We start from the raw sequence: 54,467 nt of genomic DNA on the forward strand, positions 1-54,467 counted from the left end.
CTGGCGCTGGTTGGTTGGCGAGAATGGCTCCGCACGACAGATTCTGCACCACGGGTTTCTGGTATCCGCCGTTTTGATCGGCCTGTTTTCCGCTGTCTTCAACTATCTGATGGAGCTGACGGTCCCCGCGTACAGCGTGGCGCTTGCCGTCATCAGTCTGATGGTCATGGTGATGTGGTATCGCTCACGTTTCCACGGGGAGTTCAGCCGCATGTCCTGGCTGTTCTGCACGCTGGTGACCTTCGTGATGCTGCCGGGCAACTGGGTCTTCAATCACGGCGCCTCGGGCCCGACGCTGCTGTTCTATCTCATGGCCGCCGCTTACGTGCTGGGGGTTCTCCCGCCGGACCGTCTGCGTCGTGGCGTCATCATCAGCGGCCTGATGCTGATGCCCTGGATTCTGCTGTGGGGGGAGATGGCCAACCCGCAACTGGTCTCCTCCTACGCGAGTACCGCGATGCGCAGCCTGGACATGGGGGTCAGCTATACCCTGGCGTTCGGACTGCTGAGCCTCGTGATCGCCGGTTATGCCAAGCGCATTCGAGAGGAGCGTGATCTGGCTCGCGCCTATGCAAAGAAGCTTGAACGCCTGAGCCGACTGGACAGTCTGACCGGACTCTACAATCACCGCACCATCCATGAACACGCCGAACACCACCTCAGCGGACGCGACATCAGCTGTCTGCTGATCTGTGATCTGGACCACTTCAAGCAGATCAATGATGCCCACGGCCACCCCTACGGCGACCAGGTCCTGGCGCACTTCTCGATGCACATCCAGACGTTGAGCCGAGAATACTCAGGCAAGGCCGGGCGTTATGGGGGAGAGGAATTCATGATCCTGCTGCCGGGCAATCTTGCCGTGGCCCGAGAATTCGATCGCCAGTTGCGTGAAAGCTGTGAGGCGTCTCCCCTGGCCCACGGCGTGATCCGCTTCAGTACCGGGGTCAGTGAACGGCGCCATCCGGATACCCTCAGCAGCTGGGTGCAACGCAGCGACGAGGCGCTCTACCACGCCAAGGCCAGCGGCCGTGATCAACTCATCGTCGATCACGACATCAGCATGGTGTGAGGCCAGGCCTCTCCGGCAATCAGACTTGCCTGCGTTGCGAGCCGTCCGCCACGATTCACCCCCTACGATCCGCCCTCTACGAGACGGCCCCCGCAAATCAAGATTTGCGGGGGCCGTCTCGTGGTATCTGACCTGAATGTTCAGGGGCAGTCAGCCAGTGCCGCGAACGGCATGTCGCTCAGCGCTCCCCTTTCAGCCACTCCAGATTGATCTCGTGCTGACCATTGTCATCGGTGATGAAGATGGTGCCCTCGGAGATCATCATGGTCCACTTGATGTTGCGTGGCAGGGATTCGGTGATGGCGTCCAGTGCGCCCTCAGGAACCGCGGCAATGCTCAGATTGGACAGTCCAGCCACTGCCGGCACCACCTTGGTTTCCCAGACGCGCAGGCTACCGTAGGCGAGCAGCGAGGTGCGCTCGGTGCGCCGCGAACACCAGGTCAGGCGCTCGGCATCCGGCTGGCCCACCTCGATCCAGTGCAGCACGCGGCCATCCAGACTCTTCTCCCACAGCGCCGGCTCATCGACGTCCGACAGACCACGCCCGAATGCGATGTTCTCGCTGTACCACAGCGCATGGCCCAACAGGCGAACACACAGACGCAGCTCGGTTTCAGAGGGGTGACGGGCAACGGTAAAACGCAGGGTCTCGTAGACACCACGATCAAGGTCGGTCAGCGAGAGATCAACCTTGTAAGGCGTGGAAGACAGGGCCATGAAAGTCTCTTATTGAAAAGCGGATGCTCGGCAGGACATCTCCCGCCAGCGACCCACGCAGCCAGGACAAGCCTGTCTGCGTGGCGATGAAAGCGCAGAGTCTACCCTAGCCGGCGCCGCAACGCTTGCGACGAGCGTCAAAGCCCTGACGCCGCATGCCTCACCCCAGCAGACGCGCGACCACGCCATCCGCCGCCGCGAGGTCTTCCAGCGACTCACGCGCGAGGATGAGCTCGCGCCCGAGTGCCAGGGCACGGCGCTCGGCACGCGCCCGCACGGCATCATCGTTGATCGACTCAAGCTCCAGCACGTGCGCAAGCCCGATGGTGCGACGAATCAACTCACAGCCCGCATAACCCAACGCATCACGCAGGATACGGCTCAGCAATCGTTCCGCCACCCCGGGTGCCGCGAAGCTGGCATCCGACGTGTGGGCGGCCTGCTCACGATACTCGCGGGCAAAGCTTTCCCAACTGGCGACCGCCTGGGCACGCAGCTGCGCCACGTAGTCACGCCTGTCGCCCTCATCACCCTCGAGTTCGGTATGCGCGCAGGCTGCCAGCCACAGCGCCGCCAGCCAGCTGCCGATATCGAAGCCCGCCGGACCGAAGAAGCCGAATTCCGGATCAATGACCTTGGTGCTGTCTTCACGCACGAAGATCGAGCCCGCATGCAGGTCGCCATGCAGCAGCGCCTCGGGCGTGGACAGGAAGCGCTGCTTGAGCTCCGCCACTTCCACTTTGAGTGCCGCGTCCTGCCACAGGGCTTCGGCATCGCTGCGCAGCGCCGGATTGATGCTGTTGCGCTCGTGATCGCAGAACGGGTCCACGAAGAACAGGTCTTCGGTGATCTTGCATTGATCGGGATTGGTGAAGCGTGCGACGCGCGCCTTCTTGTCGTGGGCATCGAGTGCCAGATCACTGCTGCGATAGAGCGTCGTGGCCAGAAAATGCCCCATCTGCGCGCCCAGCTCAGGTAACACTGTACGCTCAAGGAAGGCGTGTCGCAGATTGCGGTGATCGCCGATATCTTCCATCACGATCGCCGAGCGGGCTTCCTCGAAGTGATAGAGCGCCGGCACCAGTTCAGGCGCGCACTCGGCCTCGAACTGCAGCGTCTCGGCCTCGATGCGCACCCTCACCAGCGACAGCGGCCAGCTTTCGCCGATGATGCGCACCCAGGGCAGTCCCTGCTTGACGATCACCGAGGTTGAGCGGTCCGACGTGCAGACGCGATAGACATAGTTGATGTTGCCATCGCCGATCTCCTCGACCAGCAGGTCACTGGCCGTCGCAAAGCCCGGCAACTGATCATTGACATGCTGGCGTGCGAAGGCAATGACATCGGCGTCATCCCGGAATTGATACTCGATGGAAGGTGCCTGGCTGGCGTGAGGGTCTTGAACGGTCATGGCAGGTCTCAGCGCGGAATCATGAAGCCGCCGTCCTGGATGCCCTCTCCAATGCATGGCGAGAGAAGCATCCAGGCTCTCAGTTTATTCCAAAAAGAAATAAACAGGCGATCAGTTATAGCGAGAAGATGCCTGCAATGGCCACGAATGACAAGACCTGCCGAGTGAGTTTCGTTCAACTCGGCAGGCGGCAGGTTCATGCAGTGCGCGGGGTCACTGGATCGGGGCCAGCAGATAGGCCGCCCGCGACACCAGCTTGCGCCACATGGGCCGCGCCTCCAGCTCCTCGCAGCTGATCTCGCGACAATGACGGAAGTCCTCTTCGAGCATGGCCTCCACCTCTGCCGCGAACTGGTGATCCGGCACGAAGGCCGTGACCTCGAAGTTCAGACGGAAGGAGCGATTGTCGAGGTTGACCGTCCCGATGGTCGCCGTGTGACTGTCCATCAACATCACCTTCTGATGCAGAAAGCCCGGCTGATAGCGGAAGACGCGCACGCCCGAGCGAATCATGTCGGAGAGGAACGAGAAGGCCGACAGGAACACCAGCAGATGATCGGGACGTTCGGGGATCATCACCCGCACATCCACGCCTCTCAGCGCTGCCAGCTTCAAGGCATCCTGCACGCCCTGGTCCGGCACGAAATAGGGGCTGGTGATCCAGATGCGGCTGACCGAGGAATGGATGGCCTGCTGAACCAGCAGACTGGCTGTCTCGCGACGGTCCGCCGGGCCAGAAGGCACGATCACCACGTGCTGACATTCTTCACAGCTGATGCGCGGCTCCCACTCCAGCGACAGCACCTCGCCAGTCGCCCAGTGCCAGTCCTCCCAGAAGGCCTCCTGCAGCCCCATCACGCTGGGTCCTTCCAGCTTGAGGTGAGTATCGCGCCAGGCGCCGTAGCGCTCGGAATGGCCCAGATACTCATTGCCCACATTCAGTCCGCCGACAAAGCCCACTCGGCCGTCGATGACGGTGATCTTGCGGTGATTGCGGAAGTTGATCTGGAAGCGGTGCCGCCAGCCCCGCGAAGAGTTGAAGGCACTCACCTCACAGCCGGATTCCAGCAGGTCATTGAGGTACCCATCCGGCAGCTTGCGCGAGCCGATCTCGTCATACAGGAAACAGACCCGCACGCCACGTTCGGCACGCTTCATCAGAGCCTGCTTGAGCCGTACACCGAGCTCGTCATTCCGCACGATGAAGAACTGGATGAGGATGTAATCCTCGGCCGCCTTGATGGCCGCGAACAGGGCATCGAACGTCTCCTCGCCATTGATCAACAGCTTGGCGCGATTGCCGGTGGTCACCGGCATCATCGCCAGACGTTCGATGGCATCCAGGTGCGTGGGGTTGCCGCCCAGCGGACGCGAGAGCCAGGGGGAGAGCTTGGGACGAAAACGCATCAAGACGCGTCGCATCGTCGAGTCACGCTCCTCGCGGGCACTGACATAGCCATAGAAACGGGGACGCCCGAATACCCAGTAAAGCGGCAGGGCGACGTAGGGGAAGGTCAGCAGACACAGAATCCAGGCAATCGCACCCTGTGAGGTACGACTGGACATCAGGGCCATGACGGCGGTCATCGCACCCAGAATGTGACTGCTCAACAGCAGAAAGCCAAGTAACCAGGCGGTCATTGCAGCTCCATTGCAGGCGTCAGGGTCGCCAGATTATGCCACAGCTGCGCTGGCAACGATGCCTCCGCGTGGCAGAGTCCAGATGCGCAGAACCCCGCCGATGTCATGACACGGGCGGGGTTCCTGGCTCATGTCCTCACGGACATGACGTGCACATCACGCAGACGGCCTTCAGGCGCGGCTGGCGATGATTTCCTTCCACTTGGCCGGGCCGGTCTGGTGCACGGAGACACCTGCACTATCGACCGCCACGGTGACCGGCATGTCCTCGACCTCGAATTCGTAGATCGCTTCCATCCCCAGGTCTTCAAACGCCAGCACGCGGGACTTCTTGATCGCCTGGGCGACCAGATAGGCGGCGCCGCCGACCGCCATCAGGTAGCTGGACTTGTTGTCACGGATGGCGTCGATCGCGGTCGGGCCACGCTCGGCCTTGCCGACCATGCCCAACAGGCCGGTCTCTTCCAGCAGCGTACGCGTGAACTTGTCCATGCGGGTCGCGGTGGTCGGGCCAGCCGGACCGACGACTTCGTCACGGATCGGATCGACCGGGCCGACGTAGTAGATGAAGCGACCTTTCAGGTCCACCGGCAGCTGCTCACCACGTGCCAGCATCTCAGTCATGCGCTTGTGGGCCGCATCACGGCCGGTCAGCAGCTTGCCGTTGAGCAGCAGGGTGTCGCCCGGCTGCCAGCTCTGCACTTCCTCGGGCGTCACGGTGTCGAGGTTGACGCGTTTGACGCTGTCGCCCGCTTCACGGGTGATTTCCGGCCAGTCCTCGAGCTTGGGTGCCGGCAGCTCTGCCGCGCCGCTGCCATCCAGAGTGAAGTGCACGTGACGGGTCGCCGCGCAGTTCGGGATGATCGCCACCGGCTTGTTGGCCGCGTGGGTCGGGTAATCCATGACCTTGATGTCGAGCACGGTGGTCAGACCACCGAGGCCCTGTGCGCCGACACCCGTCGCGTTGACCTTCTCGAACAGCTCGAGACGGATCTCTTCGGCGCGGTTGGAGGCACCACGCTTCTGCAGTTCCTGGATATCGATCGGCTCGAGCAGGGATTCCTTGGCCAGCTGCATCGCCTTCTCGGCGGTACCGCCGATGCCGATGCCCAGCATGCCGGGCGGACACCAGCCAGCGCCCATCTTCGGAATCTGTTCCAGCACCCAGTCGACCACGGAGTCGGACGGGTTGAGCATCGCGAACTTGGACTTGGCTTCGCTACCGCCGCCCTTGGCCGCGACGTGGATCTCGACGGTATCCCCCGGCACCAGCTTGTGGTGGATGATGGCCGGCGTGTTGTCCTTGGTGTTGGCACGCTTGCCGTCCGGGTCTGCCAGCACGGAGGCGCGCAGCACGTTGTCCGGCAGCAGATAGGCGCGGCGGACGCCTTCGTTGACCATGTCATCCAGGCTCATCTCGGCCTCGAAGCGCACGTTCATGCCGACATGAACGAAGACGGTGACGATACCGGTGTCCTGACAGATGGGACGATGACCCAGGGCACACATCCGGGAGTTGATCAGAATCTGCGCGATGGCATCCTTGGCGGCAGGATTCTCTTCACGCTCGTACGCCGCGTTCATGGCGTCGATGAAGTCCTTCGGATGGTAGTAGGAGATGTACTGCAGCGCGTCGGCGACGCTCTGGATCAGGTCATCCTGGCGGATCACGGTCATCAGGATCGGCTCCTCAAGGGCAAGCGATGGAAAAGACAGGCACACTGGCGCCCAGGGCGTCAGGCCGATTACTGTTGTCAGGGACAGAAATCGCGCCACCATGGGGCGGGCGCCGGGTCAGGTGGCCGGGATTATACCTCAAGCGAGCACGCGGCGGCAGAGCGAATCCTGCAACCCGCATGTCAGGACATCCCAGCTCATCCAGCGCAAATGACGGGTGTGGAGACTGCCATCATGCCCCGCGCGATGACCCCCGATTCACTGCCACCTCTTCACTGCCACTTCCCCTCGCGAGCGACTCATGACATCAGGCTTCAACGCGTTTCGCCCTCTCACCTGCTTGACGATAGCCTCGCTGGCGCTGCTGTCGGGCTGCATGCAGCATTCCCGGTCGGACACTGACGAGGCCTCGGGGAGCTATCAGCGGATGGAGGCCAGCACCGAGAGTCAAAGCAATTCTCGCGTGCGCCATCTGGTTCTGCATTACACCGATGATGATCTCACAGGCTCTCTGATCAGCCTTACCGGCGCTGACGTCAGCGCGCATTACCTGCTCTCGGCACCTGCAGATGGCGAAGCGCTTCCCCGTGTCTACCCGCTGGTGTCAGAGAACCGCCGCGCCTGGCACGCCGGCATCAGCCAGTGGGGTGAACGCGGCCACCTCAACGACACCTCCATCGGCATCGAGATGGTCAATGCCGGGCCCGAGGCGCTCACGCCCCTGGCACCCGGGCAGACGGAGACCCGAGCTTCCGGCGTGGCAAGGCGCTGGTCCCCTGATCGGCACTTCGCGGCCTGGAACGAACAGCAGATCGCGGCCTTGATCGCGCTGGCCTCCCCCATTGTGCGCCGCCATGATATCAAGGCAGTGGATGTCGTCGGACACTCCGACATCGCCCCGGACCGCAAGACCGACCCGGGCCCGCGCTTCCCCTGGCGCCGTCTGCATGAAGCCGGCATCGGGGCCTGGCCACGGGATGCCGACGTCAGCTGCTTTCGACGACAGATGGCCAGCGATGGACTGCCCGCGCAGAAGACCTTGATCGCGGCGCTCGCCCACTATGGTTATCCAGTGGAGGCCGAGCGGCCCTGGATGGCGATCGCCGCGTTCCAGGCGCACTTTCGCCCCGGGGCCATCAGTGGCCAGTTTGATGCGGAAAGCGCCGCGATCCTGCTGGCCCTCAACATGCGCTATCGCCAATCGACGCCCTGTCAGGCCCGGTGAACTGGGGAATTTCCGTCATCCAATCGTCATTCATCTGTCACATTGCTGCCGCAGCATCGACACTTCCCTGACACCTGGAGCGGTGTTGCATGGCACTTTGCCAACGGCCGTCTACTCTGGGTACAGACATGACCAGAGAGGGTCATGGATCCACACGCTTGCGACTGGCGAGGAGACGCCGGAACCCCCATCACGATGAGGTTCATCATGGCCGATAACATTCTCAGTGCAGTACCCGATACGGCAGACGACATGCCAACCACCCCTCTCCCCGGAGCGCTCGGGTTCGTCGTCTGTGATGACAAGCGCATCTATGGGGCAGGCATGAGCGAGGAAGACTGTCTCGACAATGCCCTTGAATGCCTGTGCGGCTTCTGTGAGCGCAGCGCGCTCAAGAAGATGCTGGAACTGTGTCAATCCGGTGTGCGCTATCCGCTGCGCCAGCTTCCCGCCAGCCAGGCCTGCGTCAGCAATTGCCAGGTCTCCGGCCCTACCGATCATTATCGTATCCATGACGGCGTCGCCTATGCTCCGGAAGAATTCGTGACACCTCTCTCGGCGTAAGCCTCTCGCACCCTGCATCGCGTCCTCAAGAAAGCGCCCCTGCCACCGAGGGTTCAGTGACAGGGGCGCGTTCTGTTGCATTGCCTTACTACGGTGAGACGCGACAGCGAATCACGTGCCAGACCTCTCAGCCGCCAAGATAGGCGCGACGGACCTCGTCATTGGCCAGCAGCGCCTTGCCACTGTCCGCCAGCACGACACGTCCGTGTTCCAGCACATAACCGCGATCGGCGATCGACAGGGCGCGATGCGCATTCTGCTCCACCAGGAAGATGGTGGTGCCCTGCTCGCGCAGCTGCTCGACGATCTCGAAGATCTGCCCGATCACGATGGGCGCCAGTCCCAGCGAAGGCTCATCGAGCAACAACAGTCGCGGCCGACTCATCAAGGCACGCCCGATGGCCAACATCTGCTGCTCGCCACCGGACATGGTGCCGCCGCGCTGATGGAAGCGCTCCTTGAGGCGCGGGAAGAGCCCCAGCACATGCTCGATGCTGCGTTCGTTCTCCTCCTTGCTCTGGTAATAGCCGCCCATGGCAAGATTCTCCTCCACCGTCATGCCGGTGAAGATGCGGCGACCTTCGGGCACCACCGACAGCCCGCCACGCATCACGCGCGCCGTGGGTGTGCCGGTGATCTCCTCGCCCTCGAACCACACCCGCCCGCTGGTCGGGCGCGGATCGCCACAGATCGACATCAAAAGCGTCGTCTTGCCGGCGCCGTTGGCACCGATCAGCGTCACGATCTCGCCCTGCCCCACGGCCAGCGAGACATCATTGAGCGCCTGCACCGGCCCGTAATGTGTCGTCAGGTGCTCGAGCGCCAGCATGGCATCCCGCGGCGCGAGTGCCTCGCTGGCAGACACGGTCTCTGGCATGACTGCATCAACATGCTCACTCATGCTCATTCCTCCCCCAGATAGGCCTTGATCACGGCATCGTTGCGTCGAATGTCATCCGGGCAGCCATCCGCCAGCGGCTGACCCTGATTGACCACGTAGATGTGATCCGAGATTCCCATCACCAGACTCATGTCGTGCTCGATCAACAGCACCGAGATGCCCTCATCGCGGGTCAGGCTGACGATCAGGTCATCGAGATCCCGGGTCTCGTTGGGGTTGAGGCCGGCCGCCGGCTCATCCAGCATCAGCAGCCGTGGCCTGGCCACCATGCATCGCGCGATCTCGAGTCGCCGCTGCTGCCCATAGGCCAGATTGCCGGCCTCGCGATTGGCGAATTCGAGCAGACCGACACGCTCCAACCAGTCACCGGCATGCTGCATCAGCGCCTTTTCACTGCGGCGATAGCCCGGCGTCTTGAACAGGCCCTTGAGAAGATTGCGCTCGGCGTGCATGTGCTGCGCCACCAGCAGGTTCTCGATGACCGTCATCTCCTTGAACAGCCGCACGTTCTGGAAGGTGCGTACCATGCCAGCCTGGGCGATCCGGTACCCCGGCAGGCGATGCATGGCGCGATTCTGGAAATACACCTCGCCGCCGGTGGGCTGATAGAAGCCGGAGATACAGTTGAAGACGGTGGTCTTGCCCGCACCATTCGGCCCGATGACTGACACCACCTCGCCCGGATGTACCTCAAGCGTCACGCCGTCCACGGCCTTGAGGCCACCGAACTGCATGGTGAGATCACGTACGTCCAGCAGCGGTGCCCCGCCCTCGGCGCGCGCCTGGCGGTGTGAGGAAGCGGCTGGCGCCTCATTGTCGAATGCTTGCTTGTCATGTGCGTCAGCCACGGTCGAGCTCCATCTGCGGTCGTTTGAGCGGCACCAGGCCTTGAGGACGCCACACCATCATCAGCACCATCATCAGCCCGAACAGCAACATGCGATATTCATTGAACTCACGGGCCAGCTCCGGCAACAGCGTCATGGCGATCGCGGCCAGGATGACGCCTAGCTGCGAGCCCATTCCACCCAGCACCACGATGGCGAGAATGATCGCCGACTCGATGAAGGTGAAGGACTCGGGACTGATGAAGCCCTGACGCGCGGCGAAGAAGGCACCGGCGAAGCCCGCGAAACTCGCCCCGATCGTGAAGGCCGAGAGCTTGATGCCGGTGGGATTCATGCCCAGTGAACGGCAGGCGATGTCATCCTCGCGCAGCGCCTCCCACGCCCGCCCGATGGGCATGCGCAGCAGCCGATAGATCACGAACAGCGTGATCAGCACCAGGATCAAGGCCAGCAGGTACAGATAGATGACCTTGAAGGCCGGGTCGTAGTCGATGCCGAAGAACTCATGGAAGGCGATGTTGCCCTCATCGGCTCGCCGCGAGAACTCGAGATTGAACAAGGTCGGCTTGGGTATGCGCGCGATGCCATTCGGGCCGCCGGTCAGCTCCGTCCAGTTGTTGAGCAGGATACGGATGATCTCGCCGAAGCCCAGCGTCACGATGGCCAGGTAGTCACCCCGCAGCCGCAGCACGGGGAAGCCGAGCAGATAGCCGAACAGCGCCGTCATCAACCCCGCGATGGGCAGCGCTTCCCAGAAGCTGAAGCCCAGATAGCTGTTGAGCAGTGCGAAGGTATAGGCGCCGACCGCATAGAAGCCCACGTAACCGAGATCCAGCAGTCCGGCGAGACCCACCACCACGTTGAGCCCCAGGCCCAGCATGATGTAGATCAGCGTCAGGGTCGCGAGATCCACCGCCGAGCGGTTGGACAGAAACGGGAAGATCAGCAGCGCACCGATGGCCAGCATGATCCACAGCTGACGCTTCTGACCGCTCATCACGTCGGGGACGCGGAAACGTGATGGCTTGCGGGTACGCGCACGCCATTCCTCGATCTGTGGCCGCACCAGCTGGTGCAGGAAGACGGCCAGTGACGCGGCCAGCAACCAGCCCCAGGTGTCCATGCCCATCAAGCGTACCGTGGTGGTGATACCGGTGGACTCGAGCTGCACCCCCAGTACCGAGCCACCCAGCACGAGAGTCAACACGGCGGCCGCAAGTGCCGACCACCAGGGACGACGATAGGAAGGCTGTGGCGGAATCGTCTCGGCGGGCGAGGTGCCCGCTGTCTTCAGAGTCTGTTTCGCAAGCTTGGGCATCAGATCTTCTCCACTTCGGGCTTGCCGAGAATCCCGGAGGGACGGAACAGCAGAATCAGGATCAGCAGTCCGAAGGCCACCACGTCCTTGTATTCCGTGGACAGATAGCCGCCGGTCAGCGCCTCCGCGACGCCCAGCAGCAGGCCACCCAGCATCGCGCCCGGGATACTGCCGATACCGCCCAGCACCGCCGCCGTGAACGCCTTGAGCCCGGCCAGGAAGCCGATGTAGGGATTGACCACGCCGTAGTACATGCCGAGCAGCAGTCCCGCCACGGCGGCAAGCGCCGCCCCGATCACGAAGGTCATCGAGATGATCATGTCGGTATTGATGCCCAGCAGACGCGCCATGCCGGCATCCTGGGAGCAGGCACGACAGGCACGCCCCAGGCGCGAGCGCGAGATGAAGGACGACAGCAGCAGCATGCACACCAGCGTGACGCTGAAGATGATCACCTGCATGTAGGACAGATTGACCGCGAAGCTTTCCAGCCCGAACTCCCAGCCGCCCGGAATCAGGCTGGAGATCGCCATGTCCCGCGAGCCCTGGGCCAGACGCATGTAGTTCTGCAGGAAGATCGACATGCCGATCGCCGAGATCAGCGCGATCAGACGCTTGGAGCCTCGCACCGGGCGATAGGCCACCCGCTCCACGGCGAAACCGTAGGCACAGGACACCAGCACCGCCACCAGCAAGGCGGCCGCCATCAGAAAGAAGGGGTTGGCGATGCCCAGCATGCCCAGCGCCGCGATGACGATGAAGGTCACGTAGGTGCCGATCATGTAGATCTCGCCGTGGGCGAAATTGATCATGCCGATGATGCCGTAGACCATCGTGTAGCCGATGGCGATCAAGGCATAGGTACTGCCGATGGTCAGGCCATTGATGACCTGCTGCAGGAAGTAGAGGATGTCTTCCATTGAAACGACCCTTGGCCGCGACAGTGTTCGGCTTGTGGCCGGAGACTGTCAGGGAAATGCCGCATGCGCGACGACGACGGGAAGGCACGGCGATGTTGCATCGCCATGAACTCGACCGAACGGAGAGGCCCGCCATGCCACGCGGCATGACGGGACAGCGTGTCGGCATTGATCCGCCGAGCCTCATGACTGGTCACGAGACCGCAGCGAGTGCTGATATCAGCCGCTGATCAATGTACCGCTGATCAACGTGCTGCTGATCAATGTGCCGCTTCGCTCTTGGTACCGTCGGCGTGCCAGTTGTAGACGACGAAGTTGAAGTCCTTCAGATCGCCCTTCTCATCGTATTCGACCTTGCCGATGGGCGTGTCGAAGCTGTTGGCCTTGAGGTATTCGGCGACATCATAGGGGTCGGTGGAATCGGCGCCCTTGATGCCATCGGCGATCAGCTCCACTGCGGTGTAGGCCGGCATGACGAACGGACCGGAAGGGTCCTGCTCCTTGTCCTTGAAGGCCGCGACCAGATCCGCGTTCTTCGGGTCATTCTCGAAGGCCGGCGGCAGTGTCACGTACAGACCTTCCGAGGCCTGGCCGGCAATCTTGGAAATGTCCGGATTCCCGACCCCTTCCGGCCCCATGAAGGGCGCGTCGAAGCCCAGTTCACGCGACTGACGCAGCAAGAGGCCCAGTTCCGGGTGATAGCCGCCGTAGTAGACGAAGTCGACGTTCTCCTTCTTGAGCTTGGAGATCAGCGCCGAGAAATCCTTGTCACCCGCCGTGATGCCCTCGAACAGCACCACATCGATACCCGCTTCCTCGACGGTATCGCGCACGCCGGTGGCGATACCCTCCCCGTACTGCTGCTTGTCGTGGATCACGGCCATGTGCTTGGGCTTGATCGTCTCGGCGATATAGCGCCCCGCAACCGGCCCCTGCAGCGAGTCCAGACCGATGGTGCGGAAGACCAGCTCATAGCCCTGCTCGGTGATGGTCGGACTGGTGGACGCCGCCGTGATCATCATCACCCCTTCCTCGGCGTAGATGTCCGAGGCCGGTTGCGTCGCGCTGGAGCACAGGTGGCCGATCACGTACTGGACGCCGTCATTGACGATCTGGTTGGCGACCGCCACCGCCTGCTTGGGATCACAGGCGTCGTCGTATTTGACGCCCTTGAGCATCTCGCCGTCGACGCCGCCGGCGGCATTGATCTGCTCGATGGCCATCTCGGCACCGATGAACTGCATGTCACCGTACTGGGCGACCGGCCCCGTGACCGGGCCTGCCATGGCGATGGTGATATCTGCCTGAGCCTGGGTGGACATCGCCGCGGCGACCCCGAGAGCGAGAATAGACCTGCGCATCATGATGAGAATTCCTGTTCCCGATTATTGTTGTACTACGGCCGGGCAGACCTGACGGGTGCCTTGCGGCAGCATTGCGCTGCCCGAAAAGGACTGGCGACAATCGCTGTCATTCGCTGACCTTGTCCGCCGCCGCCAGCCATCAGGCAGGCGGCTCGCGACGCCAGGAATGCCTTAAAAGCATTATTGGCAGCAGCGAATACGCATGTAAAGCGACCGTTTGAGCGCTCATGAATGCAGGCCAAGGCCCTACCAATAGCGAAAAAGACTGTGCTTTCCATTCTGGCCAGACAATCGTTGGCATTGACGATGAAAGCCAGTCATTGGCGTATGTGAAGACGCAGTTGACAGGAATTCCCTCTTCACTTGCACCATCAGGTCGCATTGCTGCACCCACCTCGGCTACGCCCAAGGTTGTAGGAAAAGCAATCCTGCCGCCCTCCCGAGGCAACCGGTTGCCCCTAAGCCATGCACTGAGCTGCAATATGATGATCTACGACGCAATAGACAAGATAACGGGATAACCTGCTGATGGCACCTCCCCGTCAGATACCCGCCAGCCCTGAACGCCACGCGCCCGACGATGGGTGACATCGTCGGGCGCGCAGGGTCATGCCTTTAGCAACGCGAATGCTGGGGGATGGAGAGTAGCGTCAGCCCAGCGCGAGCAGGCGGTTGCGCACGTCATTGATCTGATCGCGCAGTCGACCGGCTTCCTCGAATTCGAGATTCTTGGCCGCCGCGAACATGGCATCTTCCAGCCGGCTGATTTCCTTCTCGAGTGCCTGAGGGCCTTGAGCCGCCAGAGCCGCATAGTCCGGCGTCTCTTCCGCCACCTGTCGCTCGTTGCCCTTGCGACGACTGCTCTTGCGTCCCGGTGCCTGGGCACCTTCCATGATATCCGCCACCGATTTGGTGATGGTACGCGGCGTGATGCCGTGCTCTTCATTGAAGGCCATCTGCTTCTCACGGCGGCGCTCCGTCTCGGCTATCGCACGCTGCATGGAATCGGTGATGCGATCGCCATACAGAATCGCCTTGCCGTTGGCGTTGCGCGCCGCACGGCCGATGGTCTGGATCAGGGAGCGCTCGGAGCGCAAAAAGCCTTCCTTGTCGGAATCCAGAATCGCCACCAGCGAGACTTCCGGGATATCAAGGCCCTCACGCAGCAGGTTGATGCCGACCAGCACATCAAACTTGCCAAGACGCAGATCCCGGATGATCTCGACGCGCTCGACGGTGTCGATATCCGAGTGCAGATAGCGCACCCGAACATCGTGCTCTCCCAGGTACTCGGTCAGGTCTTCCGCCATGCGCTTGGTCAGCGTGGTGATCAGAACGCGCTCACCGACCTCGGTGCGCGCCTTGATCTCGGAGAGCACGTCATCGACCTGGGTCGAGGCAGAGCGCACCTCGATGACCGGATCAAGCAGCCCCGTGGGACGGACGACCTGCTCCACCACCTGCCCGGCATGCTCTTCTTCATAGGTACCGGGCGTCGCCGAGACGAAGACGGTCTGCGGCAGGATGCTTTCCCACTCCTCGAATTTCATCGGGCGATTGTCCAGCGCCGATGGCAGACGGAAGCCGTATTCGACCAGCGTCTCCTTGCGTGAACGGTCTCCGCGATACATCCCGCCGACCTGAGGCACGCTGACGTGGGACTCGTCGATGAAGACCAGCGCGTCCTTGGGCAGGTAATCGAAGAAGGTCGGCGGCGCATTGCCGGGGTCACGCCCGGACAGATAGCGCGAGTAGTTCTCGATACCGTTGCAGTAGCCCAGCTCCATCATCATCTCGATGTCGTAGAGGGTACGCTGCTCCAGACGCTGCGCCTCGACCAGCTTGTCGTGCTTGCGCAGGTAATCGAGGCGCTCGACCAGCTCTTCCTTGATGTGATCGACCGCGGCGACGATGGTCTCGCGCGGCGTCACGTAGTGGCTCTTGGGGTAGATGGTCATGCGCGGCACCGACTCGGCCACTTCGCCAGTCAGCGGATCGAACAGCCGGATGGAGTCGATCTCGTCATCGAACAGCTCGACACGCACGGCCTGCTCCTCGGAGTCCGCCGGGAAGATGTCGATCACGTCGCCGCGCACGCGATAGGTACCGCGCCGGAAATCCATGTCGTTGCGGGTGTACTGCAGCTCCGCCAGGCGCCTGAGGAAACCGCGTTGGTCGATCTGCTCACCACGATTGAAGTGCAGACGCATCTTCAGGTACTGATCCGGGTCACCCAGGCCGTAGATCGCCGAGACGGAGACCACGATGATCGCATCGCGCCGCTCCAGCAGCGCCTTGGTCGCTGACAGGCGCATCTGCTCGATGTGGTCGTTGATCGAGGCGTCCTTCTCGATGAAAGTATCCGAGGACGCGACATAGGCTTCGGGCTGGTAATAATCGTAATAGGAGACGAAGTACTCGACGGCGTTGTCAGGGAAGAACGACTTGAACTCGCCATAGAGCTGGGCTGCCAACGTCTTGTTGGGCGCCATCACGATCGCGGGGCGCTGCAGACGCTCCACGATGTTGGCGACAGTGAACGTCTTGCCCGAGCCGGTCACACCCAGAAGCGTCTGATGCGCAAGACCCGCTTCCAGGCCAGTGATCAGCTTCTCGATGGCAGCCGGTTGATCACCGGCTGGCTTGAACTTGGAATTGATGCGAAATGGTTTGCTCATGCGCTCTCAATGGTGGCGGTCATGCCGCTCTTCAACTGACGGTGGCGGCCAGACTTGCGAAAGGACACCGCGCCCTACTCGGGTGATATCTCGCGACTCGTCACACTGACCCGGGTGCTGGTCATCAGTCGATGGATGGGGCAACGCTCGGAAATCTCGAGCAGGCGCTGACGCGTCGCCTCATCGAGTTCCGCACCATCCTCGGCCTGGAAGTGCATGCTGACGCTCAGACGATACTCCGCGTTCTCACCTGCGCGACGCTCATCACTGTCATCACGGTCCACCGTGGTCACGATGGACGCGAGTGGCAGCCCCTTGTGCCGCGCATACATCAACACGGTGATCGACTTGCAGGCACCCAGCGAGAGATCAAAGTAGTCGTGCGGGTCCGGCGCACTGTCCTCGCCACCCACCACGGTGGGCACATCCACCAGCAGTTCCTCGAAGCTCGCGACCTGAACCCGATGGACGAAGCTGCCAGCCTTGCGGGTAATCACCTCGATGCTCATGCACTACCTCCTTGTCGTGGACTCTCGCGAGACGCATCCGAGCCTGCTGGCGAGCATAGCGCTCACTTCACCTTGTAACCCGCCTTCTCGACGGTCTTGACCACGGCGTCATACCGCACCTGCCCTTCGACCTCGGCAAAGCCACGCCCGACCTCGGCCTCCTTGACCCCGTCCATCATCATCAAGGCAGTGGTGACCTTGTTGACATCCTTGACGCTCTCGACACCGATCAATGTAAGGGAAAAGCTGGCCATCTCGTGATTCCTGTCTCGCTGGATAAAAAGGATCGCAGGCGCGATCAAACCGCCAAGAATACCACGTTTGACGAGGGCTCCCCCATGCATGCCAGCGAGTCGCCTCAGGCTTTCATGCCAGTGGATCGCCCCGAAAGATGCCGTGTTGCCCTGCCGGGGGCTGACAGCTGACCACTGCCGCGTGACAATGCCTGCATCGAATGTACCGCTGGCAATTCTCAGGCATTGAACCGCCTGCGGCGGACCCCTCCTTTGCGACAGGATAGCGCGACATGACTGATTTCAAGACCCTGATGCAAGCCCACGGCTTTCACGCGACACAGGAGGGCAAGCTTGCCCCCGAGTCGCCGCTTGCCCCCGAGACCGATGGCGCCGGGAGTCTCACGCCCCTCTCCTGCTTCGAGGTACTCGCGGTCAATGGCGCGGATGGTGAGCGCTTTCTCCAGGGCCAGACCTCGCAGCAGCTTGCGCTGGTGGATGGCTCACTCGCTCCGTTGACCGCCTTCTGCACTCCCAAGGGGCGGATTCTGGCGATGGCCCAGCTGATGCGTCTCAGCGAGGATTGCTTGTGGCTGCTGATGCCGACGGGCACGGCGGAGCCCCTGCGCTCGCACCTTGCCAAGTTCGCGCCCTTCTACAAGGTGAGTCTCGAGGTCCGGGAGGATAGCGTGGTCGTGGGGCTCACGGGAGAGCCCGCCCTGACCCGGGCGGCCGAGCAACTGGCCGATGCTGCCTCCTCACAGCACACCGCGCTTGGCCCGCATGATTTTGCCATGCTGGCAACCTCGGATGCCGTGCTTGCCCGCCAGCCGGGGGGAGAGACGGTACGAGGCGTACTGGTCGGCTCTGATGCGCAGGTGACCCGACTCAGCCGTGCACTGCTCGATGGCGGCATCAACATCGGTGACGAGAATCACTGGGCACGCGAGGACATTCGTGCCGGCCTGCAGTGGGTGGACTCGGAGCAGACGGATGCCTGGCTGCCGCAGATGCTCAACCTGGAAGCGCTGGCGGCCATCAGCTTCAAGAAGGGGTGCTATACCGGTCAGGAAGTCGTGGCCCGCGCCCACTTCCGTGGTCAGGTCAAGAAGCGCCTGCAGCGCCTGACGGCGGAGCCGGTCACTCCTCTGCCGCAGCCGGGCGGCAAGGTGGTCTCGCCAGAAGGCAAGGCCATGGGTGAGATCCTGCGGGTCGCCAACAATGCCGATGGCAGCCTGGAAGTGCTGGCGGTGGTGAGCCTGCGCGATGAGGAAGCCCCCCTGACCCTCGAGACTGGGGAGCCCTTGCACCGCGCCCCGCTACCCTATCCGCTGGAGCGACGTGACCCGGAACAGCTCAAGGCGTGAACTTGAAGGCGTGAACTTGAAGGCGTGAACTTGAAGACATGAGCTTGAAGACATGAGCACCAGGCAGCGCTGCCAGCCGTGACACGGACGCCACGGCTGGCCTGGATAGCCGCCTGCGGCGTCATGACAGACAGGCCCCGGCGAAGCGATTCGTCGGGGCCTGTCTGTCTCAATGCCTGGCTGTATCAGAGGCTGACCTTGGCAGCATCCGGCTGAGTCAAGGCCTGGGCATCTCGAAGCGGGAGAGCCGAGACCGCTAGCCCGTTTCGCCAGTGACGCTGGCCGGCAACCAGTGCTTGCCGGCCTTGAGATGCTGGATCAGCTGCTCGGACGGCAGAGGACGCGAGTAGAGGTAGCCCTGATGAAGATGACAGCCGCGTGCCAGAAGCGCCGTGCGTTGCTCAGGGGTCTCGATACCCTCCGCCACCACGGCCAGATGGAAGGCCTCCCCCAGTCCCAGCATCGCATCAATCATCGCCCGCCCCTTGTCGGTATCCATCGCGACCACGAATTGCCGATCGATCTTCACCTTGTCGAACGGCAGTTGCTGCAATTGCGACAGGGACGAGTACCCGGTGCCGAAGTCATCAAGTGCCAGGGCGACACCCTGTGAGCGAATGCGCTGGAAGAGGATGGCCAGACTCTGGATATCTTCCGGCAGCTGACTCTCCACCAGCTCGATGGTCAGTTGGCGACACAGCTCAGGCCGCTGGAACAGCCTCTTGAGATCCGCCAGAAATCGCTCGTCCATCATGTGTCTGACCGTGACATTGACGCTGAGATGCAGCGCATGACCGGCGTCATGCACACGGATCAGGGTGGCAATGCTCTCCTTGATGACCCAGCGCCCCAGGGCCACATCGAGGTTGGCGGATTCGATGATCGGCATGAAGTCGCCGGAGCCCAGCAGACCATGCTCCGGATGCTGCCAACGCACCAGCGCCTCGGAAAGCACAAGGGATCCATCCCGTCCATCGACGATCGGCTGCAGATGAAGCCGCAGCTGGTCCTGCTGCAATCCCTCGACGAATTCCGCTTCGAGCTGCTTGAGACGCCTGACTTCTCGTTCGGCCTCTTCATCGAAGAAGTGCCACTCGCGATTGAGCTGAAGCGTGTCGTGCAATGCGCGCTCACAGCGGTAGACCAGCGCATCCATCTGCTCACCATCCTCGGGAAAGCGACTGATGCCGAGGCTGGGCAGCAGATAGATATCCTCGCCGTTGAGCGACACCTTGTGACGTACCGCCACCAGCAGCATATCCAGCCAGCCGCAGATGCCGCCCCGCGCGGCCTCGAGCAGCCGTCGTGGCACCATGATCAAGAGACGATCCGTCTCCAGACGTGCGACATGGCCTGATGTGCCCAGCAAGGGGTCCAGTCGACGTTGCAGCAACTCCAGCTGGCGATTGCCCGCCTCCGGCCCCGCATGCTCATAGAGCTCCTGCAGCCCGCCGATACGCAATGCCATCAGCACGAAACCATCAAGCCCCGAGACACGACCCAACTGATCGATACGCAGCTTGATCAAGCGCAGCATGCCTTCACGACTCAATAGCCCGGTGTCGGTATCCGTCTCGCGCTCCTGCAGCACCTGCTGCTGGAGCAGCAAGCGCTCCTGCTCCAGTCCACGAATGATCAAGGCATTCAGGGTTCTGTCCAGCACCGGCATCATCAGGCTTTCCTCCAGCGCCTGACCACGACTGGCGACCAGCAGCAGCTCGCTGCGACCGGGATGCGGCGAGACGGAATAGCCCAGCAGCTGGGTCGCCCCGAGACGCTGACACAGCAGCTGGGCACTCTCCTCGGTGGACGCGTCCACATTCGTGGCACGATTGGCCACGATCCGCCCGGCCGGCAATCGCCACAGAGGGTCACGCCGCAACGAGACACTGCTCAACCATTCCCGTTCATCACGACTCTCGACGATCAGGTAACCTGCGTTGGGGTTGCCCACCTCGCGCCGATAGATGATGACTTCTGCTCCCGTCATCTCTCGTACCCGACGCAGATAGCCGGACAAGGTAGCCAAGGCGTGCTGGGGATTGTGCGCTTCATGCGGCAATGCCAGAAACCGCTCGTTCAGGGCAAGATGCTGCTCAAGCTGAGCTTCACGCTGCAGGCCCTGCGCTGCCCAATCTCGACGACGGCGCTGATCGCGCCACAGCATGCCGCCTGTCGCGATACTCGCCAACACGATGACCAGACTCAAGGCGCCCAAGGGCGCTCCCAATTGCCTGAGCATCGCGGTGACGTCATCTGCATCCTGCCAGCAGGCCATGGCAGCATGCTCATCGAAGCGCTTCATGGCCGGCAGGTCGCTACAGACGAGAGCGGCTTCCCCGCTAATCTGGCGTGACTGACTGACGACTTCCAGCCTTTCCACACCCAGGGAAGCGGATGATTCGCTGAGCAACTCCCGGCGCATGGGCACCCCGAACACCAGCATGCCCTGCTCTTCCCGTGAAGGAAGCGCGTCTTCATCCGCATAGAGCCCATGCACGCCCACCAGCCAGGCCCGCCCGTTCAGTACCATCCAGGCGATGACGGATCGCGTCGGGGTCTGGCGAGCCTTCTCGATCAAGGGGGCCATGGCGCGGCGCCACGCAAGCGGCTGAGCCCCCTGCCAATCATCGGACTCAAGCCCCGGACGTCGCTCCTGCCAGACAGCGGCCTTGCCATTTCCTCTGATGGCCCCGACGAGATGGATCCCCGTATTGATCGAGAACTCGGGCCCGTACATGTAGTCCAGCCACTCAGGGTTCGGGGCAGGCAAACGCAGGAACTCCTCGGTGGCCTCTTGCCAATCACCATGCTCGCGCAACTGACCTTCCAGGGCTCGCTGGCTGGCCTGGGCCCACATGGTGACGCGCTGACGCGCCGCATCCTGCTCTCCTGCTCGCAGTTGCTGTATTTGACTGATACCCAGCCAGGCGGTGGCAAGAACAGAGGCAATCAGCAGAAGCGGTATCAGCCACAGACGATGGCGGGGCTCCCGGGGCGGGCCTTGCCTCAAGGAGGCGCGCACGGACTTGTCAGAATCCGGTCGCGGATGAGCAGACGTTCTACGAGGCATTGAGTTACCGATGATGACGCGATCTCCTGAATCCCGTGGCACAGTGCTGCCGAGGTGCTGGGTTCAGTCTAGATCAGGCGCTCAGTTGAAGAATACGCTGCACGGTGCGGCTGGTCGTCTCGCTGATGGCCTCCAGAGTGGACTCACGCAGCGATGCCACACTCCTTGCCACCTCCGCCACCCTGGCCGGTTCATTGCGTTGTCCCTGAAATCCCTGCAACGGCATGTCGGGGCTGTCGGTCTCCAGCACGAAGCCATCCTTTGGCAGCGACGCCACGACTCCCCGCAGTTTGCGGGCACGCGGGTAGGTCACGCTGCCGCCCAGCCCCAGCACGAAACCGAGCTCGAGAAAGCGCTCAGCCTGAACCTGACTGCCCGCAAAGGCATGAATGATGCCGCCCCGGGTGAGGCGCGCGTTCTTGAGCCGCTTGGCCACTTCGTCATTGGCACGCACGCAATGCACGATGACAGGCAGGGAGAATTCGCGTGCCATGCTCAGCTGGGCCTCGAACAGCTGCCATTGGGCGTCATGATCGGCCAGTCGCGCATCGAAGCCGCATTCGCCCAACGCGACGATCTCGCCAGCATGCTGACCGAGGGCCTGATGAAGCGCCGCCAGCGCGCGCTCGCCATGCTCGGACAGAAAATAGGGATGCAACCCCAGGGCACCGAAGATACGCGGGGATGACTGCACGAGTTCCAGCACGTCCGCGAAGCTGGCCACCGTGGTGGATGGCACCACGAACCTCGACACACTCTCATTCACGGCACGTGAGATGACCGCGTCACGATCCTGATCGAAGACGGGAAAATCCAGATGGCAATGGCTGTCGATCAACATGCAATATCCCGGTGATGGTCGTACTGCCATCGTGCTATATCAGCCAGTGACAGACAAACGAAGGGACCGGCCTGGTGGCCGGTCCCTTCGTTTGTCGATGTCGCTCTGTCAGCCATCATGACTGGCAAAGCTGGCCTAGGCCGCCTCCACCGGCGCTACCGGCGCCAACTCGGAGGTGCAATGGCCACAACGGGTCGCCGCCAGCGGCACCTTGGAAAGACAGTACGGGCAGTCCTTGTCGGTGATCTCTTCCGGCGCTTCTTCGGCTTCCTTCTTGAGCTTGTTGATCTGACGTATCAACACGAAGACGGCCAGCGCCACCAGCGCGAAGCTGATGATGGCATTGATGAACAGCCCATAGTTCAGTGTCACGGCCCCCGCATCCCTCGCAGCCTCCAGACTGACATAGGGAGCCGCCTGAGCCCCTTCCTTGAGCACGAAGAAGAAGTTGGAGAAATCGACGCCCCCGATCAAGAGTCCGATCAAGGGATTGAGCATGTCACCCACCAGGCTCTTCACGATCAGCGTGAACGCCCCCCCGATGATGATGCCCACCGCCATGTCGACGACATTGCCCTTGACCGCGAAATCGCGGAATTCCTTCATGAAACCGGCCATAGCCCCACCTCCTGATGATTGTTGTTGTCCTGTCGCGACCGACGCGTCCCTTTGGGTCATGCGTCTGTCAGGCCAAGGCATGCGCCCTGTGACTGCCTGCGTCGCTGGCCATCCCCATGTCTTTCGCAAGGGAGTATGCGGCCAAAGTCATCGACCTTGAGTTGGTGTGGCTAACGCTTGAGGACACGTTCAGCCCGAAAGCACGAACGCCGCCCCAAGGGGCGGCGTTCGCATCAATCCTGAATCGATCAGGGGGCCTGGGAGATGGCCTCGTCAGGCACCAGAGCCACTCGGGTGCGGGCCACTCGGATGCGAGCCACTCGGGTGCGAGCCACTCGGGTGCGAGCCACTCGGTCATCCCCCCCTGAGCCGTCTCAGTGCTCGCGGGTGGCGCGGAAGGTGATGTCCGGCCAACGTTCCTGCGTCAACTGCAGATTGACGCGAGTCGGCGCGATGTAGGTCAGGAAGCCGCCGCCATCGTAGGCGAGATTGGCGCTGGCCTTGCGCTTGAAGTCCTCAAGCATCTTGGTGTCATCGCAATAGATCCAGCGCGCCGTCTGCACGTTCACCGCTTCATACATGCACTCGACCTTGTACTCTTCCTTCAGACGGTGAGCGACCACATCGAACTGCAGGGTGCCCACGGCGCCCACGATCAGGTCATTGTTGTCGAACGGCTGGAAGACCTGGGTCGCGCCCTCTTCGGAGAGCTGCTGCAGGCCTTTCTGCAGCGCCTTCATCTTCAGCGGGTCCTTCAGGCGTACCCGCTTGAACAGTTCCGGCGCGAAGTGAGGGATGCCGGTGAAGCGCATGTCTTCCCCCATGGTGAAGGTATCGCCGATCTGGATGGTGCCGTGGTTGTGCAGACCGATGATGTCACCCGGCCAGGCCTCTTCCACGTGGGAGCGGTCCGCCGCCATGAAGGTCAGGGCGTCAGGAATCTTGACGTCCTTGTTGATGCGCACGTGACGCATCTTCATGTTCTTCTCGTACTTGCCGGAACAGACGCGCAGGAAGGCCACGCGGTCACGGTGTTTCGGGTCCATGTTGGCCTGGATCTTGAACACGAAGCCGGTGAAGCGCTCGTCATGGGCCGTGACTTCACGGGTATCGGTATCACGCGACTGGGGCGGCGGCGCGTATTCGACGAAGCCATCCAGCATCTCGCGTACGCCGAAGTTGCCCATGGCGGTCCCGAAGTAGACCGGTGTCAGATCACCGCGACGATAGGCCTCGAGATCGAATTCGTGAGAGGCGCCGCGCACCAGCTCGACTTCCATGCTCAGTTCTTCGATGAGATCTTCGCCCAGCACTGCAATGGCTTCGGGGCTGTCGAGGCCCTTGATGCGCACATCATCGGGGATGCGGTTGCCCTGGCCCTGCTTGTAGAGATGGATCTCGTCATTGAGCAGGTGATAGACCCCCTTGAAGCCCTTGCCGACACCGATCGGCCAGGTCATCGGGGCACACTGGATGTTGAGGACCGTCTCGACTTCATCCATTACCTCGATGGGATCGCGCGTCTCGCGGTCCATCTTGTTGACGAAGGTCAGGATCGGCGTGGTGCGCAGGCGACAGACTTCCATCAGCTTGATGGTACGGTCCTCGACACCCTTGGCACCGTCAATGACCATCAGCGCCGAGTCGACGGCCGTCAGCGTCCGGTAGGTATCTTCCGAGAAGTCCTCGTGCCCGGGCGTATCCAGCAGATTGACCATGCGATCCTTGTAGGGGAACTGCATCACGGAGGTGGTCACGGAGATGCCACGCTCCTGCTCCATCTTCATCCAGTCGGAGGTCGCGTGGCGATCGGCCCGCTTGCTCTTGACCGAGCCGGCCATCTGGATGGCATTCCCGAACAGCAGCAGCTTCTCGGTGATGGTGGTCTTGCCCGCATCCGGGTGAGAGATGATGGCGAATGTACGGCGAACATCCGCCGCCTTGGCAATCTGGGAATCTGACATGGGCTGAAAGGCATCCGGCTCGACGTGAGGCACGCCGCGCGCACTGTTAGGTGAATAGCAGAACGAAACGAATGGCGCGCATTGTAGCGGCTGGCGAGGCTCGGCAACAGAGGCGGGCCCATCTCACTCGACAATCACTCCTCTGTCTCCGCGACGGCCGACAAGCGCTCGACGATACGGCATTGCGCGATCACTCCCCCGGCACAGCAGTGAGTCAGGCGCTGCAACTCCTCCTCCATGACAGCGAGGTCACACTGACGCTTGCGCACCTCGGCCAGCTGCGCCTCGATGCGCGCGTCTATCTGATGACACGGCAAGGCCTGCTGGTCCGCCAGGCCCAGCAAGGCGCGGATGTCATCCAGCGAAAATCCCAGCCGCCGACAACGGCGGATGAAGGTCAGACGCCTGAGCTGTGCATTGCCATACTCACGATAGCCATTGGGCGCGCGTCGCATCGGGGCCAACAGCCCCTGCTTCTCGTAATAGCGGATCGTCACCGCCTGGACATCAGACGCCTTGGCCAGTTGGCCGATGCCCATCGTCACCTCGCCGTGCGATGACGTGGACGATTCCCCTTTCCGTGCGAAATCTCTTGCGGTCATCGATGACTTCTCCTCTCGCCATGTGTTGCATGTCGATGCATCAACCGTTTCATCAGCCGACTTGACCTTATAGTGACTATAACCTCCATGCTGTCACCAACACGACAGGAGGCCAAGACCCATGAAAAGCTGTTGCGAAAGCAAATCCGGCGAGCTGGCAGAGCTCAGAGCCTCACAGGGCAAGGTCCTGAAGATTCTGCTGGCGCTGAATGCCAGCATGTTCTTCGTCGAATTCACCGCGGCCTGGTGGCTGGGTTCCACCGCGCTACTGGGGGATTCACTCGACATGTTCGGCGATGCCAGCGTCTACGCCCTGACCCTCTACGTCCTGCACCGCAGCGTACGCGCACGGGCGCTGAGCGCGCTGGTCAAGGGCGTCGTGATGCTGGTGCTGGGCGTGATCGTCCTTGGCGAGGCGGGACATCAGGCCCTCCATGGCGTCGCCCCAGCCGCCCACGGCATGGGCGCCTTCGCCCTGCTGGCGCTGGCTGTGAATCTCATCTGCTTCGGCCTGCTGTGGCGCTTCAAGTCGGATGATCTGAACATGCGCTCCACCTGGCTGTGTTCACGCAATGACATCATCGCCAATGTCTCAGTGTTCGGCGCTGCGATACTGGTGGGCTGGACGGGCTCCCGCTGGCCGGACGTGCTGCTGGGCGCTGCGATCGCCGCACTCTTCCTGCAATCCGCCTGGCAGGTGATTCGCGATGCACGAGTTGAGCTGCGCGAGGCGAAACAGGCCACAGACGCGCAGGCATCAGATGAGCAGGCAGCCAGCGATCAGGCATCGTCCTGCGCCACCCGCAGCTGTTGTGCACCGCCCACGGCTGCCACCGTGGTCGAACAGTCCCCCGCCAGCGGCTGCTGTTCCGGCAAGGGCGGTGGTGGTAACACCTCTATCTGACACGACTCAGGTGTCATTCCCGCCGCTCTGCCCAGCCACTGACATGCCGTCGAATGCCATCATCCGCGTGCAGTCCGCCTGAAACGACAGCGCCCCGTCGAGCTCGACGGGGCGCTTTAGTGTCTGGATATCGCCAGGGTCAGGGGGCCGGACAGTCGGGTTGACGCTCAGGATGCGCCTGCTGGAAAGCGTCCAGTGACTGGCAGGCCGCCTCGATAGCCAGAATCCTCGGGTAATCCTCGAGTTCACACTCGAAGCGGCGCGCATTGTAGAGCTGGGGCATCAGGCAGGCATCTGCCATGCCCGGGCTATCGCCATGGCAGAAGCGCCCTGCACTTTCCGCCAGCAACACTTCCAGGCGTGTGAAACCCTCGGCGACCCAGTGGCGGTACCACTCAAGGCGCTGCGCCTGGGTGACCATAAGGCGATCTGTCAGATAATTGAGCACGCGCGGATTGTTGAGCGGATGCATCTCACAAGCCATGAACTGGCACAGTGAGCGCACCTTCGCACGCGCCTCCGGCGTTGAGGGCAGCAGCGCCGGGGCGGGCCAGCGCTCCTCCAGATATTCGATGATCGCGAGCGACTGGGTCAGGGCCGCAGGTGTTTCCGTATCTCCCACCATCAGGGTCGGCACCAGCCCCTGGGGATTGATGGCCAGATACTCCTCGCTGCGCTGTTCGCCCTTGAGCAGGTTGACCGGCACCTGAGCGACCTCAATCCCCTTGAGCGCCAGCGCGATTCTTACTCGATAGCTGGTAGATGAACGGTAATAGCCATACAGGCTCATTGAACTCATGCTGCACTCCCCTATGACGCGATTGGAAGCCGGCCGCTCCTTCGCACTGCCTCGCGCCCAGTTGGCTTAAGGCTTACCGGCACACGACGTCTTCCCGAGACGTGTCTCTGAGAAGTTCTACCTGATGAGGCCGCCTTCAGGCGTCCAACGGCGTCACTTGCTGATCAATGGCGCCGAAGATGCTCTGGCCATCGCGATCGAACATCTCGATGCGGATGCGATCACCGAAACGCATGAAGGGCGTGCGAATCTCATCGAACAGGATCTTCTCGACCATGCGGACTTCGGCCAGACAGCTGTAGCCCACGCCCCCTTCGCTGATCGGCTTGCCAGGGCCGCCATCCTTGCCGGGATTGGACACGGTGCCGGAGCCGATGATCGCACCGGCGCCCAGCGGGCGAGTCTTGGCGGCATGCGCCACCAGCTGCGGGAAACTGAAGATCATGTCTGGCCCGGACTCTGGCTCTCCGAACGTCTCACCATTGAGATGCACGCTCAGCGGCAGATGCACGCGCCCCTGCTGCCAGGCATCCCCCAGCTCATCCGGCGTCACGGCGATGGGCGAGAAGCTAGACGACGGCTTGGCCTGAAAGAAGCCGAAGCCCTTGGCCAGCTCGCCGGGGATCAACCCACGCAGACTGACGTCATTGACCAGCATCACAAGGCGGATGTGGCTCTCGGCCTGCTCCGCACTGACGTGCATCGGCACATCGTCGGTAATGACGGCGATCTCGCCTTCGAAATCGATGCCATGCTCCTCACTGACACACACGATATCGGCGTTGGGGGCCAGGAAGCTGTCGCTGCCGCCCTGATACATCAGCGGGTCGTGCCAGAAGGTCTCGGGCATCTCGGCGCCGCGTGCCTGACGCACCAGCTGGACATGATTCAGATACGCCGAGCCGTCTGCCCATTGATAAGCGCGTGGCAGCGGCGAATGCAGAGTCTTCATGTCCAGATCGAACGCATCAGCCAAGGTGCCATCATTGAGCGCTGCGTAACGCTTCTCGAGCGCTGGTGTCAGCGAAGCCCATTCCTCCAGCAGCGCCTGCAAGGTGGTGGCGACATCCGCGACCTTCACGGCGCGGGTCAGATCACGGGAGACCAGCAGCAGTGTTCCATCGCGGGAACCATCCTGGTGAGTGGCGAATTTCATGACTGCCTCCTTGAGAAGCTTGAGGGATGAAAGAACGTGGGTAGACCAGAGCGGGATGACAGGCACATGCCAATCTCAGCGCTTTCGGGGAGTGAAATGAGACGCCAACCCCTGCCAGACCGAGCCGTAGTCGCGCTGACGAGCGCTCGACGACAGGGCCTGTGGGGTGGGCTGGAACAGATAGCGACTCTCGAACATGAAGGCGAGCGTATTGCCCTGATAGCGGGGGGCGAGTTCCGCCTGAGTGGCGGCCTCGAAGGTGGCAGCGTCAGGGCCATGCGGGGTCATGGCGTTATGCAGACTCGCGCCTCCCGGGCGGAAGCCTTCGCGCTTGGCGTCATATTCACCATGGATCAGTCCCATCAGCTCGCTCATCAGGTTGCGATGGAAATATGGGGGGCGGAAGGTGTTCTCGGCGACCATCCAGCGCGGCGGGAAGATCACGAAGTCGAGATTGGCGACCCCGGCAGTGTCCGAGGGTGATGTCAGCACAGTGAAGATCGAGGGGTCCGGATGATCGAAGCTGACCGTGTTGAGGGTATTGAAGGTCGCCAGATCATATTTGTAGGGCGCGTAGTTGCCATGCCAGGCCACGACATCCAGTGGCGAATGATCCAGACTCGCGCGCCAGAAACGCCCGCCGAACTTGGCCACCAGCGTGAAATTACCGACTTCGTCATCGAAACGCGCCGATGGTGCGAGGAAATCACGCGGGTTGGCCAGTCCATTGCTGCCGATGGGCCCCAGAGAGGGCAACTCGAGAGGCGCGCCATAGTTCTCGGCCACATAACCTCGACAGCCCTCCGCGTGTCCCGCCAGCGGATTGAGCTGAAACTTGATACCACGCGGGATCACCACGATCTCGCCGCTGGCGACTTCCAGCAGGCCCAGCTCGCTGCGCACCTCGATGGCACCCTGTTGCGGCACGATCAGCAATTCGCCGTCGGCATTGTAGAAAAAGCGCTGCTGCATGCCGCGAGAGAAGGCATAGAGGTGCGTGGCACAGCCCTGCTGCGCCTGGGCATCTCCATTGACCGCCAGCGTGATCAGGCCGTCCAGAAAGTCCCCTGTCGAGCATGTGATGGGGTCCCAGCGCATCGGATTGGGATCCGGCATTCTCTCGGCCAACGGTGCAGTGGCGACCTGCGGCATCTCCATGGGCTGGTAGGCGCCCTGCACGACCGAGGGCCGAATGCGGTAAAGCCAGCTGCGAAGGTTGTGACTGCGCGGTGCCGTGAAGGCCGAGCCGCTCAACTGCTCCGCGTAAAGGCCATAGGGGCAACGCTGGGGAGAGTTCTGGCCCTGCGGCAAGGCGCCAGGCAACGCCTCGGTGGAGACATGATTACGAAAACCGGCGTGATAATGGCACTCAGCGTTGCGCTCGCGCATGACGATTCATCTCCTTGTGGGCTCGCGGCTCCTGAAGATCTGGGGCATCCACGGCACGACATACCGCCAACGCCCTAACTGGTTACATCTGAAACCATATAGACAGACCCACACGCTGGCAATCGCCGTATTAATAGACTTTTGTCTTGCTCGCTCTCTAAGGTGGTAACATCGGTAACCTGATTCACCTGAAACGTTTCAATGCGACTCAGTATGCCAACCCTCTCACCGAGTCAGGTAACTTTCGATGCAACGCACTGATGACACTCCCGAAGCTCGCGATGCCCTTGACGGGGAACCCCCACAGGACACACCCCGCTGCGAGCTGGATCTTGACCAGTTCCTGCCCTATCGCCTCAACCGTCTGGCAGAGCGAACCAGTGAGGCGCTGTTCGTCCGTTATGGTGAGCGCTTCGCCATCAATGTCGCCGAGTGGCGTCTGCTGGCCTGGCTGAGCCGTGGCTCGCCATTGACGGCCCGGGAAATCAGTCAACGGACTCATATGGACAAGGTGCGCGTCTCTCGGGCCGTCAAATCTCTGGAAGCCCGTGAACTGATCCTGCGCCGGCCGAGCGAGCAGGATCAGCGTGCGCAGTTGCTCGCCCTCACCGCCGAGGGTGAGGCCATGCTCGCTGAGCTGATCCCCGAGGCCCGCCGCTTCGAGGATGAGTTGCTGAGCGCCGTCAATGCACGCCAATACCGGGATCTGCTGCTCACCATGCAGACCCTGGAGCGTCAATTGGATCAGCTGCCAGGCAACGACTGAGACTCGCGGGAGGCAGCAGGTGCGCCACCTTGTGCCCCATGAGATTCTCGACAGGACACTCGCACTTCGTACAAGTATGGTATAAATCACGTACTGGTTTCATGGAGTCGTCCCCGCATGCATCGCAAACCGCACCTGCCAAGCAAGTTGTGTCAGACCTGTCAGCGCCCCTTCACATGGCGCAAGAAGTGGCAGGACTGCTGGGAAGACGTACGTCACTGCAGTCAACGCTGTCGACGCAATGCGCGTCAGGCAGCCCGGGAGACACACCATGACCAGCACTGATACCTGGCTTGTCTGGCTGGACGATGACCTGCGTCTCGATGACAACCCCCTGTGGCAGGCCGCGCTCGAGGAACACCCGGCGCATCTGCTGGTGGTATACATCCTGCCGGAGACGACCTTCCAGCCCATTGGCAGTGTCAGCCCTGATGCTGCCAGGCTGCAGCCACTCAGCGTTGCACGTCAGCGCTTCCTGCTGGAGAGCCTCGAATCCCTGCAGGCAGGGCTTCAGACCCTGGGCAGTGATCTGCTGATCCTTCAGGGTGACGCTGCGCATCTGATACCCGAACTCGCCAGACAGCATGCGTGCCGAGGCGTCATCGCGCGACGCGCTACAGGTCTGGTGGAGCGACGCCAGCAGCAGGCAGTGGCCGCTAGCTGTCGCCTGCGGCAGGTCAATAGCGGCTTGCTCCTGGACGAGGACGACTTGCCCTTCACGCTCAATGAGCTTCCTGAAACCTTCAGCGCCTTTCGTCGCAAGCTGGAAAAGGCCTATCCGGATATCCAGGCCATGCCCACTCCGGTGGCGGCGCCTTGCGCACTGCCGAGCTGGCCGGCACAGGCGCCGCGTGGCATGCAGGGCAGCGCCAGACGACTCCATGCGGCCAGGGACTGGCAGAGCGACCCGCGGGGAGAGCATGCCTTCCTTGGGGGTGAGCCCGCAGCGCTGCAGAGACTCGAGCATTATCTGAGTCCTGAACATGCCGGCCAGTACAAGACCACCCGCAATCGCCTCAGCGGGGCAGATTTCTCGACCCGTTTCTCTGCCTGGCTGGCACTGGGGTGTCTCTCACCACGACGCATACTCGACAGGTTGCACACCTTCCAGAAGACACTGCCTGAGCTCTGCGAGACCCCACAGGCGGCGTTCAAGGACAGCGACTGGATTCGCGTCGAGCTCTTGTGGCGGGAGTACTTTCATTGGGATACCCGCCAGCTGGGGAGACAGGTCTTTCTGGCAGGCAGGCCCGGTACAGACTCGCTGCGGCACGAGGCGTGCGCTGCGATACCGGATGCGCTTGCACGCTGGCAGGCCGGAATGACCGGCGTGCCCTGGGTGGATGCCGGCATGCGCGAGCTGGCCGCCACCGGCTGGCTGAGCAACCGCATGCGCCAGAACGTGGCGAGCTATCTGATCAAGGATCTTGGCGTGGACTGGCGGCTGGGTGCCGCCTGGTTCGAACATCAGCTGCTGGATCATGATGTCGCGTCCAACTGGGGCAACTGGCGCTACCTGGCAGGCGTGGGACGCGATCCACGTGCGGACCGTCATTTCAACATGATGAAGCAGGCTCGCCAGCACGACCCGCTCGGCCATCACGTCACCCGCTGGATACCCGAACTGGAAACGCTGCCGGCCGGCATGCAACGCCATGCTCCCTGGATTGCCTGGTCATTTCGCGTGACGCCCGAGGCGCCGGGAGGCATCAACGGGACGACGCAGTCCGGCTACCCGCGCCAGCCCTTGCACCTTGTCGATGCCTGGCAGCCCCATCTCAGCGACGTCACACCGACACGTGTGAAGCCATGGCTGAGTGGTTCCTTCGAACGGGGCTGAGAGGAGACTGTCAGCGGACACAAGCCGTCGGGCCACTGACGCTAACTGGCCGTCAGGACTGCACTTTACCGGCCTTATTCACTATCATGGCCGCATTCCTTGCAGGAGTCGTCATGAATCAGCCGCTACCGCCGCCACTGTCCACACCGCACCGCAATCTGATCCGTCTGACCATCGCGCGCGGCATCACCTGGACAGGCTTCCTGATCCTGATCATCTTCGGGATCGAGATCATCGGCTTTCAGCTCAATGTCCTCCCCGTCATCTCGATCATCATCGCGATGGGCCTGGTCAATGTCGCCAGCTGGTGGCGTCTGGGTCAGACGCATCCGGTCACTGACACTGAGAACCTGCTGCATCTGCTGGTGGATATCGCCGGTCTGACGATGCTGTTCTTCAATACCGGCGGCTCCACCAACCCCTTCGTGCCCTACTATCTGGTGCCGGTGACCATGGCGGCCGCCACCTTGCCCTGGCGCTATGCCTGGATCATCGCGGCCGTCGGCATGGGCTGTTACAGCTTCCTGATGGTGTTCTACGAACCCGTCCCGCAGCTGGCCACCTACGAACTCGGCGGGCGCATCAGTCTGCACGTCATCGGCATGTGGCTGAACTTCGGCCTGTCGGCATCGCTGGTGACCTATTTCATCTTCAAGATGGCTCATGCCCTGCGCACGCGAGACCAGGCGTTGTCCACCACACGAGAAGCGGCTCTGCGCAGCGAACAGGTATTGGCAGTCGCCAGCCAGGCCGCCGGCACCGCGCACGAACTGGGCACCCCGCTCTCGACCATGGCGGTGCTGTTGAGCGAGATGCGCGAGGATGCCAAGGACAAGAACGACCCGCAGCTGGAGGAGGATCTCGCACTGCTGCGCAGCCAGGTCGACACCTGCAAGCAACGCCTGCAAGCGATGGTGGCCGCGGCAGACCGTCGTCGCATGGAGCAGCCCCAGGCGCTCAACGCCGCGCGATGGCTGGAGGAAATCGTACAGCGCTGGCTGGTGGTACGCCCGGATGTGCAACATAGCGTCGAAGTGGATGCCTCCGCCCGCAAGGCTCAGATCCTGGTCGATACCACGCTTGAGCAGGCGCTGATGAACCTGCTCAACAATGCCGCGGATGCCTGCCCCGATGACATCGAGATCACCCTGGAACGGCGGGATGACGAGGTCACCATCGACATTCGTGACCATGGTGCAGGCGTTCCCATGGCGGTCGCGGACCAGCTCGGTGAGACCTTCATCTCCACCAAATCCAAGGGGATGGGCATCGGCCTGTTCCTGACCCACGCCACTATCAATCGTTTCGGTGGTGGCGTCAGCCTGTACAACCACGAAGACGGTGGCACCTTGACGGAAGTGCGCCTCCCTCTTTATCTGAACTGATGGCGGCAAAGACCGCCCAAGTGAGCCCCTGATGAGCGAAGAAACCCGACTGCTGATCATCGACGATGACGAATTCTTCTGCCAGGTGACGGCACGTGCCATGACACGCCGCGGCTATGCCGTGGAGGTTGCCCGGGACGAGGCACAGGCGCTGAGTATCGCGCGCAGCCATCGCCCCGAGCTGATCACGCTGGATCTGAAGCTCGAACAGAGCTCCGGCCTCAAGCTGTTGCCCGAGCTGATCGCCTTGTTGCCGGAAGCACGCATCGTGGTGCTGACGGGCTACTCCAGCATTGCCACGGCAGTGGAAGCCATCAAGCTGGGTGCCGTGAACTACCTGTGCAAGCCCGCCGATGCCGACGAGATACTTCACGCCTTCAAGCGCGAGGGAGGTGATCCGGAAGCCGAGATCTCCGACAACCCGCCCTCGGTCAATCGCCTGACCTGGGAACACATCCAGAAGGTGCTCAACGAGCACGACGGCAACATCTCTTCCACGGCTCGCGCCCTGGGGATGCACCGCCGCACGCTGCAGCGCAAACTGCAGAAGCGACCGGTAAAGCGCTAGCGCTTCATTCGGGCCAGCAGGGCCGCCACGGCAGCATGATGCTCCGGGTCCTGATGGCATTGGCCCTGAAAACTGGCACACAGATCCAGGAAGTCGTCCAACCGCATCTCGGGGGCACGACGCATCAGACGCTTGGTCAGCCGTGTCGCCTGACGCGGCTGACTCGCCATCTGACGTGCCATCTCCAGGGCACGTGTCATCAGGTCCTCCTCTGCACAGACTTCCAGCACGATCCCCAGTGCCAGCGCTTCCTGCGCCGAGACGATACGCCCGCTGAAGGTCAGCTCACAGGCACGCTGATAGCCGATCAGACGTTGCAGCAGCCAGGCGCCCCCATCACCGGGGATCAACCCCAGCGACAGGAACGTCTCGCCGAAACGTGCCTGGTCACTGGCCAGGCGAATGTCACACATGTTGGCGAGATCAAAGCCGGCCCCGATGGCCGGACCATTGACCGCCGCGATCACGGGCACCTCGATGCCCAGCACCGCAGGTGTCATTCGCTGGATACCGCGGCGATAGCGCGCCGCGACCTCGGCGGCATCTCCTGCAAAATCCCCCTTTCGCTGCGCCATGTCCTGCACATTGCCTCCGGCAGAGAAGGCGCTGCCCTCGCCGGTGATCACCAGGGCACCCACGCTGTCACAGCCATTGACCCATTCGGCCACTGCCAGTAGATCCTCCACCAGCGCAGTCCCCGTCAGGGCATTGCGCACGTCGTGACGGGCGAAGGTCATGACGGCGACACCGTGCTCGAGACTGAGGTGACTGTCGACAAGGGTCACGGGTACAGCCGTTGACCTCTGCCCGGCGCAGGAGGCGTCAGTGGAATCGCGTGGGGATGAGATGGCGTCGTGAGTAGCGTCGTGAGCAGCGGCGTGAGTCGAGTCATGTGGCGAAGCGGTCATGGCGGATTCCTGGCGTCATCGATGGCCGTCACGAGCGAGGGTCCTCAAGGGGCCTGTCGGCTCGCGCATACGAGAAGACCCTTGTCCTCCGTCAGCGTCATGCGGCGGGAGAGACAAGGGCCTGTCGGTCTTGCCGGTGGTTCACGCAGCGGGCAGGCGGGCTGCCGACCCCACGCGAGGTGTCACGCGACTTACTGTGCCGTCCAGCCGAGATCCATGTTGAAACTGGAGCCCGTCACCGAGCCTGCCTTGTCGGAGGCCAGCCACACCGCCATGTCAGCGACTTCGGCGGGGTCGATCATGCGCTTGATGGCGGCCCCCTTGAGCATGATCTTCTCGATCACCTCATCCTCGGGCATGTCATTGAGCCTGGCCTGCTCGGCGATCTGCTTGTCGACCAGCGGAGTGCGCACATACGCCGGGCAGATGGCATTGGCCGTGATACCACTCTCGCCGCCTTCCAGTGCCGCCGTCCTGGTCAGCCCCATCAGACCATGCTTGGCGCTGACATAGGCCGCCTTGCCGGGCGAGGCGACATGCGCGTGAATGGAGGCCATGTTGACGATGCGGCCATATCCATTCTTCTCCATGTGCGGCCAGGCCGCCTGAATCAACGTGAAAGGTGCCGTCAGCATCAGCGCGATGATCTGATCCCACTTGGCCTGCGGGAACTCCTTGATGCGCTCGACGTGCTGGATACCGGCATTGTTGACCAGGATATCCAGGCGACCGAAGCGTGACACCGCTTCCTCGACAGCGGCCCGACATTGCTCGCCATCCGTCAGGTCTGCCTTGAAGAATGCAGCGCCTGCCTTGTCGGCGACCTCTGCCCCATCGTCACTGAAATCCACGGCAAGGACCTGATGACCGGCCTGGCACATCGCTTCCATGATGGCTGCGCCGATACCACTGGCAGTCCCCGTGACAAGGGCGACGCGGGTCGGGGCTGACTGTTGTTCACTCATGAAGGTCTCCTTCGGGCTGATGTCATGCCGCAGGAATGCCCAGCCCCAGACAGGGACCGGGTGGCATCGGATGCTGCTCTGCAACATATAGTGAAGATAGCGCTAATAAAGCCACCTTCGCCACCCGACCATCGCCTTGTTGGCCTGCCGGCGACAGCATGCATGGCGTTGAACCGCCTGAAGCCTGCATGCCAGAGCCGTGATGCAACTTGCGCAACCGCCAGGGCGCAGCATGCAACGCGGGCTCAGCCGAAGTGCAATCGAGCTGACAGACCAGGCGACGCCGCACTCCCCAGCGGACTGTCATCCAGGGTCAGTTCCGCTCCCAGGCGCTCGGCCAGTTCATCGACGATCGAAAGGCCCAGCCCTGACCCCGAGGTGTTCTGCCCCGCCAGACGCACGAAGCGCTCCCGGACCCGCTGACGCTCACGGGCCGGGATGCCGGGGCCGGTATCCATGACTTCCATGATCAGACCATCGCCGAGAGAGGTCTCGCGGCGCCGAATGCTCAAACGCACTTCCCCCCCCTCAGGCGTATAGCGCAGCGCGTTGTCGATAAGATTGCGCAGCAGCACATAGAGGCCGTTCTCGTGGCTGATCAACTGCGCCTCGGGCGTGACGTCGACAGACATCCCGACGCCACGCTGGCGCGCCATGGGGCCGAGATCCCGCGCAAGTTCATGCGCCAGATGCCCGAGATCGACGTGACTGCGCGGCACCTCGGCACCACTCTCCAGCCGCGACAGCGTCAGCAGTTGCTCCACGACACGCGTCATGCGATTGACACCATCGACGATCATGCGCGCCGAACGCCGCGAGTTCTCATCGGTGGCATCCGCCTCGACATTCTGGGCGTGCACCTTGATGCCGGCCAGGGGCGTTCTCAACTCGTGTGCCGCATTGGCAGTGAAGCGACGCTCCTTGTCGAGCGTGTCGGCCAAGCGTCTCAGCAAGCCGTTGAGCGCATCCACCATCCCGCGAATCTCGTCCGGCGCCTCACTGGCATCAAGTGGCTCTAGATAGCCGGGCTGACGGGCAGTGATCTGTCGGCTGATGCGCAGCACGGGACGGAATCCCCGAGAGACGGCGACACCGATCAGCAAGGCGATCACCAGCAGCCCGACCACCAGCGCCAGCACGTTGTGCAGTGCGATCTGCCCCGTCAATTCATCTCGTACGTCTTCCCGCTGAGCGGCCGTGACCCAGATGCCGCTGTCAGGGAAATACAGCGTGAAGGTGAACCAGTCGTGATGATCCGTGTGCTGCTTGGCATAACCGGGCAACGGCAGATAGTCGAGCATGACCGAGGGGGTGGAAAGTCCCAGCAAGGGCTGACCGAGTGCATCCCACATCTGGAAGACCAGCTTGTCTTCATAGACATGACCGAGGGGCGACTTCTCGTGCCCATCCGCGAAGCTCAGGGATGGCGGTCGCAGACTGAACTGCCCCGAAGTCATCTCCTGAAGCCTTTGCTGACGCGCCACCGGCGACAGCGAGGCCAGCTCGGATTGATAGAGGCGGCCCAGCATGCGGGCATTCTGGGCCAGCTGTGCATCGAACAGCTCATCGATCTGCTCACGGGCATCGAAGTAGCTCCAGGTGGCAGCTGCCCCCAGCACAATGATCACCCCCCCGATGAGGCTGCGCCGCAGAAAACTGCGTATCGACTTCACGCGGACTCACCCAGTCGATAGCCGACCCCGCGTACGGTCTTCACCACGCCGGCCCCGAATTTGCGGCGAAGATGATGCACATGCACCTCGATGACATTGCTTTCCACATCCCCATCCCAACCGTATAGCTGCTCGACGAGCTGGTCCCGACTGAAGACACGACTGGGATGGAGGAGAAGGAACTCCAGCAGATCGAATTCGCGCCGCCCCAGCGTCACCTCGGCGCCGGCCAGGGTGACGGAACGACCGGCCTGATCAATGCTCAGGGCCCCCAGTTGCAGGCATCCGTTGGCCTGACCCGCATGACGCCTGACCAGCGCGCGCAATCGGGCCACCAGCTCGGCAATGTCAAAGGGCTTGACCAGATAATCATCCGCCCCGTTGTCCAGGCCACGCACTCGGTCACTGATATCATCTCGTGCCGTCAGAATCAGCACCGGCAGAGTGTGGCCCCGACGGCGCAGCGCGGTCAGCACCTCGAGACCGTCCATGTCCGGCAAGCCAAGATCCAGCACCAGGACATCAAAGGAGGAATGCTTGAGAGTGGCCACGACATCGCCCCCCACCCGCAACCATTCACTGCTCATGCCTTCACGACTCAAGGCATGACCGATACCTTCACCCAACAGTGGATCATCTTCCACGAGCAGCACGCGCATGGGGTCTCCTGATGACAAGCGATACGTGAGAGGGAACAGGGGATATCCCATGCCCCCACTGATGACAGATGACGAGAGCGGGATGGCAGCATCAACGACTAGGCGCGATTCCCGGCTCTCTCCGCCCATGGCCTTTGCAAGCCCCATCCCCTGCCCCGTCGTCTTGCGCCGAGGACAGCGCGGCGCTCCTGGCGGCGAAACACGATGCGTTGAAGCGCTTCGCGAATGGCCTCCAGGCCCGAGTCCAGCATGCGTTCCGGTTGGCCGAGAATGCGGCGCAATGCCCAGCCACCTCGAAGTCTCATGCGAGCCAACGCCCCCGGTGCTCGCAACAGGCAAAGCGGATACACCATCTGCTCGACCTGACGCTCGATGCCGATGGGGTGGCATCCTTGATGCCGCGCCAGTTGCATCAGTAGCGGGGACTCTTCCCCGGTGATCAGAGGGGGAACGTGAAGCCTGACATGCTGGTGGGCACAGGCGGAGACCGGGGCGAACAAGTGGCCATCCGGCTGCAGTATGAACTCGACCAATTCCTCCCGCCCCGCCGTGACAAGAGAGGCCGAGAGACATTCCAGTACCCGCTGGCGCACGCCAGGCTGCCAGCCAGAGCCATGCAGAACATGCATGGCACGCCCGGCCTCCAGCTGCCACTCTCCATCACCCGGCAAGCTCACCAGGGTGTGAGGACGCGACGCGGGCGTGATGCTGAGCAGCTGCTCACACAGCGACTCCCCAAAGACGTCCGAGACGGCGAGGGTCAGACAGAGATGCCGTTGCCCCAGAGGAGTCGGCAGCAGCTGGCACAGAAGCGCGAGATCATCTCCCGGGCGCTCCACCAGTGTCAGCGTGGCGCCATGGCCCGCCAGCTGCCAGCATATCTCCCGGCAACTCGAGGCCATGGGCGCTTCGACGAGCAAGCGATGACCGGCCAGCCGAGAACTTTCGACAGAACCACCACGGGAGCGAAACGGACGGTACATGGCAACATCCTTGGTCGGGGCATCGTCGATTCGACCATGCCAGGCTGAATGACCTACACGATGCCGACCAACGCTTAACGAAAGATTAAGCAGCGACTCTTTCCTTGCCGTCTGACGGAAGACTTGATGTCCCTTGCCGGCGCCAGACGCCGATGCCCAAGGCTTACAACCCGAACAGATGGACCAGCGGCGGCAGAATGAAGGCCGTCAGGAGTCCCGTCAGTCCCATGGACATGCCCGCGAAGGCACCGGCCAGGGTGCTGAGTGAAGAGAAGCAGTAAGCCGTGCCGATCCCATGGGCAGACAGGCCCATGGTAAAGCCCTTGACGGTATCATCACGCGCACCTGACAGCCGCAGCATCAGCGGACCGATCACACAGCCAAGCGTCCCGGTCAACAACACCAGTCCTGCCGTGAGTGAGGGAATGCCGCCGAGCTTTTCCGCGATCCCCATGGCGATCGGCGAGGTCACCGACTTGGGTGCCAGGCTCAGCGCCACCGGTGTATGCGCCCCCAGGACCAGGGCCAGACCGAGCGTGGTGGTCACTGCAGTGGTGATGCCGACGCAACAGGCCGTCAGCAGAGGCCAGAGCATCTGCTTGACGCGGTCAAGATGATCGAACAGCGGCACCGCCAGTGCCACCGTCGCCGGCCCCAACAGGAAGTGGATGAACTGGGCGCCTTCGAAATAGGTCGCGTAGTCGGTATCCGTCAGCCAGAGAAAGCCGATGATCAAGGCAATCGACACCAGCACCGGATGGGCAAGAGACGCGCCACGAGCCAGGCGGTTGATCACGGTCGCCAGCAGAAAGGCCGCCAGCGTCAGCAACAGGTGCAGCAGCGGAGAGGCACTGAGATAGACCCAGAGAGCATCCAGAGGGGCGAGATTCACTGTTCCCCTCCCTTGCCGGCCATCGGACCTTGCAAAGATGAACGACGATCTATCAGCCGCTGCAACAGCCAGGCTGTCACGAACTGCGTCACGGCGATGGATACCACCAGCGTCACCGCGATGGCGAGCAGGTCCTGAGCGATGAGATCCAGATGCACCATGACCCCGACCCCTGCCGGGACGAACAACAGCGAGAGATGTGCCAGCAGGCCATTGCTGGCAAGCCTGAGACTGCCGGGCACTCGTTCACGCAACATGGCGCGGAGCAGCTGACGTTGGCCGGCATCGTTGTCCGAGATGCGCACGGCGTCACCTTCCCTGTCCGGCGACGGTATCAATCGCTTGCGCAGACGGCCACGCACCATCAGCGCCAGCAACAGGATCAGCATGCCCAGTACCGGTCCAGGCACCGGCAATACGAGGGCTCGTCCCAGCACCTCGCCCACGAACTGACATGTCAGCAGAATGCAGAACCCCTTGATCAACTCCATCTCCGGCCAGTCTCCCCCATCAAGGCACTCATCTGACGTGCGGTAAAAGGCCGAATTGTGCCATAGATGCCCAATCACGGCACGGTGATACCGGGCCGTACCCGCCATGGGCGCGACGTGGGCTGCATGGCGCAGCCCTGGGGGCACGTCGAAAGCCCGGCAGTGGCGGCAACGCTGGCTTATGGTAGTGTTCTGACTCGACTGAACCGCTACCTTCTCCGGCAAGGACACGCCTACGCGATGCCAGAATCCTTGATGCTTGATACTTCCATCACTTCGGAATGGGTCGAGACACTTCGACGCGAAGAGGACCATCAGGCCCGCATGCTGCTGGAGCTGGCAGCGGATCTCGCCGGGACTCCCCTCGCCTTGATCAGCTTGCGCAACGCACGTCATCTCAAGCGTTGGGTAAGCCTGGACGACAGCATTCCCGATACCCTTCCGCTGCACGATAGCCTGTGTGGTCTGGCCGTCATCAAGGGAAGGCCTCTGGTGACGCGCGATGCCTATCAGCATGCTGAATTGCGCGATACCTGTTCGGTGAAGGGGGATGGCATACGCTTCTATATCGGACTGCCACTGCATGATGCCACTGGCGCTGTGGTCGGATGCATGAGCATGTTCGACACCTCTCCACGCCAGTCGCTGCCCGACGATGACACCCTGGCGCGGCTTGATCAGCTCGCTGGAATGATCAGCGAGGCGCTGAAGCGCCTCATGCAGAGTGCCCAGCTCAGTGCAGCCTTGCGCGACAGCTATACCCGCGCCAACTGGATACTGCGCAGCATTTCCGATGGCATCATCGAATGGCAGCTAGGCAATGAACGCCTGACGATATCGCCACGCCTGGAAATGCAGCTGGGCTACAGCGCCGGAACCCTGGACAGCCGACTCGAGGCGCTGCATGAAAGAGTCGCCCCCGAGATGCGCGAAGAGTTCCAGGCGCTTCTCGCGATACAGCGCCTGCAGGAAACCCCGTTCAGCATTGAACTGCGCATCCGCACCCGCCAGGGAGACTACCGCTGGTTCAAGTTGCGTGCGCAGTTCCAGGTGCGTGATGACGCGCCCTATCGTTTCATCGGCTCTCTGCTCGACATCCATCAGCAGCACATGGCCGCCGTGGCACAGGCCGACAAGCTATGTCGCTACGAACGTCAGCAGGCCGTGCTGATACGACTCGGCAACGCCCACCATGCCGAGGGCGCTCGGCTCGAAGATCTGATGCCATGGATCTGCCAGCAGGTGGCGGATGCCCTGCAGGTACGCAAGGTCAGTTTCTGGAAGATGAATCCCGAGGGAACCCGGCTGTCACTGAGTCATGTACACGACGGTGAACTGCCTGCCCCGCACGATGCGACCTCTCGGGCATACCCCCGAGAGCTGTGTGACAGCCAGCTGGGAGAGTATTTCACCGCCCTGAAATCCGAGCGCATCCTGGCGATCAGCGATACCCAGCAGGCCAGCAGCGGGCTGTTGTTCAATGGCTATTTCAGCACGGACCTCCAGGCAATTCTCGATAGCCCCGTGCGCATCTCCGGCAAGATTCGCGGGGTGATCTGTTGCACGGAGTGTGGCGGTCCACGCGAATGGGCGGAGGATGAGCTCGCCTTCCTGAGCTCGGCCTGTGATCACGTCTCACAGCTTGCCACCGAGCTTGAGCGTCACGCGACCCAGGAGCGACTGCGTGCCAGCGAGCGTCGCTATCGCGCCACCTTCGAGCACTCCGCCGTCGGGATGGCGCACATGTCCAAGGCGGGCCAGTTGTTGAGGGTCAACCAGCGACTCGAGGACATCCTCGGCTACCCGAGCACCACGCTCGAGGGCTGCTATATCCGCGAACTGATCGAGCCGGAAGACCTGGCATCGCTGCAACGACGCCACCTTGCCTTGATCGAGGGCGGTATCAGTCACTTCACCCAACGCTGCCGCTTCCTTCATGCACGGGGCAACACGGTGCATGCCGACGTCAGCGTCTCCTCCGTCGATACCACCCCGGTGCAGGACGGCTATACGCTGGTCGCTCTGGTCGACAAGACCCATAGTCACACCATGTCCCAGCGACTGATCCATGAAGCCAATCATGACAGCCTGACAGGACTTCTGAACCGCGCCGCCTTCCGTCGCAGATTGACGCAGTTCTGTGACGTCGTGCGCGAGGACCACTCGCAACATTGCCTCGCCTATATCGATCTTGATCAATTCAAGGTCGTCAATGATACCTGCGGACATTCCGCGGGCGATGCCCTGTTGATCCAGCTGGTTGACGTCATCGGCAATGATCTGCGCCCACAGGATCTTCTGGCCCGTCTCGGGGGCGACGAATTCGGTCTGTTGATGCCCGGCATGACACTGGACGAAGCGGAACCGCTGCTGGAGCGACTGCGCCAGAGCGTGGCCAATTTCCGATTCATGTGGGACGACAAGCTGTTCAGCGTCAGCGCCAGTATCGGCCTGGTCAGCATCAGCAACGGCCAGAGTGATCCGCATCATCTGCTCAGCGCTGCCGATGCCGCCTGTTATGAAGCGAAGGACGCTGGGCGCAACCGGGTGCATCGCCATAGCGTGAGCGGAGACGAAGTCACTCAGCGGATGGAGGAAATGCACTGGGTCGCCGAAATCACCGCCGCGGTGGAAGCGCAACGTCTCGTGCTCTATCACCAGCCCATCGCCAGCACACGCACCAGGCCGGGCACCTCTGATGAGCAGCACTATGAGGTGCTGGTGCGCATGCTGGGGCGTGACGGCAGCATCATCGCCCCCGGGGCCTTCCTGCCCGCAGCAGAGCGTTATGGGCTGGCTGCCACCATCGATGAATACGTCATCCGGCATTATCTGGCCTGGCTGCAGTCGCAACCTGCCCACCTGGCCAGCCTGACACGGGTGTCGCTCAACCTCTCGGGTCACTCCATCAGCAGTCCCAATTTCCGCGACATGCTGGTCAGCCTGGTACGTGACAGCGGGATTCCCGGCCACAAGCTGTGTTTCGAGATTACGGAAAGCGTGGCCATCACTCGCCTGGGCGATGCTCGCACCTTCTTCGATACTCTGGGAGAGTTGGGGTGCTACTTCGCACTGGATGATTTTGGCAGCGGCGTATCGTCCTTCGGGTATCTCAAGAGCCTGCCGGTGAATTACCTCAAGATCGATGGTGCCTTCATTCGCGACATGGACACCAATCGTGTCTCCTACGCCATCGCGCGCGCCATCGCCGAGGTGGCCCGCGAAATGGGCATGCAGACCATCGCGGAATTCGTTGGCAGCCAGGAGGTACTGGCATGCGTGACGTCCATCGGGGTCGACCACGTCCAGGGCTATGCCATCGGCAAGCCTTCACCGCTGGTGGCAGATCACTCGACGCTGGCTCACAAGGCTTGCGTGATGACGTCGCAAGGCATCGCCAACAACCGCCCGGGGACGCAGCTCACGTCTTGAGCGACGATACCGATCACGCTGTGGTCCTTTCGATAGCATGTGGCAGCCCTCGGCACGGCCCCTCGACACGACCCCTCTCGCATGAAGGCGGAGTCCGGACGCGCCTCTGAAACGAGACACGCACTGACAGCGATGCCGTCAGTGCGTGTCTCGTTGAAGCCGACCCCGGGGCGTCAGCCCCTCCTGCCTCAGAAGCCTGATTCGCGGCGCCAGACCCCCACCACCTCACGCCAGGTCCGACTCAACAGACTGCGGGCCTGAGTCTTGACCTTGACGACACCGCGGCGTCCGGGAATCGACTGGGCAAGTGCCTTCGCGGCATCCACCGGCGCCAGTGTCACTCGATACAGACTGCGAACCAGCTCCAGCTGACCTTCCTTTCCCTCACGTACCTTCAACTCCCCACCGTAGGGCACCGCCATCTCGGGCTGCTCCAGAATCGCGGCCGACTGGGGGTCCACGCCGACGACACGCATCTCGATCGGCGCCCCCACTGGCGCGAGGGGGTAGAACCAGGCGCTGGCATCCGGTGCAATGCGCAACACCTCCTCTTCCTCTACCCAGGCCGTGAGCGTCACCTTTTCAGGGTTGCGCAACGTCATCACCCATTCCCCCTCTCCAACCCAGCCGCCCTCCCTCAAGGCGGGATTGAGCGAATGGACCTTGCCGGTGAATGAGGCCACCAGCTGCCCTGTCGCCTGCTCGGCCTCCAGAGCACTGACACGCTGGCGCTGAACGTCAAGATCGGCCTGGATGACCGGACTCTCCTGCAACAACCTGCGATCCAGCCCGCTGGCAGAGCGACGCCAGTCAAGCTGTTGCACGCGACGCCTGGCAGTGGTAAGCCGTTGGGCGACTTCCGGCGCACTGACCACCGCCAGAGCCTCACCGACGGTCACATCATCTCCCTGAGCGACCTCCAGGCTGATTCGACCACCAAAGGGCGCTTCGAGGCGTGTCGAGGGCTGCTCCAGCCAGCCCGGGAGACCCAATTCACCTTGCCACGGCCACACCAGCAGTCCGCCGAGCGCCATCAAGATCACACAGGTCCTCAACAACGCCAGATTGGCACGTGGCTTACGACCTTCACTGAACCAGCGCCGAATTTCATTCACGATTGGCCGCATGATGAAGTACCAGATCTCGACGGCGAACAATACGATGCCGAGAAGCTTGAAGAAGAAGTGATAGACCGCCAACGCGATCCCGAGAAACAGCAGCAGGCGATATACCCAGACTCCCATGGCAAAGCCGACCAACGCACGTTGCGGACGTTCCGGAGGCACTTCCTTGAACCCGAACAGCCACTCACGCAGCTGCCAACGTGCCAGCGCCTGTGAGCGGGGTTCAAGATTGGGCTGACGCCAGGCATCGGAGAGCAGGTAATAGCCATCAAATCGCATCAGGGGATTGAAGTTGACCAGTGCCGACATGATCCAGGTCGTCGTCGCTAGCCAGAAACACAGAGTGCGCACCATCCCCTCGGGCAACAGATGCCAGCTGAGCAGGGCCAGCACCGCGATGGATAGCTCTACCGCCACGCCCGCGACGTCCACCTTGACGCGATCCTTGGCATCGGTGAGGCGCCAGGCATCGCTGGTGTCGGTATACAGCACCGGCCAGCCGACGATGAAGGCCACCCCGATGGTGGGAACGCGCACTCCCTTGGCCTTGGCCACGAAGGCATGCCCCAGTTCATGCAACACCTTGACGAAGACCAATGCCGCCCCGAGCGTCAGCCATCCTCCGACAGCGCCCAGCGCGGAGAAGCTCGCGATGAACGTATCCAGCTGCCGAATCGTCAACCACACGCCGAGAAGCCACAGCACGCATAGACTCCAGAAGAAGCCCTTGCTGCCCAGCCAACGTACCTTGTTGACGTGGCGACTCAACCAGCGATCAGGATTTGCCAGCGGAATACGCACGAACAGGTAGTGATGCATCAACCACTTGAGGCCCTTGGGGCGAGATTCGAGACGCCGTTGGTATCGCTCCTGCTGTCCTGGATCGCCCCGCACCAGATCGTGCTGCCGCAGAAAATCCGACAGGGCACGCAGCTGCTCTCCGGGAACGTCACGCCCCAGACTCTCGCTGGCCTGCTTCGCGGCGACCGATTCCTGGCCGCCGCGTATGAACGGCAACAATTCGATGGCCGCTTCTCCCAACCGGTAGAAGCGCTGTGCTACCGGGTCATGCAGCAACCAGCGACGCTTTCCATCCCGATCCTGCTCGACGGGATGAAGCTTGAGGTCCTCACGCAATACCGCCAGGGGGGGAGTCTGAGAGATCATGATCTACCACCCGATCCAGCTACGCAGCGTGGCCCAGGGGCGACGGAAGAGGTAATAGCCAAGCGTGACCTGCTCGCCTTCCACCTTGGCTGTCCCGCGCCAACCGACGCGTGGCAGGTTCTCGGCATCGTTCAACAGGGCTCGCGCGCGGTAGGCAAGCTCACCGTCCGGTGCGAGCTCTGCGCGATAATTGACATGCGTCAGACTGGCATCGCGGACCTGGGAGGGGTCGACATTGAGGAACAAGGACACCTTCGCGCCTTCCGGCAGCGGGATGTTGTCGGCACTCGGCAGCCAGATTTCCACCTCAGCCCCGCGAGTGTCGGCGACTTCCAGCAGACGCTCGCCCAACTGGACAGGCCGCCCTGCCCAATCGCTGGCATCCCCGATGATCGCCACACCGGCTCGAGGCGCCTCTACACGGACTCGCGTCAATTGCTGCTCAAGAAAGTCGACATCGGCACGCGTCTGCTCCACTCGTGCCAGCAACAGTGGGACTTCCGCGCTGGCATCCCGATCAGTGAAGGCGCGCTGACGGGCACGGGCATATTCCGCCTGCGCCACGGCCAGTGCCTGCCGGGCTTCCGCAAGCCGTCCCTTGAGTTCGGCATCGTCCAGCCTGGCCAGCAGCTGGCCCTTCTCCACCGGATCATTGGGCGCCACGGCCAATTCCTTCAGCACGCCATCCAGCGGTGAACGAATGAGACTGCTGACCTGAGGAACGATCTCGGCCTGCCCCAGTACCGAAAGCCGCACCGGAATCAACATCAGCAAGCCCAGCATCACCACGATGGCTCCCGTCAGCAGGCGCTTGCCCACCGGAGAGCGCTTGCGCCCGGCATGACGCGCAAGCACATGCTCAGCCCCCTGCACCCAGTGGGTCAGCAGTCGCTGCTCCGCCTCGTTCCACGGCTTTTCCCGCAACAGCAACAAACCGCCCTCGAGCCGGCCTCGCCAGACCATGGGAATCCAGACACCTTCGCGCGGCCAGTATTCACTCCAGTCGGCCCCCAATGCAGCATCCCGCTCGGCGAGACGCTCGGGCGTCAGCAGCATCAGCTGATCCGGCGAGGAAGCAGAGGCGTCATCGACGCGTCTGGAGACATCACGTCGATCAAGCTCGAACGTCTTGAGGACCCGCCTCACCCAATGCAGATAGGGGCTCTGCTGCTCGACATCCGTCGCGCCTGAGTGAGCGGAAAGCTTGCCATTGGCAACCAGCAATATCTGGCGCGCCGGAAACAGATAACCGGTGTCGTTGACCAGCACATACTCGGCCTCCTTGCGCCCCTTGGCGCTCATCAGACGCTTTTGCAGCGTGATGAGGCCGGCCAGGCGATCCGTGGTGACACTGCCTGGCATCTCGACCCGCCGATTCATCGTGATGCCTCTCCGCTCTCTTCGGCATCAAGGCCTGATGGATTCAGAGAGGGAAAGCGCACCTCACCACTCATGCCGGGCTTGATACCCACCCCCGGCTTGGCATCCGGCCTCGCAATCACCTTGAGGGTCTGGCTGACAGGGTCGATGCTGTCCACGACCCGGACGATCTTGCCGGAGAGCTCGGCGCCCGTCGCATCTGCGGTGAACGTCATGGGCGTGTCGCTTCCTACCTGCCCCAGCCACATCGCAGGTATCACGGCTTCGATCTCCAGCTCGTCGGAGCTGACCAGTTCCAGCATCGGCTCTCCATTGGAGACGAATTGATAGGGGTTGACGACGCGCGAGATGACTTCGGCATCAAAGGGTGCAGTGATGGTGCAGTCGCTCAGGTAGACATCAGAGAGCTTGACGGAAGAACTCGCCTCATTGACTGCCGCTCGTGAGAGATCGACATCCAGCTGGCTGACATTGTCATAACGCGCCAACTGCTTGTTGACCTTGTACTGTGAGCTGGCCCCCGACAGGCGCGCACTCGCGACCGCTCGCTCGGCCTTCAGGGAGCGGCAATCAAAACGCACCAGGACCTCGCCCTGCTTCACTTCTTCCCCAACGCGTCGATTGACCTCCAGCAAGCGCCCCGACAGCGGCGCTGCCAGCATGGTGGAGTTGACGGCACTGACCTGCCCGCGAACGGTCGGTTGCTCCGCGGCGTGAGCCTGACCCATCAGGCTCGTCCCCGCGAGCAGCAGAGATCCACTGAAGATCTGCAGGTAACGGGTAACTTGGTGTCCAACGGTCATCATCAGCATCCCTGTTGAAACAAGATGGGAGGCTAGTTCAGAGACTGGCCTGACCGTCCTGTGCATTGGTTGTCTCGGACTGTACTTCCAGCCAGAGGGCCGGATCCTGCAACGGCAGACTGCCACCGGACCATTGCTGGAAGGAGGCATCCAGATTGCTGGCCAGGGTATCCACGTCATAACGCTGATAATCCTCGGGCACCGGATTGAAGCCCAGACTGAACAGGAAACCTCCATAGGCATCCTGCGCATCGGCATAGGCCAATGAATTGCTCAACACCGAGTTCAATGCCTTGGCCTGGTTGAGCAGGGATTGCGTCCCCGAGATCGCACGGCTTGCCCGCGCCTGCTTGCTGAAGTCCGCGATCTGCTCATCCAGTGCCTGGAATCGCTGGGCGATACTGAGACTTTCCAGCGAATTATGGTATTGCTGCCAGCCAAGATTGACGCGGGCCAACGTCGCCATGTTGCTGGCCAGACGACGAGCCTCCACCATCTGATCACGCGCCTCGTTCTGAGCCTTGATCTCATCGATGGCAAACAGACGGAAGATATTCCAGCTGATCCTCACCCCTGCCTGTGCCCAGGTATCGTTGTACAGATAGCTGTTGCTGTCGTAATTGGCGCTGTAGGAGAACTCCAGCCCCGGCAACAGTCGCACCATGCTCTTGCGCGCTTCACGTTGCGCGATACGGGCATTGTAGAGCTGGCCGACGTATTCCCCACTGTTGGCCAGCGCGACACGCTCCAGCACATCCAGGTCATTGGAAGGCAACGGAGGAAGTGCCGGCAACTGGCTCGGCGCCTGCAAGGGGATCTCGACATTGGGGGCCTGATTGATCAGGCTGGCCAGTTCGATCTGCGAAGTCTCGACGGAACGCTGCAAGCTCTTGAGATTGCGCATGATGGAGAGCAGCTGGCGCTGCTCCTGCAGGACATCCAACGGCGCCCGGAGTCGTTCGCGCTGGATCTGATCCAGCTGGGCGAGCGCCTTTTCGGTGTCTATCAGCAAGGCATCGATGCGCGGCTTCAACTTCTGCGTCACCGCGGCCTTCCAATAGGCGCTGCGCGTCTGCTGAAGCAGCTTGGCCATGATGTCACGCCGGGCATTCTTGACGATCAGGAAGCGGTCCGCCTCCTGCTTGGCCTTCAGGTAGCTGACACCGAAATCCAGCACGTTCCAGGAAAGACGTAGATCGGCATCGGTACGGTCCTTGTCGACAGAGGTCGACTGGGCAAGGCTCTGCACGCCGGTACGCACGTTCTCGCTCGAGGAGGCATCTTCATTGTTGCGGCTGGTGAAACCGGCATTTGCCGCCAATACCGGGAGCATGTCCATCTTGGCCAGATGGAAGCTCTGCTCGGCCAACGCCTGTTCCATCAGCTTGACGCGATTGTCGAGGTTGTACTTCAGCGCGCGCGCCATCGCGTGATTGAGATCAAGTGGCTCGGTGATGGCCGGTGTCATCTGCTCGAAGAGCATCTCATCGCTCTGGATGGCGGTCGCGATATCCTGACGCTCCAGAGGCTCAGGCTGTACGGTGCCGCAAGCTGACAGCGCCAAGCCTGCCGCGCTGATGGCAACCATCGTCGCCAGAGTCTTGAGACGACCCTGTCCGCGTGGTTCAGGCAGTGCTCGGGTGGATCCAGCTGTGTTGTATCCCGTCATGATATCGCCTTGTTCCCTTGCTCTTGTTCACCCACCCCTTGGTATGGGGCAGGCAGACACCTTGTATTAGATAAGCTCACTTTCGCGCTATCGAGAGCTTGGTGCGGTTTATTCTGTTAACGATAATCAAGAAATTTCTGAATCATCACTCAACAACGCCATCAGATCGGCCAGCACGTCTGCATGGTCGTGACTGAACCCGTCACGTCCGGCCACCTTGAGCATCTCGGAGAGTGGCACGGCACCAGGTACGCTGGCCTGATCCTCACCATTGTCGGGAGCAGGTGTACCAGTGATTTCAGTGCTCGGCTCTGCTTCATCTTCCTGATGCCCTTCTGCCGGCGGCTGCTCTTCACCGTCGTTGGCGAGGTTGCGGTAATACTCGAGACTCTCTTCCTCTTCCTGCTCAGGCGTCAGATAGATGACAAAGGTGGTACTGGCCTCGTTGCCGGACTCATCGCGACCGATGACCTTGACGTCGACTCGCTCAACGCCGAGAGACAAGGCCAGCGCCCGATTGACACGGAAGTTGAGGGAATCACTGTCGAACGCGACATAGTCGGGCAACGGCGACCCATCAGTTCTCGTCGCTTCAACCTTGATCTCTTCATTGTTGGTGCTTTCAAACGCGCCCGCCGGCAGCGCAAATTCATACACGGATTCATTGGCCACGACATCACGCAGGATGATGGTCAACTGAACCGGTTGAATGCTCGGAATATCCACCAAGGTGGAATCGCTGAGCGGTTGGAAGAGCTCTCCATCAGACTCCGGAAGGAAGGTTGCTTCGCCCTCATCCGATCCAGCACTTGCCCCGCCCGCCGGGGAACCGTTACCAGAGAAGCCTTGCACTGGCGCCACCGTCACCACGGGCTCCGGTACAATGTTGTCGCTGAGACCAGCCACTCGGATCGTCAACTCACCGACTGCCGTGCCCCCTTCTCCATCACTGACCACGTAGCTGAAGTCATCCGTCACCTGCTGACCATCGTCGAGGGATTGGACGACATCACTCGCGTTGTCCAGCACATAGTTCCACGTGCCATTGGCAGCGATGATCAACTGACCGTAAGTGCCCTGGATCACGGTGTCGCTGTCAGCGACGGCCTTACCATTGACGCTCGCAATGAGCAGTGAATCGCCATCGCCATCGACAGTCACCGGCTCGCCATCAGCATCGACCAGCAGGCTGCCCTCAGCGGTGGTCTCTCGGTCCTCGGAGACGTCAGCGCTCTGATCCAATGCCTGCGGCGCAGGATTCCCTATCTCGAAGGTAAAGGTCGTGGTGACAACCAAGCCATTCTCGTCAGTACCAGTCAGCGTGACGGTGTAGATGCCGTCGTTGTTGTCACCGCCGGTGGAAGCATCCGCTGACAGCGTGCCGCTGATCTCGCCGGTGATCGGGTCGATCACCAGACCGTCCGGCAGGTTGTCGACGCTGTAGGTCAGCTCCGCACCCTCGTCGACGTCGGTGAAGGCGCCGGCAATGGTGAACGGTGTGATCGTATCGCCGTCATTGGCACTCTGATCGGCCGGCTGCGCCCCATCGACCAACACCGGCGCATCATTGGTGCCGTTGATAGTGACGGTGAGCAGCGCCGTGTCGGTGCCGCCCTGACCATCGGAGATCGCGTAGGTGAAGGTCTCGGTAATCACCTCGCCTTCCGTCAGCGCCTGCACCGCTGCATTGCCGTTATCCAGTGCGTAGGTGTAGCTGCCGTCTTCGGCGATGGTGACGCTGCCGTAGATGCCGGTGACCGGCGTACCTGTGGGGGTGTCAGTGCCTGCGTTGGCGCCTGCGCCGATGCCACTGACGATCAGCGTATCCGTATCATTGCCGCCATCGACATCCACATCGCCATTGATGTCGCCATCGCTCAGCACATTGCCGGTCGTGGTGCTGGTGTCAGTGGTCGCGACGCCCTCATCCAGCTCGGCGGCGTTGTCGAAGGCTTGTGGTGCGAGGTTGACGACAAAGAAGCTCAGCGTGACATCAGCCGACTGGCCCTGCTCGTCCGTGGCAGTCACCGTCACGGAGTAGCGACCGTCCGTCGTGGTATTGCCAAACTGGGAGGCATCGTCAGCAAGTGTGCCGCTGATGACCCCCGTCACCGAATCAATGACCAGTCCACTCGGAAGATTCTCGGCCGTATAGCTCAGCTGCGCGCCGCCATCGACATCCTGGAATGCCTCTAGCAGGCTGATCGGCGCGATTTGCTCTCCATCACTTCCCGCTTCAATGACCGGTGCACGAAGAGTGGCCCTCGGTGCATCGTTGGTGCCATTGATGGTGACTGTGAGCAATGCCGTGTCGGTGCCGCCCTGACCATCGGAGATCTCGTAGGTGAAGGTCTCGGTGATCACCTCGCCTTCCGCCAGCGCCTGTACCTGCGAGTTGGCATTATCCAGCGCATAACGGTAACTGCCGTCTTCGGCGATGGTGACGCTGCCGTAGGTACCGGCGACCGGCGTGCCTGCGGCGGTGTCAGTACCGGCATTGGCGCCAGCACCGATACCACTGACGGTCAGCGTATCCGTGTCGTTGCCGCCATCGACATCGACGTCACCATTGGTGTCGCCATCGCTGAGCACGTTGCCGGTCGTGGTGCTGGTGTCGCTGGTCGCGACGCCCTCATCCAGCTCGGCGGTGTTGTCGAAGGCTTCCGGCGCGACGTTGGCTACGGTCCAGGTGAAGGTCGTGGTGACATCCAAGCCGTTCTCGTCAGTACCGGTCAGCGAGACGGTGTAGATGCCGTCAGCGTTGTCACCGCCAGTGGAGGCACCCGGGGACAGCGTGCCACTGATCTCGCCGGTAGTCGGGTCGATCACCAGGCCGTCAGGCAGGTTGTCAGCAGAGAAGCTGAGCTCTGCTCCGTTATCGATATCAGTGAAGGCATCCGCGACAGAGAACGGTGTGATGCGGTCACCATCGTTACCGCTTTGATCTGCCGGTTGCGCCCCCTCCACTAACACCGGGGCATCGTTGCTGCCATTGATGGTGATCGATACCACCTGCTCAGCGGTCACACCCTGACTGTCAGTGACGACCACGGTGTAATCCAGCACCAGGCTCTCGCCGACGGCGAGGTGATCGAACGCCTCGCCTTCGACACTGGCGCTGTCGAAGGTCCAGTTCAGCGTGCCGTCGTTGCTGACACCATCGATGATGGCATCGGCGTCGACGGAGAGCATGCTCAGCAGCTGATCGTTGCTCAAGCCATCAGTGTCACCGGTGGCGGTCACGGCGGTGACGCTCGGCGTGACTTCGTCGGTGGTATCCAGGTCACTCACGGAGATCGTGCCGGCAGTCGCGAGCGTGGCATCCGTCTCGGTCAGCGACTCGCTCGCGCTGTCATCGCCTTCGATGGCGATGACTGGCGCATCGTTGCTGCCATTGATGGTGATGGTGACAACCTGCTCGGCAGTCACACCCTGGCTGTCGGTGACGACCACGGTGTAATCCAGCACCAGGCTCTCGCCGACGGCGAGGTGATCGAACGCCTCGCCTTCGACACTTGCGCTGTCGAAGGTCCAGTTCAGCGTGCCGTCGTTGCTGACACCATCGATGATCGCATCGGCGTCGACGGAGAGCATGCCCAGCAGCTCGGCATTGGTCAGGCCGTCGGTGTCACCGGTGGCGGTCACGGCGGTGACGCTCGGCGTCACTTCGTCGGTGGTGTCCAGATCGCTCACGGACAGCGTGCCGGCGGTGGTCAGGGTGTCATCCGTTTCAGTCAGCGACTCGGCCGCGCTGTCGTCACCTTCAATGGCAATGACAGGTGCATCGTTGCTGCCGTTGATGGTGATGCTGACAACCTGCTCAGCGGTCACACCCTGGCTGTCGGTGACGACCACGGTGTAATCCAGCACCAGGCTTCCGCCGACGGCGAGGTGATCGAAGGCTTCGCCTTCGACGCTTGCGCTGTCGAAGGTCCAGTTCAGAGTGCCATCGTTCTCGGTGTTGGCGATG

At 62.0% G+C, this 54,467-nt stretch carries 43 protein-coding genes (1 of these 43 running past the window's edge); 11 read left to right on the forward strand and 32 right to left on the reverse strand.

The features are described 5' to 3' along the window. On the forward strand, positions 1 to 1,072 hold the 3' portion of the coding sequence (locus tag HXS65_RS12575; RefSeq protein ID WP_127735216.1) for a GGDEF domain-containing protein. The gene continues 32 nt to the left of window position 1, outside the view; only the last 1,072 of its 1,104 coding nucleotides appear in the window; its start codon lies off the left edge, out of view; its stop codon occupies positions 1,070 to 1,072. Positions 1,073 to 1,250: 178 nt separating this feature from the next. On the opposite strand, the gene HXS65_RS12580 is transcribed toward HXS65_RS12575, so the two are convergent. The 4 genes from HXS65_RS12580 to HXS65_RS12595 all read right to left on the reverse strand — a co-directional run bounded on the left by HXS65_RS12580 (position 1,251) and on the right by HXS65_RS12595 (position 6,519). After that, on the reverse strand, positions 1,251 to 1,790 hold the full coding sequence (locus HXS65_RS12580) for a YaeQ family protein (protein WP_077375924.1): 540 nt from the start codon (positions 1,788 to 1,790) through the stop codon (positions 1,251 to 1,253). 160 nt (positions 1,791 to 1,950) lie between these two features. Then, complete coding sequence (mtnK, locus tag HXS65_RS12585) at positions 1,951 to 3,201, reverse strand: S-methyl-5-thioribose kinase (RefSeq protein WP_176494015.1); 1,251 nt, start codon at positions 3,199 to 3,201, stop codon at positions 1,951 to 1,953. Positions 3,202 to 3,414: 213 nt separating this feature from the next. Then, positions 3,415 to 4,842, reverse strand: a complete 1,428-nt coding sequence (cls, locus tag HXS65_RS12590) for a cardiolipin synthase (RefSeq protein ID WP_077375918.1) — start codon at positions 4,840 to 4,842, stop codon at positions 3,415 to 3,417. A gap of 171 nt (positions 4,843 to 5,013) precedes the next feature. After that, positions 5,014 to 6,519 (reverse strand): fumarate hydratase, encoded by a 1,506-nt coding sequence (locus HXS65_RS12595; protein WP_077375915.1) that lies wholly within the window; start codon positions 6,517 to 6,519, stop codon positions 5,014 to 5,016. Between the two features lie 463 nt (positions 6,520 to 6,982). On the opposite strand from HXS65_RS12595, the gene HXS65_RS12600 reads away from it, so the two are divergent. Both HXS65_RS12600 and HXS65_RS12605 read left to right on the forward strand, forming a co-directional pair. Further along, positions 6,983 to 7,744 (forward strand): N-acetylmuramoyl-L-alanine amidase, encoded by a 762-nt coding sequence (locus tag HXS65_RS12600; RefSeq protein WP_255304499.1) that lies wholly within the window; start codon positions 6,983 to 6,985, stop codon positions 7,742 to 7,744. Between the two features lie 207 nt (positions 7,745 to 7,951). Further along, on the forward strand, positions 7,952 to 8,308 hold the full coding sequence (locus HXS65_RS12605; RefSeq protein ID WP_176494016.1) for a hypothetical protein: 357 nt from the start codon (positions 7,952 to 7,954) through the stop codon (positions 8,306 to 8,308). Positions 8,309 to 8,435: 127 nt separating this feature from the next. Here HXS65_RS12605 and HXS65_RS12610 read toward each other — a convergent pair whose 3' ends face one another. The 8 genes from HXS65_RS12610 to HXS65_RS12645 form a co-directional block, all read right to left on the reverse strand. Continuing rightward, a complete protein-coding gene (locus HXS65_RS12610) occupies positions 8,436 to 9,137 on the reverse strand; it encodes an ABC transporter ATP-binding protein (RefSeq protein ID WP_084209692.1) in 702 nt (233 codons plus the stop codon). A gap of 74 nt (positions 9,138 to 9,211) precedes the next feature. Further along, positions 9,212 to 9,967 carry a high-affinity branched-chain amino acid ABC transporter ATP-binding protein LivG gene (gene livG / locus HXS65_RS12615; RefSeq protein ID WP_255304507.1) on the reverse strand — a complete coding sequence of 252 codons (756 nt, stop codon included), beginning with the start codon at positions 9,965 to 9,967 and terminating at the stop codon, positions 9,212 to 9,214. An 82-nt stretch (positions 9,968 to 10,049) separates the two neighbouring features. Next, positions 10,050 to 11,375 carry a high-affinity branched-chain amino acid ABC transporter permease LivM gene (gene livM / locus HXS65_RS12620; RefSeq protein ID WP_176494017.1) on the reverse strand — a complete coding sequence of 442 codons (1,326 nt, stop codon included), beginning with the start codon at positions 11,373 to 11,375 and terminating at the stop codon, positions 10,050 to 10,052. Further along, complete coding sequence (gene livH, locus HXS65_RS12625; RefSeq protein WP_043336883.1) at positions 11,375 to 12,295, reverse strand: high-affinity branched-chain amino acid ABC transporter permease LivH; 921 nt, start codon at positions 12,293 to 12,295, stop codon at positions 11,375 to 11,377. Before livH ends, livM begins: the two co-directional genes overlap by 1 nt. Before the next feature lie 260 nt (positions 12,296 to 12,555). Next, a complete protein-coding gene (locus HXS65_RS12630; RefSeq protein ID WP_304363415.1) occupies positions 12,556 to 13,656 on the reverse strand; it encodes a branched-chain amino acid ABC transporter substrate-binding protein in 1,101 nt (366 codons plus the stop codon). A gap of 653 nt (positions 13,657 to 14,309) precedes the next feature. Continuing rightward, a complete protein-coding gene (gene uvrB / locus HXS65_RS12635) occupies positions 14,310 to 16,337 on the reverse strand; it encodes an excinuclease ABC subunit UvrB (protein ID WP_077375901.1) in 2,028 nt (675 codons plus the stop codon). A gap of 74 nt (positions 16,338 to 16,411) precedes the next feature. After that, positions 16,412 to 16,846 (reverse strand): OsmC family protein, encoded by a 435-nt coding sequence (locus HXS65_RS12640; RefSeq protein ID WP_176494019.1) that lies wholly within the window; start codon positions 16,844 to 16,846, stop codon positions 16,412 to 16,414. A 62-nt stretch (positions 16,847 to 16,908) separates the two neighbouring features. Continuing rightward, positions 16,909 to 17,100 (reverse strand): hypothetical protein, encoded by a 192-nt coding sequence (locus HXS65_RS12645; protein ID WP_077375895.1) that lies wholly within the window; start codon positions 17,098 to 17,100, stop codon positions 16,909 to 16,911. A 272-nt stretch (positions 17,101 to 17,372) separates the two neighbouring features. On the opposite strand from HXS65_RS12645, the gene HXS65_RS12650 reads away from it, so the two are divergent. After that, entirely contained in the window at positions 17,373 to 18,446 is a 1,074-nt protein-coding gene (locus tag HXS65_RS12650) for a folate-binding protein YgfZ (RefSeq protein ID WP_176494020.1), read from the forward strand. 256 nt (positions 18,447 to 18,702) lie between these two features. Here HXS65_RS12650 and HXS65_RS12655 read toward each other — a convergent pair whose 3' ends face one another. From HXS65_RS12655 to HXS65_RS12675, 5 genes are all read right to left on the reverse strand, one after another. Continuing rightward, the gene (locus tag HXS65_RS12655; RefSeq protein WP_176494021.1) at positions 18,703 to 21,471 is read right to left on the reverse strand and encodes an EAL domain-containing protein; all 2,769 of its coding nucleotides are present in this window, start codon (positions 21,469 to 21,471) and stop codon (positions 18,703 to 18,705) included. 121 nt (positions 21,472 to 21,592) lie between these two features. After that, a complete protein-coding gene (locus HXS65_RS12660; protein WP_176494022.1) occupies positions 21,593 to 22,360 on the reverse strand; it encodes a TatD family hydrolase in 768 nt (255 codons plus the stop codon). A 135-nt stretch (positions 22,361 to 22,495) separates the two neighbouring features. Then, entirely contained in the window at positions 22,496 to 22,978 is a 483-nt protein-coding gene (mscL, locus tag HXS65_RS12665; RefSeq protein WP_077375883.1) for a large conductance mechanosensitive channel protein MscL, read from the reverse strand. Between the two features lie 374 nt (positions 22,979 to 23,352). Beyond that, a complete protein-coding gene (locus HXS65_RS12670; RefSeq protein WP_176494023.1) occupies positions 23,353 to 24,942 on the reverse strand; it encodes a peptide chain release factor 3 in 1,590 nt (529 codons plus the stop codon). A gap of 134 nt (positions 24,943 to 25,076) precedes the next feature. Next, positions 25,077 to 25,544 (reverse strand): helix-turn-helix domain-containing protein, encoded by a 468-nt coding sequence (locus HXS65_RS12675; protein ID WP_255304500.1) that lies wholly within the window; start codon positions 25,542 to 25,544, stop codon positions 25,077 to 25,079. 121 nt (positions 25,545 to 25,665) lie between these two features. On the opposite strand from HXS65_RS12675, the gene HXS65_RS12680 reads away from it, so the two are divergent. Continuing rightward, the gene (locus HXS65_RS12680) at positions 25,666 to 26,448 is read left to right on the forward strand and encodes a cation transporter (protein WP_176494024.1); all 783 of its coding nucleotides are present in this window, start codon (positions 25,666 to 25,668) and stop codon (positions 26,446 to 26,448) included. A 139-nt stretch (positions 26,449 to 26,587) separates the two neighbouring features. Here HXS65_RS12680 and maiA read toward each other — a convergent pair whose 3' ends face one another. From maiA to hmgA, 3 genes are all read right to left on the reverse strand, one after another. Next, on the reverse strand, positions 26,588 to 27,238 hold the full coding sequence (maiA, locus tag HXS65_RS12685; protein WP_176494054.1) for a maleylacetoacetate isomerase: 651 nt from the start codon (positions 27,236 to 27,238) through the stop codon (positions 26,588 to 26,590). A 145-nt stretch (positions 27,239 to 27,383) separates the two neighbouring features. Next, positions 27,384 to 28,403, reverse strand: coding sequence for a fumarylacetoacetate hydrolase family protein (locus HXS65_RS12690; RefSeq protein WP_176494025.1), 1,020 nt, complete (start codon positions 28,401 to 28,403; stop codon positions 27,384 to 27,386). Positions 28,404 to 28,478: 75 nt separating this feature from the next. Next, positions 28,479 to 29,792 carry a homogentisate 1,2-dioxygenase gene (gene hmgA, locus HXS65_RS12695; RefSeq protein ID WP_176494026.1) on the reverse strand — a complete coding sequence of 438 codons (1,314 nt, stop codon included), beginning with the start codon at positions 29,790 to 29,792 and terminating at the stop codon, positions 28,479 to 28,481. A gap of 247 nt (positions 29,793 to 30,039) precedes the next feature. Between hmgA and HXS65_RS12700 the strand changes: the two genes are divergently transcribed. The 5 genes from HXS65_RS12700 (at position 30,040) to HXS65_RS12720 (ending at position 34,351) form a co-directional block, all read left to right on the forward strand. Beyond that, a complete protein-coding gene (locus HXS65_RS12700; RefSeq protein WP_176494027.1) occupies positions 30,040 to 30,558 on the forward strand; it encodes a MarR family winged helix-turn-helix transcriptional regulator in 519 nt (172 codons plus the stop codon). A 117-nt stretch (positions 30,559 to 30,675) separates the two neighbouring features. Further along, the gene (locus HXS65_RS12705; protein ID WP_077375858.1) at positions 30,676 to 30,843 is read left to right on the forward strand and encodes a DUF2256 domain-containing protein; all 168 of its coding nucleotides are present in this window, start codon (positions 30,676 to 30,678) and stop codon (positions 30,841 to 30,843) included. Then, positions 30,830 to 32,398, forward strand: a complete 1,569-nt coding sequence (locus tag HXS65_RS12710; protein WP_176494028.1) for a DASH family cryptochrome — start codon at positions 30,830 to 30,832, stop codon at positions 32,396 to 32,398. The genes HXS65_RS12705 and HXS65_RS12710 overlap by 14 nt, the downstream gene beginning before the upstream one ends. Positions 32,399 to 32,511: 113 nt before the next feature. Beyond that, the gene (locus tag HXS65_RS12715; RefSeq protein ID WP_084208537.1) at positions 32,512 to 33,783 is read left to right on the forward strand and encodes an ATP-binding protein; all 1,272 of its coding nucleotides are present in this window, start codon (positions 32,512 to 32,514) and stop codon (positions 33,781 to 33,783) included. A gap of 31 nt (positions 33,784 to 33,814) precedes the next feature. Beyond that, positions 33,815 to 34,351: a response regulator transcription factor gene (locus HXS65_RS12720; protein ID WP_371861073.1), complete on the forward strand. Its 537-nt coding sequence runs from the start codon at positions 33,815 to 33,817 to the stop codon at positions 34,349 to 34,351. Here HXS65_RS12720 and HXS65_RS12725 read toward each other — a convergent pair. The 7 genes from HXS65_RS12725 to HXS65_RS12755 form a co-directional block, all read right to left on the reverse strand. Further along, on the reverse strand, positions 34,348 to 35,136 hold the full coding sequence (locus HXS65_RS12725) for an enoyl-CoA hydratase-related protein (RefSeq protein ID WP_255304501.1): 789 nt from the start codon (positions 35,134 to 35,136) through the stop codon (positions 34,348 to 34,350). The genes HXS65_RS12720 and HXS65_RS12725 overlap by 4 nt on opposite strands. 314 nt (positions 35,137 to 35,450) lie before the next feature. Beyond that, complete coding sequence (locus HXS65_RS12730; RefSeq protein WP_077375843.1) at positions 35,451 to 36,224, reverse strand: 3-hydroxybutyrate dehydrogenase; 774 nt, start codon at positions 36,222 to 36,224, stop codon at positions 35,451 to 35,453. 245 nt (positions 36,225 to 36,469) lie between these two features. Then, on the reverse strand, positions 36,470 to 37,897 hold the full coding sequence (locus tag HXS65_RS12735) for an ATP-binding protein (protein ID WP_176494030.1): 1,428 nt from the start codon (positions 37,895 to 37,897) through the stop codon (positions 36,470 to 36,472). Beyond that, positions 37,894 to 38,556, reverse strand: coding sequence for a response regulator (locus HXS65_RS12740; RefSeq protein ID WP_077375836.1), 663 nt, complete (start codon positions 38,554 to 38,556; stop codon positions 37,894 to 37,896). Before HXS65_RS12740 ends, HXS65_RS12735 begins: the two co-directional genes overlap by 4 nt. 98 nt (positions 38,557 to 38,654) lie before the next feature. Then, complete coding sequence (locus HXS65_RS12745; RefSeq protein ID WP_176494031.1) at positions 38,655 to 39,539, reverse strand: hypothetical protein; 885 nt, start codon at positions 39,537 to 39,539, stop codon at positions 38,655 to 38,657. A gap of 163 nt (positions 39,540 to 39,702) precedes the next feature. After that, positions 39,703 to 40,431 (reverse strand): LrgB family protein, encoded by a 729-nt coding sequence (locus HXS65_RS12750; RefSeq protein WP_084208532.1) that lies wholly within the window; start codon positions 40,429 to 40,431, stop codon positions 39,703 to 39,705. Further along, positions 40,428 to 40,922, reverse strand: a complete 495-nt coding sequence (locus HXS65_RS12755) for a CidA/LrgA family protein (RefSeq protein ID WP_136939356.1) — start codon at positions 40,920 to 40,922, stop codon at positions 40,428 to 40,430. Before HXS65_RS12755 ends, HXS65_RS12750 begins: the two co-directional genes overlap by 4 nt. 255 nt (positions 40,923 to 41,177) lie before the next feature. Between HXS65_RS12755 and HXS65_RS12760 the strand changes: the two genes are divergently transcribed. Continuing rightward, entirely contained in the window at positions 41,178 to 44,354 is a 3,177-nt protein-coding gene (locus HXS65_RS12760; RefSeq protein ID WP_176494032.1) for an EAL domain-containing protein, read from the forward strand. A gap of 188 nt (positions 44,355 to 44,542) precedes the next feature. Here the strand turns inward: HXS65_RS12760 and HXS65_RS12765 are convergent, their stop codons facing one another. The 5 genes from HXS65_RS12765 to HXS65_RS12785 all read right to left on the reverse strand — a co-directional run. Then, positions 44,543 to 46,645 carry an HlyD family efflux transporter periplasmic adaptor subunit gene (locus tag HXS65_RS12765; protein ID WP_176494033.1) on the reverse strand — a complete coding sequence of 701 codons (2,103 nt, stop codon included), beginning with the start codon at positions 46,643 to 46,645 and terminating at the stop codon, positions 44,543 to 44,545. Positions 46,646 to 46,648: 3 nt separating this feature from the next. Next, entirely contained in the window at positions 46,649 to 48,025 is a 1,377-nt protein-coding gene (locus HXS65_RS12770) for an efflux RND transporter periplasmic adaptor subunit (RefSeq protein ID WP_084208527.1), read from the reverse strand. Beyond that, the gene (locus tag HXS65_RS12775; RefSeq protein ID WP_167592997.1) at positions 48,022 to 48,828 is read right to left on the reverse strand and encodes an efflux RND transporter periplasmic adaptor subunit; all 807 of its coding nucleotides are present in this window, start codon (positions 48,826 to 48,828) and stop codon (positions 48,022 to 48,024) included. The genes HXS65_RS12770 and HXS65_RS12775 overlap by 4 nt, the downstream gene beginning before the upstream one ends. Positions 48,829 to 48,865: 37 nt before the next feature. Then, complete coding sequence (locus HXS65_RS12780; RefSeq protein WP_176494034.1) at positions 48,866 to 50,416, reverse strand: TolC family protein; 1,551 nt, start codon at positions 50,414 to 50,416, stop codon at positions 48,866 to 48,868. A gap of 207 nt (positions 50,417 to 50,623) precedes the next feature. Then, positions 50,624 to 54,467: VCBS domain-containing protein (locus HXS65_RS12785; RefSeq protein ID WP_176494035.1), on the reverse strand; the 3,844-nt coding region annotated here is incomplete at its 5' end.

The sequence above is a fragment of the Cobetia sp. 5-25-4-2 genome, assembly GCF_013374075.1.
In the GTDB taxonomy this organism is placed as follows: Bacteria; Pseudomonadota; Gammaproteobacteria; order Pseudomonadales; family Halomonadaceae; genus Cobetia; species Cobetia marina.

Bases quoted from the DNA above. Each gene is read 5' to 3' on its own strand.
- HXS65_RS12580 (WP_077375924.1), bottom strand. From the start codon at position 1,790: ATGGCCCTGTCTTCCACGCCTTACAAGGTTGATCTCTCGCTGACCGAC.
- mtnK (WP_176494015.1), bottom strand. From the start codon at position 3,201: ATGACCGTTCAAGACCCTCACGCCAGCCAGGCACCTTCCATCGAGTAT.
- cls (WP_077375918.1), bottom strand. From the start codon at position 4,842: ATGACCGCCTGGTTACTTGGCTTTCTGCTGTTGAGCAGTCACATTCTG.
- HXS65_RS12595 (WP_077375915.1), bottom strand. From the start codon at position 6,519: ATGACCGTGATCCGCCAGGATGACCTGATCCAGAGCGTCGCCGACGCG.
- HXS65_RS12605 (WP_176494016.1), top strand. From the start codon at position 7,952: ATGGCCGATAACATTCTCAGTGCAGTACCCGATACGGCAGACGACATG.
- HXS65_RS12610 (WP_084209692.1), bottom strand. From the start codon at position 9,137: ATGCTGGCGCTCGAGCACCTGACGACACATTACGGGCCGGTGCAGGCG.
- livM (WP_176494017.1), bottom strand. From the start codon at position 11,375: ATGCCCAAGCTTGCGAAACAGACTCTGAAGACAGCGGGCACCTCGCCC.
- livH (WP_043336883.1), bottom strand. From the start codon at position 12,295: ATGGAAGACATCCTCTACTTCCTGCAGCAGGTCATCAATGGCCTGACC.
- HXS65_RS12630 (WP_304363415.1), bottom strand. From the start codon at position 13,656: ATGCGCAGGTCTATTCTCGCTCTCGGGGTCGCCGCGGCGATGTCCACC.
- uvrB (WP_077375901.1), bottom strand. From the start codon at position 16,337: ATGAGCAAACCATTTCGCATCAATTCCAAGTTCAAGCCAGCCGGTGAT.
- HXS65_RS12640 (WP_176494019.1), bottom strand. From the start codon at position 16,846: ATGAGCATCGAGGTGATTACCCGCAAGGCTGGCAGCTTCGTCCATCGG.
- HXS65_RS12645 (WP_077375895.1), bottom strand. From the start codon at position 17,100: ATGGCCAGCTTTTCCCTTACATTGATCGGTGTCGAGAGCGTCAAGGAT.
- HXS65_RS12650 (WP_176494020.1), top strand. From the start codon at position 17,373: ATGACTGATTTCAAGACCCTGATGCAAGCCCACGGCTTTCACGCGACA.
- HXS65_RS12660 (WP_176494022.1), bottom strand. From the start codon at position 22,360: ATGTTGATCGACAGCCATTGCCATCTGGATTTTCCCGTCTTCGATCAG.
- mscL (WP_077375883.1), bottom strand. From the start codon at position 22,978: ATGGCCGGTTTCATGAAGGAATTCCGCGATTTCGCGGTCAAGGGCAAT.
- HXS65_RS12670 (WP_176494023.1), bottom strand. From the start codon at position 24,942: ATGTCAGATTCCCAGATTGCCAAGGCGGCGGATGTTCGCCGTACATTC.
- HXS65_RS12675 (WP_255304500.1), bottom strand. From the start codon at position 25,544: ATGACCGCAAGAGATTTCGCACGGAAAGGGGAATCGTCCACGTCATCG.
- HXS65_RS12680 (WP_176494024.1), top strand. From the start codon at position 25,666: ATGAAAAGCTGTTGCGAAAGCAAATCCGGCGAGCTGGCAGAGCTCAGA.
- maiA (WP_176494054.1), bottom strand. From the start codon at position 27,238: ATGAGCCTGTATGGCTATTACCGTTCATCTACCAGCTATCGAGTAAGA.
- HXS65_RS12690 (WP_176494025.1), bottom strand. From the start codon at position 28,403: ATGAAATTCGCCACTCACCAGGATGGTTCCCGCGATGGAACACTGCTG.
- hmgA (WP_176494026.1), bottom strand. From the start codon at position 29,792: ATGCGCGAGCGCAACGCTGAGTGCCATTATCACGCCGGTTTTCGTAAT.
- HXS65_RS12700 (WP_176494027.1), top strand. From the start codon at position 30,040: ATGCAACGCACTGATGACACTCCCGAAGCTCGCGATGCCCTTGACGGG.
- HXS65_RS12705 (WP_077375858.1), top strand. From the start codon at position 30,676: ATGCATCGCAAACCGCACCTGCCAAGCAAGTTGTGTCAGACCTGTCAG.
- HXS65_RS12710 (WP_176494028.1), top strand. From the start codon at position 30,830: ATGACCAGCACTGATACCTGGCTTGTCTGGCTGGACGATGACCTGCGT.
- HXS65_RS12715 (WP_084208537.1), top strand. From the start codon at position 32,512: ATGAATCAGCCGCTACCGCCGCCACTGTCCACACCGCACCGCAATCTG.
- HXS65_RS12720 (WP_371861073.1), top strand. From the start codon at position 33,815: ATGAGCGAAGAAACCCGACTGCTGATCATCGACGATGACGAATTCTTC.
- HXS65_RS12730 (WP_077375843.1), bottom strand. From the start codon at position 36,224: ATGAGTGAACAACAGTCAGCCCCGACCCGCGTCGCCCTTGTCACGGGG.
- HXS65_RS12740 (WP_077375836.1), bottom strand. From the start codon at position 38,556: ATGCGCGTGCTGCTCGTGGAAGATGATCCACTGTTGGGTGAAGGTATC.
- HXS65_RS12745 (WP_176494031.1), bottom strand. From the start codon at position 39,539: ATGTACCGTCCGTTTCGCTCCCGTGGTGGTTCTGTCGAAAGTTCTCGG.
- HXS65_RS12755 (WP_136939356.1), bottom strand. From the start codon at position 40,922: ATGGAGTTGATCAAGGGGTTCTGCATTCTGCTGACATGTCAGTTCGTG.
- HXS65_RS12760 (WP_176494032.1), top strand. From the start codon at position 41,178: ATGCTTGATACTTCCATCACTTCGGAATGGGTCGAGACACTTCGACGC.
- HXS65_RS12765 (WP_176494033.1), bottom strand. From the start codon at position 46,645: ATGATCTCTCAGACTCCCCCCCTGGCGGTATTGCGTGAGGACCTCAAG.
- HXS65_RS12770 (WP_084208527.1), bottom strand. From the start codon at position 48,025: ATGAATCGGCGGGTCGAGATGCCAGGCAGTGTCACCACGGATCGCCTG.
- HXS65_RS12775 (WP_167592997.1), bottom strand. From the start codon at position 48,828: ATGACCGTTGGACACCAAGTTACCCGTTACCTGCAGATCTTCAGTGGA.
- HXS65_RS12780 (WP_176494034.1), bottom strand. From the start codon at position 50,416: ATGGTTGCCATCAGCGCGGCAGGCTTGGCGCTGTCAGCTTGCGGCACC.